The organism is Pseudoduganella sp. jia 9 (genome assembly GCF_055502615.1).
Window position 1 is genome coordinate 287,657 of sequence record NZ_JBUPWE010000008.1, and the last position, 43,563, is coordinate 331,219.

Below are 43,563 nucleotides of genomic sequence, written 5' to 3' on the forward strand. Positions count from 1 at the left end.
GCGCCCAGCTTGCCAAGCACGGTGCTCATGTGGGCTTTCACGGTTTCCTCGGCAATGCCGAGCGCCTGTGCGACGCGCTTGTTGGAATTGCCGTCGGCGACCAGGCCGAGCACTTCCGTCTCGCGGGCGGACAGCGCGTCCGCATCGATATGGGCGGCCAGTTCGATGGCGATCTCGGGCGGGATATGGCGCTGTCCGGCGTACACCTTGCCGATCGCGTCGGCCAGTTCCGTACGCAGCATGCTTTTCAACAGGTAGCCCATCGCGCCGGCCTTCAGCGCGCGCAGCACCTGAACGTCGCCCTTGTAGGTGGTCAGCACGATGATGCGCGCCTGCGGCGCGATCTCGCGGATCGCCACGATCGCGTCGAGCCCGTTCATCACCGGCATCTGCAGGTCCATCAGCACCACGTCGGGCTGGTGGCGCACGTACTGCTCCAGCGCTTCACGGCCGTCGCCGGCCTCGGCCGCGAGTTCGAAACGCCCGCCGATCGACAGCACGGCGGCGATCCCTTCGCGCATCAACGGATGATCGTCCACCACCATCACGCGCACCGGCGCGCCGCCCAAGGTATCCCGCATGCTGCCGCTCCTGCTGAAAAAGCGCATCTTACACCCGGCAAACGGGGCTGGCAGCCCCCGATGGAGGGGGCTCCCCTATCGGGGGATCGCCGCGCCAGCATTTCGGGGCAGTGAATACGGACCCGTTACGGGATGGGCCGCGGCGGCGCGCCGGCGTACCCTTCCACCATGGAAATAAACTGGATTTCAGGCGATTCGGGCGCGATCGCCTTTGGCCGCCACACCTTCGATCCGGAGCGCTGCGAACTGCGCACCGCGGGTGGTGCGCCGGTACCGCTGGGGCAGCGCGCCGCCCGCCTGCTGCAGGCGCTGATCGAAGCGGGCGGCCGGGTGCTGAGCCGGGACGACCTGCTGCGGCGCGCCTGGCCGGGCCGGGAGATCGACGACGGCAACCTGCGTGTGCAGATCGCCGCGCTGCGCCGCGCGCTGGCGGACGACCGCGCGCTGATCGGCACCGTGGCCGGCCGCGGCTACCTGTTCGCCGGCCGGGCCGAGCGCCGCCCGGCCGCCCGGTCGCGCCTGCCGCGGCCGGCCGTGCCGCTGGTCGGCCGTGCGCCGCGGGCCGCTGCCGCTCCAGCCGATAGCGTGCCGGTCGCCGCCGCGCCGGGTGGCCGCATGCCGGGCGCCGACGTTTCGGTCGAGTCTGTGCTGGCGCGCGTCGCGGCGACCCGTTTCGTCACGCTGGCCGGCGCCCCCGGCATCGGCAAGACGGCACTGGCGCTGGCCGCCGCGCACCGCCATGCCGGCACGGCGGCCTGGGCCGAACTCGACGCGGCCGGCACGGAAGAGGACATGCTGGCCATCGTGGCCGAGGCCCTGGGCCTGCCGGCGCGGCTGCGCTGGAGCTCGGCCGCCATGCTGGCATCCGCGCTGCCGTCCGCGCTGGATTGCCGTCCCGTGCTGCTGGTGCTGGACAATTGCGAACACCTGGCCGATGCCTGCAGCCGGCTGGTGGAAACGCTGCTGTGCCAGTCCCCGGCCCTGTGCGTGCTGGCCACCAGCCGGCAGCCGCTGATGGCCGGCGGCGAAACCGTGGTACGCGTGCCGGCCCTGGACCTGCCCGCGCCGGGGGAGGGCGATCCCGCGCGGCTGGCCGGCAGCGGCGCCGTCGCGCTGTTCGTGGCGCGGGCCGCCGCGGCGACGGCGCTCGCCGGCGGCGCGTTCGCGCCGGATGCGCCCGGCCTGGCGGCGATTGCAACGATCTGCCGCCGGCTGGACGGGTTGCCGCTGGCGATCGAACTGGCCGCCGCACAGGTGCCCGGCCTCGGCCTGCAGCGCATCGCGGCGGGGCTCGACGATGTGCTGCGGCTATTGCAGGGGCCGTCCGCCACCGCGACCGCGCGCCACCGCACGCTGCGCGCGGCGCTGGACTGGAGCTACGTGCTGCTGCCGGCGGCGGCGCAGCGCGCGCTGCGCCGGCTGGCCGAACTGCCGGCCTGGTTTACGCTGGACGAAGCGGCCGCGCTGCTGCGGCCGGTTTTCTCCAGCCATGAAACGATCGACAGCCTGGCCGCGCTCGCGGCCCACTCGCTGCTGGTCGTCGAGCATGGGCAGCAGGCCCGCTTCCGTCTCCTCGCTACAACACGCGCCTATGCCTTGTCGCTCGATAGGAATTGAGCGGTTCAGGAAAAAAGGCGTCATTTCACCGCAGAATGATCAAGAAAATGATCGTTCTGCTCAAATAGCAAGCATCTGATACCAAAATTGATATTGCAAATTGGTAAAATTTGATTGGATCGATTTCGGCTGCGCGCCTAAGATCGGTCCAGGCCAGCAGTTCGCGCTGTATGGTCTTGCTGTATCCAGAACAACATAACAAGCAAAAAGAAACGTCGGAGACCTTGAAGCCATCTCCCCAGGCAGCGTGCCCGGCTCCACTTCTTCCATCCCGAACGTTTCAAGCGCCTCGTTGACGGTCATCACCGGAACGGTTCGCCCATTGGTCCGCGCCTTGCCCCGTGCAGGGCGCGGTAGAAGTACCGCGGTCGCAGGCTGCGCGGTTGCAGGCTGCGCAGTTCAAAGCTGCGCAGTTCAAAGCTGATACTGCAGCGTGACACCCCAAGGCCGCGCGGGCTCCGGCTCGCGCAGCCATGCTATTGAAGAGGAAGACATGGAGACTCAAAAACTCACCACGCTGGAGAAGGTCGGCTTCGGCGCCGGCGACATGGCGCTGAACGTCGTGATCTCGTCGATGATGCTGATCATTACCTTCTTCTACACCGACATCTACGGCCTGCGCGTCGAAGACCTGGCGATGCTGCTGCTGGTCGTGAAGGTGGTCGGCGCGATTTCCGACCTGGCGATGGGGCAGATCACCGACCGCTATACCAACAAGTGGGGCCGCTACCGGCCGTGGTTCCTGTTCCTGGCCGTGCCGTACGGGATCTCGGTGTTCTTCGTCTTCATGACGCCGGATTTCCAGTATGACGCCAAGCTGCTGTGGGCCTATTCGACCTATATCCTGATGACGCTGATGACCTCCGGCGTCGGCGTGTCGTACATCTCGCTGCCCAGCGCGCTGACGGCCGATCCGCAGGAGCGCCTGTCCGCCAACGGCTACCGGCTGTTCTTCGCCAAGATCGGCGCGTTCATGGTGACCATCATCGTGCCGATCCTGGCCGAGCGCTGGGGCCACGGCAACCCGGCCGCCGGCTACCAGGCCGCGATGGCGGTGATGGCGGCGATGGGCGTGGCCCTGTTCCTCTTCTGCTTCTTCACCACCACGGAGCGGGTGCGCCACGTGGTCGAGCGCCAGTCGCTGGCGGCGCAGCTGAAAGTGCTGCTGAAGAACGACCAGTGGCTGCTGCTGTGCGGCGCCTGCGTGACGGGCACGATCGGCTACGTGATCCGCGGCTCGGTGGCGATCTACTATGCCAAGTACTACCTGGGCGGCGACGCGGCCGTGGTATCGGCCTTCCTGTCGACCGGCGTGGCAGCGGCGATCCTGTCGATGGTGGCGTCCACGTGGATCACCAAGTCGTACTGCAAGGTCAAGCTGTTCCGCAACTCGCAGATCATGGTGGCGCTGATCAGCGTGGCGATCTACGTGTTCGTCAAGCCGGGCGACATGATGCTGGCGTTCGTCCTGTACTTCCTGTTGTCGTTCATCGTCGACCTGCATGCGCCGGTGTTCTGGTCGGCCATCGCCGAGACCATCGACTACGGCCACGTGAAGACCGGCAAGCGCGTCTCCGGCTTTGCCTTCGGCGGCATCTCGGTGTGCCAGAAGGCCGGCATGGGCATCGCCGGCGCCATCGTCGGCGGCCTGTTCACGTATTTCCACTACGTGCCGAACGCCATGCAATCGGCGCATGCGCTGAACGGCATCGCGCTGATGCTGACCGTGATCCCCGGCTTCTTCCACCTGCTGATGGGCCTCTTCATGTTCAAGTACCGCATCAGCGATTCCTATTACGTCGAGCTGAAGGCCGACATGAACAAGCGCGGCTACGCAGCCGGCTGACCATTGAACGATCGAAAGTAACAACATGACGCAAACCGTAGAAAAACTCGCCCCCCTGATCCTGCAGCGCGCCGATCCGCACATCTACCGCCACAGCGACGGCTACTACTACTTCACCGCCTCGGTGCCGCAGTACGACCGCATCGAGATCCGCCGCGCCACCACGATCGCCGGCCTGGCCGAGGCCACGCCGAAGGATGTGTGGACCAAGCCGGACAGCGGCCCGTACAGCGAACTGCTGTGGGCCCCGGAACTGCACTACAACGAAGGCGCCTGGTACGTGTACTTCGCCGCCGCGCCGAGCCGCGACATCAAGGACGACCTGTTCCAGCACCGCATGTACTGCGTGCGCAACCAGAATGCCAACCCGCTCGACGGCGAGTGGGAGTTCATGGGCCAGATCGACACCGGCATCGACTCGTTCTGCCTGGACGCCACCACCTTCACCCACAAGGGCCAGCTGTACTACCTGTGGGCGCAGAAGGACAAGGAAATCCGCGGCAATTCGAACCTGTACATCGCGCCGATGAGCAATCCGTGGACCATCGCCGGCAAGCCGGTCATGCTGAGCAAGCCCGAGTACGACTGGGAAATCGAGCGCTTCTGGGTCAACGAAGGGCCGTCGGTGGTCAAGCGCAACGGCAAGGTCTTCATTTCGTACTCGGCCAGCGGCACCGGCATCGAATATGCGATGGGCCTGCTGTGGGCCGATGAAAATGCCGACCTGCTCGACCCGGCATCGTGGACCAAATCGAAGGAACCGGTACTGCAGAGCTGCCTGGAACACGGCATCTACGGCCCTGGCCACAATTCGTTTACCGTCTCGGAAGACGGCGAAGGCGTGATGCTGGTGTACCACGCGCGCACGTACACGGAAATCATCGGCGACCCGCTGTGGAACCCGGACCGCCACACCTTCGTGAAGCCGCTGCGCTGGGACGAGCAGGGCATGCCGGTGTTCGGCCGTCCGTCGATCGCCTGACCCGCATCGAGCGGAGAGGCGCGGCACCGGCGATTCCCACCATATAACGGACGACACGCGGAGGCACGACGATGTGGCAGGCTGAATTTCTGGAAAGAGAAAATGAGCGGGACCTCCTGCAGCCGCTGATCGAGCAGCGCGCCGATCCGCACATCTACCGCCACACGGACGGCTATTACTACTTCACCGCATCGGTGCCGCAGTACGACCGCATCGAGCTGCGCCGCGCGAAGACGATCGAAGGCCTGGCCTCGGCCCAGACCCGCACGGTGTGGCGCAAGACTCCCGGCGGCCCGTGCGCGGACCTGGTATGGGCGCCGGAAATCCATTGCAACGGCGGCGACTGGTACGTGTACTTCGCCGCCGCGCCGTCGCGCGAGCCCAGGAACAAGCTGTTCCAGCACCGCATGTACGCGCTGCGCAACACCAGCGCCAATCCATTGACGGGCGACTGGGAATTCCTGGGGCAGGTGGACACCGGTATCGACACGTTCTGCCTGGACGCCACCACGTTCAGCCACAAGGGCCAGCTGTACTACCTGTGGGCGCAGAAGCGCGACGACATCGAGGGCAACTCGAACCTGTACATCGCGCCGATGAAGACGCCATGGCAGATCGGCGGCGAACCGGTCATGCTGAGCAAACCGGAGTTCGCCTGGGAGTGCCACGGCTTCCGCGTCAACGGCGGGCCGGCGGTGCTGAAGAAGAACGGCAGGATCTTCGTCAGCTACTCGGCCAGCGCCACCGACCATAACTATGCGATGGGGCTGCTGTGGGCCGACGAGGACGCGAACCTGCTGGACCCCGCCTCGTGGACCAAGTCGCGCGAGCCGGTGCTGCAGACCTGCTTCGAACACAAGATCTATGGTCCGGGCCACAACAGTTTCACGGTCGCCGAGGATGGCGCAACCGTGCTCCTGGTGTACCATGCGCGGACTTATACTGAAATCGAGGGCGATCCGCTGTGGAACCCGGATCGCCATACTTTCGTCAAACCCCTGCGCTGGCGCGATGACGGCATGCCGGACTTCGGCCGGCCCTCAGTGGCGTGATGTGGCGTGATGTTGCGTGATGTTACGTGAATGCCGGCGCTTTCCAGGAACAGATACGGATGGAATTGAGCATTGAGCAGGAACCGTTCGGCACCGCGCCGGACGGCCAGGCACTGAGCCTCTATACGCTGCGCAACCGCAGCGGCATGGTCGTCAAGATCACGAACTACGGCGGCATCATCACCGAGCTGCACGTCCCCGACCGGCAGGGCAACCTGGCGGACGTGACGTTCGGCTTCGACGAAGTCGCGCCATACTTCACCGACGCGGTGCCGTATTTCGGCGCCCTGATCGGCCGCTACGGCAACCGCATCGCCGGCGGCCGCTTCACGCTGGACGGCCAGCCGGTACAGCTGGAAGTCAACAACGGCCCGAACCACCTGCACGGCGGTTCGCTCGGCTTCCACAAGCAGGTATGGCACGCCGTGCCGCTGGTGACGGACCTGACGATCGGCCTGAAGCTGACGCTGACGAGCCCGGACGGCGACCATGGCTATCCCGGCAACCTGGACGTGACGGTCACCTACGAGCTGAACGACGCCAACGAACTGCTGGTGAAGTACAGCGCGACCACCGACAAGGCCACGCCCGTCAACCTCACGCACCATGCCTACTTCAACCTGGCCGGCCGCGGTTCGATCCTCGATCACGAACTGACCATCCACGCCGACCGCTACACGCCGATCGATGCCGACTCGATCCCGCTCGGCCCGCTGGCGCCGGTCGAGGGTACACCGTTCGACTTCCGCACGCCGCAGACCGTGGGTTCCCGCATCGATGTTGCCGACGAGCAGCTGAAGAACGGCCTCGGCTACGACCACAACTTCGTGCTGAACAAGCCGGATGCCAACGTGCTGAGCCTGGCCGCCACGCTGCGCGACCCGTCCTCGGGCCGCGTGCTGGAACTGTATACCCAGGAGCCGGGCGTGCAGTTCTACAGCGGCAACTTCCTCGACGGCTCGCTGTCCGGCAAGGGCTGGCAGTTCGGCCACCGCGAAGCGCTGTGCCTCGAACCGCAGCACTACCCCGATTCGCCGAACCGGCCCGACTACCCGAACACGATCCTGCGTCCCGGCGAAACGTATTCCACCCGTTCGCTGTACCGGTTTACTGTTCAGTCCTGAAGCAAAAATTGGGGACGGACCCTGTTTTTCAGGAAATTTCCTGAAAAACAGGGTCCCTCCCCATATTTTTTGGGGCAACGATATCTTTTTTCATATCGCTGATCATTTTTTATTCATTGGAATAGAATCATTCCATTCTTTAACATTCGTAAATCAAAGCTCGGCGGGGGATTTCAATTCGGCGGGCGCAGAACAACTCTGGAGAAGCGAATGTCTGAGACGAAAAAGAATGTAAAGCTGCGGTCCGCCGAATGGTTCGGCACGCAGGACAAGAACGGTTTCATGTACCGCAGCTGGATGAAGAACCAGGGCATTCCGGACCATGAGTTCCAGGGCAAGCCCATCATCGGTATCTGCAATACCTGGTCCGAGCTGACCCCTTGCAACGCCCACTTCCGCAAGATCGCCGAGCACGTCAAGAAGGGCATCATCGAGGCCGGCGGCTGGCCGGTCGAATTCCCCGTGTTCTCCTCCGGTGAATCGAACCTGCGCCCGACCGCGATGCTGACCCGTAACCTGGCGTCGATGGACGTCGAGGAATCGATCCGCGGCAATCCGATGGATGCCGTGGTGCTGCTGGTCGGCTGCGACAAGACCACCCCCGCGCTGCTGATGGGCGCCGCATCGTGCGATATCCCGGCGATCGTCGTCACCGGCGGCCCGATGCTGAACGGCAAGCTGAACGGCAAGTCGATCGGCTCCGGCACCGCCGTCTGGCAGCTGCACGAGCAGGTCAAGGCCGGCGAGATCTCGATGCATGACTTCCTGGCCGCCGAGGCGGGCCACTCCCGCTCGGCCGGCACCTGCAACACGATGGGCACCGCCTCCACGATGGCCTGCATGGCCGAAGCACTGGGCACGTCGCTGCCGCACAACGCCGCGATCCCCGCCGTCGACGCGCGCCGCTACGTGCTGGCGCACATGTCCGGCATGCGCATCGTCGACATGGTGTGGGAAGACCTGCGCCTGTCGAAGATCCTGACCAAGGAAGCGTTCGAGAACGCGATCCGCGTGAACGCCGCGATCGGCGGTTCGACCAACGCCGTGATCCACCTGAAGGCGATCGCCGGCAGGATGGGTGTAGAGCTCGAGCTGGAAGACTGGACCCGCGTGGGCCGCGGCACGCCGACCGTCGTCGACCTGCTGCCGTCGGGCCGCTTCCTGATGGAAGAGTTCTACTACGCCGGCGGCCTGCCGGGCGTGCTGCGCCGCCTGGGCGAGAACGGCCTGCTGCCGCACAAGGACGCGCTGACCGCCAACGGCAAGACGATCTGGGAAAACAACAAGGAAGCGCCGATCTACGACGAGGAAGTGATCCGTCCGATCGACAATCCGCTGATCAAGGATGGCGGCATCTGCATCCTGCGCGGCAACCTGGCGCCGCGTGGCGCCGTGCTGAAGCCGTCCGCCGCCTCGCCGCACCTGATGCAGCACCGCGGCCGCGCCATCGTGTTCGAGGACTTCGACCACTACAAGACGCGCATCCTCGATCCGGACCTGGACGTCGATGAAAACTGCGTGCTGGTGATGAAGAACTGCGGCCCGAAAGGCTACCCGGGCATGGCCGAAGTGGGCAACATGGGCCTGCCGCCGAAGATCCTGGCCAAGGGCATCAAGGACATGGTGCGCATCTCCGACGCGCGCATGAGCGGCACCGCCTACGGTACCGTGGTGCTGCACGTGGCGCCGGAAGCGATGGCCGGCGGCCCGCTGGGCATCGTCAAGGATGGCGATATCGTGTCGCTGGACTGCGCCGGCGGCCGCCTCGACCTGGAAATCTCGGACGAAGAGATGGCCCAGCGCCTGGCAGCCCGCGCCGAGGAAGCCAGCAAGGATCTGCCGAAGTCCGGCTACGCCCAGCTGTACGTGGACCACGTGCTGCAGGCCGACGAGGGCTGCGACTTCGACTTCCTGGTCGGCATGCGCGGTTCCAAGGTGCCGAAGCACTCGCACTGATCCTGGCGCACTGACACTTTTGCACTGACACTTTTCGCCGGCGCCGCTGCCCACTCCCACCCCCTCGTGGCGGCGCCGGCACCCAATCAATCGAGACGTCCGCGGCGGCAGGCAATGCGTGTCGCGGATGGCTCCAGGAGACTCCCGATATGCTGCTCGTACAGTTCAAGAACAAAGAAGGCGCCCGCCACGTTGGCATCCTGGAAAACGGCACGCTGCGCGTGATCGACGGCTACACCACCACCTACGCGCTGGCCCAGGCCGCGATCCGCAACAAGCAGGGGCTGGCCGCGCTGGCCGAAGCATCCGCCGGCGCGACGACCGTCGCCTACGCCGACGTCACCCCGCTGGCACCGCTGGATCATGAAGACGCCGCCCACACCTACGTGACCGGCACCGGCCTGACCCACCTGGGTTCGGCGGACGCGCGCGACGCGATGCACAAGAAGATCGGCGGCGACGTCGAGACCCTGTCCGACTCCATGAAGATGTTCCGCATGGGCGTCGAGGGCGGCAAGCCCGCGGCAGGCGAGGCCGGCGTGCAGCCGGAATGGTTCTACAAGGGCGACGGTTCGATCGTGGCCGCCACCAACGAAGCGCTGGCCATGCCCGACTTCGCGCTGGACGGCGGTGAAGAGCCGGAAATCGCCGGCCTGTACGTGATCGGCGACGACGGCCAGCCGTACCGCCTCGGCTACGCCATCGGCAACGAATTCTCCGACCACGTCACCGAACGCCAGAACTACCTGTACCTGGCCCATTCGAAGCTGCGCGTGTGCGGCGTGGGCCCGGCGCTGCTGGTGGGCGAACTGCCGGCGCACATCGACGGCGTGTCGCGCGTGCTGGACACCGACGGCAAGGTGCGCTGGGAGAAGGCCTTCGTCTCCGGCGAGAACAATATGTCGCACACCATCGCCAACCTGGAACACCACCACTTCAAGTACCAGCTGTTCAAGCGCCCGGGCGACGTGCACGTGCACTTCTTCGGCACCGCCACGCTGAGCTTTGCGGACAACATCTCCGTGCAGCCGGGCGAGACGTTCGAAGTGGAATCGCCGGCCTTCGGCCCGGCCCTGCGCAACAAGCTGACCGTGGTCGAAACGCAAGTGGCGCAGGTCAAGGCCTTATGACCGCAAGCCCGACGATTGCAAGCCCGACGATTGTAAGCCCGACGATTACCGGCGAATCGCTGATCGGCGGCGTTGCCGTCAAGGGCAACGGCGGCGACTTCAAGGCCTGGAACCCGGGCCTGAACCAGCACATCGAGCCGTCGTTCCAGACGGCCGATGCGGACCAGATCGACCAGGCCTGCCGCCTGGCCGGCGCCGCGTTCGACACCTTCCGCGCCACCACCGACACGGAACGCGCGGCGTTCCTGGAAACGGTGGCCGCCCAGATCCTCGCCCTCGGCGACGAACTGATCGAACGCGCGATGGCGGAAACGGGCCTGCCGCGCGCACGCCTGGAAGGCGAGCGTGGCCGCACCGTCAACCAGCTGAAACTGTTCGCCGACCTGCTGCGCGAAGGCTCGTACCGCGACGTGCGGATCGATTCCGCGCTGCCGGACCGCGTGCCGCCGCGCCCGGACCTGCGCTATCGCCTGATCGGCGTGGGCCCGGTTGCCGTGTTCGGCGCATCGAATTTCCCGCTGGCGTTCTCGGTCGCCGGCGGCGATACCGCGTCGGCCTTCGCCGCGGGCTGCCCGGTCGTGCTGAAGGCGCACCCGGCCCACCCCGGCACGTCCGAACTGGTCGGCCGCGCGGTGGCGAAAGCGGTCGAACTGTCCGGCCTGCCGGCCGGCGTGTTCGCGCTGCTGACCGGTGTCGGCAACGCCATCGGCCAGGCGCTGGTGGCGCATCCGGAGATCCAGGCGGTCGGCTTCACGGGTTCGCGTTTCGGCGGCATGGCCCTGATGGCCGTGGCGGCGGCACGTCCGCAGCCGATCCCGGTGTACGCCGAGATGAGCAGCATCAATCCACTGTTCCTGCTGCCGGGCGCCCTGAAGGCGCGCGGCGTTGATATTGCCCAGCAGTTCGCCGGGTCGCTGACGCTGGGCGTGGGCCAGTTCTGCACCAACCCCGGCCTGGTGCTCGGCATCGCCGGCCCGGACTTCGACGCCTTCGCCCATGCCGCGGCTGCCGCGCTGGGCGGCGTGGCGGCGGGGACGATGCTGACCGCCGGCATCGCCGGCGCCTACCAGCAGGGCGTGGCCGCGCTGGCCGGCCAGGAAAACGTCAAGACGCTGGCGCTGGGCGCGCACGAAGAAGGCAGGGGAGGCGCGGCGCTGTTCGTCACGTCCGCCGATGCGTTCCTGGCGCAGAAGGCGCTGCACGGCGAAGTGTTCGGCCCGGCATCGCTGCTGGTGGCCTGCCGCGACGTGGAGGAAATGCGCCACGTGACGGCGCACCTGGAGGGACAGCTGACCGCCACGCTGCAGCTGGAGGAAGAGGATTACAATGCCGCCGCCACGCTGCTGCCGGCGCTGGAACGCAAGGTCGGCCGTATCCTCGCGAACGGCTTCCCGACCGGCGTCGAAGTGTCGACGGCGATGGTGCACGGCGGCCCGTTCCCGGCCACGGCCGACGGCCGCAGCACCTCGGTGGGCACCGGTGCCATCCTGCGCTTCCTGCGTCCGGTGTGCTACCAGAACCTGCCGCAGCCGCTGCTGCCGGACGCGCTGCGCGACGGCAATCCGCTGGGCATCTGGCGCCGCCATGACGGCGTGCTGGGCAAGGAATGACCGACAAGGTCGCACGTAAATTGTTGGATAAGAACGGGAGACAGAGCATGACTGATTTTGCCAAGTTCGGCAGCCTGCGCGGCAAGCGCGTATTCGTGACCGGCGGCGGCACCGGCATCGGTGAGGCGATCGTTGCATCGTATGCGGAGCAGGGCGCGGTCGTCGCGTTCGTCGACATCGCGAAGGAAGCCAGCCTGGCGCTGGTCGAGCGCATCAAGGCCGCCGGCCATCCTGCGCCGCTGTACCGCTACTGCGACATCACCGACATTCCGGCGCTGCAGAACACGATCGCCGAACTGGCGGCCGAGATCGGCGACTTCGACGTGCTGGTCAACAACGCCGCCAACGACCAGCGCCACAAGCCGGAAGAAGTGACGCTGGAATACTGGAACGAGCGCATCGCCATCAACCAGCGGCCGATGTTCTTCACCTGCCAGTCCGTGCTGGAAGGCATGAAGAAGAAGGGCGGCGGCTCGATCATCAACATCAGCTCGATGTCGTGGCATGCCAAGAACGCCGGCTACCCGGTCTACGGCACCACCAAGGCCGCCGTGATCGGCCTGACGCGCTGCCTGGCGCGCGACTTCGGCCCGCACAACATCCGCGTCAATACCGTGACGCCGGGCTGGGTGATGACCCAGCGGCAGATCGACCTGTGGGTCGACGACGCCGGCGAAGCGGAGATCAAGCGCGCCCAATGCCTGCCGGGCAAGCTGATGCCGGAACACGTGGCCGCGATGATCCTGTTCCTGGGCGCCGACGACAGCGCCATGTGCACCGGCCAGGAATTCATCGTCGACGCCGGCTGGGTGTAAGCACGCGGCCCCGAGGCACATCCACCCCGGTCCGATGGGCCAGGGTGGTTTTTACGCTTCACACAGTCCTGTGTTGTAGTTCCGATCGCAGCACGCTGCCCACGGCAGCGCTTTTCATCGTCACGACCATGAAACCTGCCTTGTACCGGATACTGGCGGCATCGGCACTTGCCGTGCCCGCCGTTGCATTTTCCCAGCCTTCCCCGCAAACCGTCGCCAGCCCGGACGGCAAGCTGGCCGTCACCGTCGCGCAGGCGAAGGACGGTGGCGCCACCTATGCCATCACGCGCGCCGGCAAGCCCGTGCTGCGCGATTCGAAGCTGGGCCTGTCGTTCGACGCTGCCGATTTCACGACGAAGCTCGGTGCGCCGGAAGTGTCGCCCGCGCGCGAAGTCCGCGAGCAGTACGAGCTGGTGTCCGGCAAGCGCCGCCACGTCGCATATGCCGCCAACGAACGCACCTGGCGCTACCTGAACGGCGACGGGCAGTCGCTGGAGATCACGTTCCGCGTGTCGAACGATGGCGTGGCGTTCCGCTACACGGCGCGCGCGCCGCAGCTGAAATTCAGGGAAGAGGCGACCACGTTCGCCTTCGCCCCGCAGGCGCGCGCCTGGCTGCAGCCGATGTCGGTGGCGAAGACGGGCTTTGCCCGTACCAATCCGTCATACGAAGAACACTACCGGGCCGATATCCCGGTGGGCACGGCCGCGCCGCTGGGCGCCGGCTGGGTGTTCCCGGCGCTGTTCCGCACCGGGGACCGCAGCGACCCGACCTATGTTGCGCTGACCGAGGCGAACCTGGACGGCACGTTCCATGCATCGCGCCTGGCCACGCAGTCGCCGGGCGGCGAATACCGCATCGCCGGCCCGGCCCCGCAGGAAACCTATACCGATGGCGCGCTGCTGGCCGCCGCCACCGGGCAGATGACCACGCCGTGGCGCGTGCTGGCGATCGGCAGCCTGGCCACCGTCGTCGATTCCACGCTGGGCACCGACCTGGCCGCGCCCGCCCAGGGCGTCGAGACTTCGGGCATTCCCGCCTGGATCAAGCCGGGCCAGTCGTCGTGGAGCTGGGCGATCCTGAAGGACGACTTCACCACGTTCGGCACGCAGAAGCAGTTCATCGACTATGCCGCCGACATGGGCTGGGAATACACGCTGATCGACGCGTACTGGGACCAGAAGATCGGCTATGAGAAAGTCAGGGAGCTGGTCGAGTACGCGAAGCCGAAAAATGTCGGCATCCTGGTCTGGTACAACTCGGCCGGCGCGTGGAACGACACCGACATGACGCCGCGCGGCAAGCTGCTGACGTCCGCCGACCGGCGCGCCGAGTTCGCAAAACTGCGCGCGATGGGCGTGAAAGGGATAAAAGTCGACTTCTTCGGCGGCGATGGCCAGTCAATGATCGACTACTACGTCGGCATCCTGCGCGACGCGTACGACGCCCAGCTGCTGGTCAACTTCCACGGCGCCACCTTGCCGCGCGGCTGGTCGCGCACCTGGCCGAACCTGGTGACGGCGGAGGCCGTGCGCGGCTTCGAATTCGGCACCTTCGAACAGAAGGACCAGGACCCGGTGGCAGGCCACGCGGCCATGCTGCCGTTCACGCGCAACCTGTTCGACCCGATGGATTTCACGCCGATGGTGTTCGGCGATATCCCGAAGATCAGGCGCGCCACGCGCAACGGCTTCGAGCTGGCCGAGTCCGTGCTGTTCGTCTCCGGCATCCAGCACTTCGCCGAAGTCCCGCAGGGCATGGCCGGCGTGCCGGACTACGTCAAGGACTTCCTGCGCGCGCTGCCCGATCGATGGGACGACAGCCGCTTCGTCGCCGGCGAACCGGGCAAGTATGCCGTCATCGCCCGCCAGGCCGGCGGCAAGTGGTACGTGGCCGGCTTCAACGGCGCCGCGCAGGATCGCACCGTGGCGCTGGACCTCGCCTTCATCGGCAAGGCAGGGAAACTCATTACCGACGGCGCCGGCGAGCGCGCCTTCGCGCAGGCGGACATCAAGGCATCAGGGAAAACCAGCATCAAGCTGAAAGCACGTGGCGGCTTCGTTGCCGTCTTCGAATAAAAACCATATCAGGAGATCTTTCATGATCAAACGCACCATCCTCGCACTCTCGCTGGCCGTCTGCGGCAGCGCTTTCGCACAGGTCGCCGTCACCATCGACACGGCCAAGCCGGGCCCCGTCATCGACAAGAACGTGTACGGCCAGTTCGCCGAGCACCTGGGCACCGGCATCTATGAAGGCATGTGGGTGGGTCCCGACTCGAAGATCCCGAACACCAAGGGCTGGCGCAAGGATGTGGTGGGCGCGCTGAAAGACCTGCACGTGCCGCTGGTGCGCTGGCCGGGCGGCTGCTTCGCCGACGAATACCACTGGAAGGACGGCATCGGCCCGCGCAGCAAGCGCCCGGTGAAGGTCAACACCAACTGGGGCAACGTCACCGAGGACAACGCCGTCGGCACGCATGAATTCTTCGACCTGGCCGAGCTGCTGGGCGCGCAGGTGTACATCAACGGCAACCTCGGTACCGGCTCGGTGCAGGAGATGAGCGAGTGGATCGAGTACATGACGTCGCCGAGCAAGTCGACCCTGGCCGAGATGCGCCGCAAGAACGGCCGCGACAAGCCGTGGAAAGTCGACTTCTTCGCCGTCGGCAACGAGATGTGGGGCTGCGGCGGCAACATGAACCCCGAGCACTACGCCAACCTGTACAAGAACACCACCACCTTCATCCGCGCGCCGAAGGAATTCAAGCCGCAGATCATCGCCAGCGGCGGCCACACCGACGACGTGAAATGGGCCGACGTGCTGACGCGCGAAGTCAAGAACGACATGGCCGGCGTCAGCTTCCACTACTACACGATCCCGACCGGCAAGTGGGAAGTGAAGGGCGCCGCCACCGGCTTCCCGGAAGCCCAGTGGTTCAGCACCATGCAGAACACGCTGAAGATGGACAAGTTCATCCGCGACAACAAGGCCGTGATGGACAAGAACGACCCGGAGAAGAAGGTTGGCCTGTTCGTCGACGAGTGGGGCACCTGGTATGACGTGGAACCGGGCACCAACGCCGGCTTCCTGTACCAGCAGAACAGCCTGCGCGACGCTGTCGTCGCCGCGCTGAACTTCAACATCTTCCATGAACACGCGGACCGCGTGCGCATGACCAACATCGCGCAGATGGTCAACGTGCTGCAGGCGATGATCCTGACCGACAAGACGCGCATGGTGCTGACGCCGACCTACCATGCGTTCAAGATGTACGTGCCGTTCCAGGATGCGACGTCGCTGCCGGTGACGCTGGCGAACAACACCGCCTACAGCGCCGGCACCGAGGCGGTGCCGCAGGTGAGCGCCTCGGCCGCGCGCGGCAAGGATGGCAAGGTGTACCTGGCGCTGGTGAACACGGACCCGAACAAGGCCACCGAAGTCACGGTCAACGTCGGCAGCACCGGTGCGGCCAACTCAGCTGCCAAATTCACCGGCCAGGTGCTGACCGCCGCGAAGATGGATGCGCACAATACCTTCGACGCACCGAACGCCGTGAAGCCGGCCGCGTACAGCGCGCAGGCCGCCGGCGGCAAGCTGACCGTCCAGCTGCCCGCGAAATCCGTGATCGTCGGCGCCGTCGAGTAAGCGCATGAAGTCAGGAACGCTTGCGGCCGCAATGGCCGCGGCGGGCCTGCTGACCCTCGCCGCCTGTGGCGGCGGGGGCGGCAGCGACTCGCCCATTGTCACGGCGCCTGCCGGGCCGACGACGCCAACGACTCCGACCACGCCGACCACGCCCACGGCACCGGTGCAGACCCCGGTCACGTTCGCCAATGTCGGCGTGCATGATCCTTCCGTGGTGCGCGTCGATGGCACGTTCTACATCTTCGGTTCGCACCTGGCCGCGGCAAAGTCCACCGACCTGATGAACTGGACGAAGATCGCCGACGGCGCCAACGCGGCCAATCCGCTGTTCGCCGACGTGACGAAGCAGCTGGCGGAAACCTTCGCCTGGGCGCAGACCAGCACGCTGTGGGCGCCGGACGTCATCAGGCTCGACGACGGCAAGTACTATTTCTACTACAACGCCTGCAAGGGCGATTCGCCCCGTTCCGCGCTGGGCGTGGCGGTGGCCGACAGCATCGAGGGCCCGTACGTCGACAAGGGCATCATCCTGAAGTCCGGCATGTGGGGCGAGGCAAGCGCCGACGGCACGGTCTACGATGCCGTGAAGCACCCGAACGTGGTCGACCCGCAGGTCTTCCGCGACAAGGACAACAGGCTGTGGATGATCTACGGTTCGTATTCGGGCGGCATCTTCATCCTGGCGATGGACCCGGCCACCGGCAAACCGCTGGCGGGCCAGGGCTACGGCAAGCACCTGCTGGGCGGTAACCATGCCCGCATCGAGGGCGCCTACGTGCAGTACAGCCCGGAAAGTGGCTACTACTACCTGTTCACGTCGTTCGGCGGCCTGGATGCGAATGGCGCCTACAACGTGCGCGTGGCGCGTTCGCGCCATGCCGACGGCCCCTACGTCGATGCGAAGGGCACCGACATGGCGACCGTGAAGGCGGACCCGTCGAAACCGCTGTTCGACGATGCCAGCATCGCGCCGCACGGCCAGAAGCTGATGGGCAACCACCAGTTCGCGCTGGCCGCCGGGGAAACCGGCACGGCCGCCGGCTACGTCTCGCCAGGGCACAACAGCACGTACTACGACCCGGCCACGAAGCAGTACTTCATCATCTTCCATGCCCGCTTCCCGGGCACCGGCGAGCTGCATGAAGTGCGCACGCACCAGATGTTCATCAACGAGGATGGCTGGCCGGTGGTCGCGCCGTTCCGCCACGTTCCGCTGGATAAGGCGGCCGGCGCGCCATCGGCCACGGTGGCGGCAGGCGACGTCGCCGGTTCGTACAAGCTGGTCAACCACGGCAAGGACATTTCGGCGAGCATCAAGCAGTCGCAGGCGGTCACGCTGTCGGCCGACGGCAAGCTGGCCGGCGCATTGTCCGGCACCTGGACGCACAAGGGCAGCAACCGCATCGCGCTGGCCGTGGATGGCACTGCGGCGGTGTACAGCGGCGTGCTGTCCCGGCAGTACAACGGCAATGCGAATGCGTTCACGGTCACGTTCACGGCGCAGAACGCCGACGGCGTGTCGCTGTGGGGCGCAAGGGTTGGCAACTGAATTGGCAACTGAACTGGCAACCGGATTGGCAACTGAAGCGGCAACTGAAGCGGCAACTGAATCAGCAAGCATGGAGGTAGGTAATGAAGTTTGAAGCGAAATTCCAGGGTCTGGCACTGGCGGCGGCGCTGTTCGCCGGCGCCGCCGGCGCCCAGGCCGCGCAGGTCGGCGTGCACGACCCGGTGATGGCGAAGGACGGCAACACGTACTACGTGTTCTCCACCGGCCCGGGCATCACGTTCTACAGCTCGAAGGACATGAAGAACTGGCGCCCGGAAGGCCGCGTGTTCGCCGGCGAGCCGACGTGGGCGAAAAAGGCGGCGCCGTCGTTCGACGGCCATATCTGGGCGCCGGATATCGTGCAGCGCGACGGCAAGTTCTACCTGTACTACTCAGTGTCCGGTTTCGGCAAGAACACCTCCGGCATGGGCGTGACCGTCAACAAGACGCTGGACCCGCGCTCGCCCGACTACAAGTGGGAAGACCAGGGCATGGTGATCCAGTCGGTCCCGGGCCGCGACCTGTGGAACGCGATCGACCCGGCCGTCATCGCCGACGAGCAGGGCAACGGCTGGATGTCGTTCGGTTCGTTCTGGACGGGCCTGAAGCTGTTCAAGCTGAACGCCGACTGGACCAAACCGGCCGAGCCGCAGGAATGGCACACGATCGCGCGCCGCGAGCGGCCCGCGTTCGAGCCCGACGAGTCGGCCGCGCCGGCGGAAATCGAGGCGCCGTTCATCTTCCGCAAGAACGGCTACTACTACCTGTTCGCGTCGTGGGGCCTGTGCTGCAAGAAGGAGCAGAGCACGTACCACGTCGTCGTCGGCCGCTCGAAGGCGATCACCGGGCCCTACCTGGACAAGGACGGCAAGGACATGGCCAAGGGTGGCGGCTCGCTCGTCATCAAGGGCAACCGCGACTGGGTCGGCCTTGGCCACAACAGCGCCTACACCTTCGACGGCCGCGACGTGCTGGTACTGCACGCCTACGAGACCGGCGACGACTACCGGCAGAAGCTGAAGGTGCTGGACATGAAGTGGGATGGCGCCGGCTGGCCGGTGGTCGATGCGGCGCAGCTGAACAGCTACCAGAGCGTGCTGCTGCCGGCTGGGAAGTAATGTAACGGCAGATTCGGCGCTACCGCCGCTCGGTTTGCGACACCTGAAGTCGAGAGAGCGTCAGCGTACAGGGGTCTGTCCCCGGTAAGTGTTATCGACAACCCAGTCGCTAACGCTTTCAGACGCTATCAGCAAGCGCCATTGCCGGCACTTACCGGGGACAGACCCCTGTCGCTCTGACGCTATCTCGACATCTTGATCTGAGAACAGGAATACATTGATGCCCACTCTTCGCCACCTCGCCCTTGCCGCCGCCCTCTGCGCGATCGGCTCAACCCACGCCGCCGACCTGTTCCAGCTGCGCGACGTGCGCCTGACGGCGAGCCCGTTCCTGGAAGCCCAGCAGACCAACCTGCGCTACCTGATGGCGCTCGATCCGGACCGCCTGCTGGCGCCGTTCCGCCGCGAGGCAGGCCTGCCGGCCGTGAAGCAGTCGTACGGCAACTGGGAGTCCAGTGGCCTGGATGGCCACATGGGCGGCCATTATCTGTCCGCGCTGGCACTGATGCATGCGGCAACCGGCGACAAACAGGTCAAGGAACGCCTCGACTACTTCGTGCGCGAGCTGAAACGCTGCCAGGATGCCGGCGGCGACGGCTACCTGGGCGGCGTGCCGGGCGGGAAGGCGGCGCTGGACAAGATCGCCAGGGGCGAGCTGCAGGCGGATAACTTCTCCGTCAACGGCAAGTGGGTGCCCTGGTACAACCTGCACAAGACCTTTGCCGGCCTGCGCGATGCGTACAGGATCGGCGCCAACCAGCAAGCCAGGACGATGCTGGTGGCCTACGCGGACTGGGCGCTGGCGCTGACATCGAAGCTGTCCGACACGCAGATGCAGGCGATGCTGCGCGCCGAGCACGGCGGCATGAACGAGGTGCTGGCCGACGTGGCCGACATGACCGGGGATAAAAAATACCTCGAACTGGCGAAGCGCTTCTCGCACCGCGCCGTGCTCGATCCGCTCGAGCAGGGCAAGGACCAGCTGACCGGCCTGCACGCCAATACGCAGATCCCGAAAGTGATCGGCTTCGAGCGCGTCGGCACGATGACGAACGACCCGAAGATGCGAGAAGCCGCGCGGTTCTTCTGGAAAACCGTCGTCGAGAACCGCAGCGTGGCGATCGGCGGCAACAGCGTGCGCGAGCACTTCCACGACCACAAGGACTTCGGTCCGATGATCGACGACGTGGAAGGCCCGGAAACCTGCAACACCTACAACATGCTCAAGCTCACCGAGCTGCTGTTTGCCGACAAGCCGCAATCTCGCTACGGCGACTACTACGAGCGCGCACTGTACAACCATATCCTGTCGTCGCAGCATCCGCAGACGGGCGGCTTCGTCTACTTCACGCCGATGCGCCCGAACCACTACCGGGTCTACTCGCAGGTGGACCAGGGCATGTGGTGCTGCGTCGGTTCCGGCATCGAGAGCCATGCCAAATATGGCCAGTTCATCTACGCGAAAGAGGCGGACACGCTGTTCGTCAATCTGTTCATCCCGTCCGAACTGACGTGGGCCGAGAAAAACGTGCGCATCACGCAGGCCACCAGTTTCCCGGATGAAGAGAGCACCCGCGTGACTGTCCACGGCACCGGCAAGTTCGCCATCAAGCTGCGCCATCCGGCCTGGGTGGCGAAGGGCGCGCTGGCGGTGAAAGTGAACGGCAAGCCGGTCAGGGCCGAGGCCGGCGAGGATGGATACATAGCGGTCGAGCGTGAATGGCGCGACGGCGACACGGTGGAGCTGACGCTGCCGATGAAGACGCACCTGGAGCAGATGCCCGACATGTCGAACTGGTACGCGGTGCTGCACGGCCCGATCGTGCTGGCCGCGAAGACCGCGCCATTCAAGGACGAGAAACTGAACGTGTTCGCCGACGATTCGCGCATGGGCCACATCGCCAAGGGCGAGATCTGCCCGCTGGGTGCGGCGCCAATGTTCGTGTCCGATGCCAGGGACTTCACCAGCAAGATCCGGCCGGTGAAAGGCCAGCCGCTGACATTCACGGCGCCGGACCTGATCCGCGGGCAGGGCAATGCGGCACAGCTCAAGCTGGTGCCGTTCTTCCGCCTGCACGATTCGCGCTACACGATGTACTGGCAGCGCTCCACGCCGTCCGGCTACGCGGCGCTGCAGGAACAGACCGCGCAGCAGGAGAAAGAGCGCCTGGCGCTGAACGCCCGCACCATCGACCAGGTGGCGCCGGGCGAGCAGCAGCCGGAATCGGACCATGCGTTCACGGGGGAGGGCGCCGATGCCGGCATCAACGGCGGCCGCCACTGGCGCCATGCCACCGGCTGGTTCAGCTATGTGCTGAACAACCCGAAAGGGGAGGCGAAAGTGCTGCGCCTGACGTTTGCATCAAGCGATGCAGGCCGCAGGTTCGACATCCTGGTCGACGGCAAGCTGCTGCAGTCGATGGAGCTGAAAAACGAAGGCGAAGCGTTCTATACCCGCGATTTCACGCTGCCAGAGGGGCTGGGCAAGAAAATCGACGTGAAATTCGTCGCCCAGACCGGCTCGATCGCCGGCGGCCTGTATGGCTTGCGGCTGCTGCGATAGTAAAAAAGGTATGGCAGGGACGAAAAAATATATTGGTTCGGCATGGCAATTTCTTCTACCATAGCCGCAAAAGAATAATTGCAACCAATTCATTTGTTGCATCCGCAATCATCCGCAACATCACAGCACGGAGACACGCATGACTGTACAGCGCAGGACTTTCATTGCCGCAGGTTCACTCGCACTGGCCCTGGCCGGCACCGCCTTCCCCGCCATGGCGGCCAAGCCCCTCGTGATGGGCTTCTCGCAGGTCGGCGCGGAATCGGAATGGCGCACCGCGAATACCGTTTCCGTCAAGGATGCCGCCAAGAAGGCCGGCATCAACCTGAAGTTCGCCGATGCGCAGCAACGCCAGGAAAACCAGGTGAAGGCGATCCGCTCCTTCATCGCCCAGAAAGTGGACGTGATCGCGTTCTCGCCGGTCGTGGAATCGGGCTGGGATACGGTGCTGCGCGAAGCCAAGGCCGCCAAGATTCCCGTGATCCTGACCGACCGCGACGTCAACGTCGCCGACAAGTCGCTGTACGTGACGCTGATCGGTTCCGACTTCGTCGAGGAAGGCCGCCGCGCCGGCCGCTGGCTGAACGAGTTCGTCAAGAAGCAGCCCGGCAAGACCTTCAACGTCGTCGAGCTGCAGGGCACCGTGGGTTCGGCGCCGGCGATCGACCGCAAGACCGGCTTCGACGAAGTCACCAAGGGCAATACGCAACTGAAGCTGCTGCGCACGCAGACCGCCGAGTTCACCCGTGCCAAGGGCAAGGAAGTGATGGAAGCCTTCCTGAAGGCGCATGGCAAGAACATCAACGTGCTGTACGCGCACAATGACGACATGGCGATCGGCGCGATCCAGGCGATCGAGGAAGCGGGCCTGAAACCGGGCAAGGACATCGTCATCGTGTCCGTCGACGGCGTGCGCGGCGCGTTCGAAGCCATGATCCAGGGCAAGCTGAACGTGACTGTCGAATGCAATCCGCTGCTCGGCCCGCTGCTGATGCAGACGGCCAAGGACGTCAAGGCCGGCAAGCAGGTGCCGAAGCGCCTCGTCGTCGAGGAACGCGTGTTCCCGGCCGAAGTCGCGCTGAAAGAATTCCCGAACCGTAAATACTGATGTCGGCGGCAGGCATGGCGGCTGACCGCGCGCCGGTACTGGAACTGACCGGCATCCACAAATCGTTCCCCGGCGTGAAGGCCCTGTCGAACGCCGGCCTGCGCCTGTATCCGGGCGAAGTGCACACGCTGATGGGCCAGAACGGCGCCGGCAAGTCCACGCTGATCAAGGTGCTGACCGGCGTGTATACGCCGGACGAGGGCACGATGGTGCTCGACGGCCAGCCGATCCGGCCGGATTCCACGCTGGAAGCGCAGGAACTGGGCATCTCCACGGTGTACCAGGAAGTCAACCTGTGCCCGAACCTGTCGGTGGCGGAAAACATCTTCATCGGCCGCTACCCCCGCACCTGGTTCGGCGTCGACTGGAAGAGCATGCGCGAGCAGGCCGTCACGCTGCTGCGCCAGCTGGAAGTGGACATCGACGTGACGCAGCCGCTGGCCCGCTACTCGCTGGCGATCCAGCAGATGGTGGCGATCTCGCGCGCGCTGAACACGTCGGCGAAAGTGCTGATTCTCGACGAACCGACGTCCAGCCTCGACGAGGCCGAAGTGCAGCTGCTGTTCCGCGTGCTGCGCCGCCTGCGGGAAGAAGGCATGGCGATCCTGTTCGTCACGCACTTCCTCGACCAGACCTACGCGATTTCCGACCGCATCACCGTGATGCGCAACGGCGAGCGGGAAGGCGAGTATCCGGCCAGCGAACTGTCGCGTCTCGCGCTGGTCAACAAGATGATCGGCGCGCCGGCCCAGCAGGCCGAGGAGGCGGCGCCGGCCGCTACCCAGGCCCATCATGCCGGCGGCACGCTGATGACCATCGAGGGCCTGGGCCGCCGCGGCGCCCTGAAACCGGTCGATGCCGACGTGAAGCAGGGCGAAGTGCTGGGCCTGGTCGGCCTGCTCGGTTCCGGCCGTACCGAACTGGCGCGCCTGCTGTTCGGCGCCGACAAGGCCGATACCGGCAGCATCACGATCGGCGGCAGGACGCAGCGCTTCGACACGCCGCGCGACGCGATCGCCGCCGGCATCGGCTTCTGCTCGGAAGACCGCAAGCACGAAGGCGCGATCCTGTCGCTATCGGTGCGCGAGAACCTGATCCTGGCCATGCAGGCACGGGCCGGCGTGATGCGCGCGATCCCGATGAAACTGCAGCAGGAAATCGCCGAGAACTACGTGAAGTGGCTGGGCATCAAGACGGCCAGCATCGAAACCCCGATCGGCACGCTGTCGGGCGGCAACCAGCAGAAGGTCTTGCTGGCACGCTGGCTGGCCACCGATCCGAAGCTGATGATCCTCGACGAACCCACGCGCGGCATCGACGTGCGCGCCAAGGGCGAGATCATGGATTACGTGACCACGCTGTGCAAGACCGGCATGTCGGTGCTGTTCATCTCGTCCGAACTGCCGGAGGTGCTGCGCTGCAGCGACCGCATGGTGGTGCTGCGCGACCGCGAGAAATGCGGCGAGTACGTGCGCGGCGACCTGGACGACCAGACCGTGCTGCAGGTGATCGCGGGAGAGGAAGTGGAAGGAATTCGCGCATGACGCAAGCAAACATGGCGCCGCCGGCGCCCGCGCCGGCATCCCCCGGCGCATCCGGCCCGAGCACACCGGCGAAGGTGCCGCCCGAGAAGGCTTCGCTGCTGTCGCATTCGCTGGCCAAGCCGGTCCTCGCGCTGGCGGCCCTGCTGGTGCTCGACATTATCTTCATCCCGGGCTTCCTGAGCCTGGAAATCAAGGATGGCCACCTGTACGGCCCGCTGATCGACATCCTGAACCGCGCCGCGCCGCTGATGCTGGCGGCGCTGGGCATGACACTGGTGATCGCCACGCGCGGCATCGACATTTCGGTGGGCGCGGTGGTAGCGCTCTCCGGCACCGTGGCGGCGATGATGATCGGCGGTACCATGGTCATCAACAACGGCCAGCCCGAGTACGTGGCGAACATGCCGATGCCGGTGGCGCTGGCCGCCGCGCTGGGCATCGCGGTCCTGTGCGGCGCCTGGAACGGCGTGCTGGTGGCCGGCCTGAAACTGCAGCCGATCGTCGCCACGCTGATCCTGATGGTGGCCGGCCGCGGCCTGGCCCAGCTGTTTACCGACGGCCAGATCGTCACCGTGTACTACGAGCCGTTCTTCTTCCTGGGCAGCGGCTACCTGCTGGGCCTGCCGTTCGCGCTGTGGGTGGTAGCGGCCGTGCTGCTGGTGGTCGGCCTGCTGCTGAAGAAGACCGCGCTGGGCCTGTTCATCCAGACGGTCGGCATCAATCCGGTGGCCGCGCGGCTGGCCGGCATCCGCACCGCCACGCTGATCTTCTTCACGTATGTGTTCTGCTCCACCTGCGCCGGCATGGCCGGCCTGATGATCAGCTCGAACATCAAGAGCGCCGACGCCAACAATGCCGGCCTGCTGCTGGAACTGGACGCCATCCTGGCCGTCACGCTGGGCGGCACGTCGCTGGCCGGCGGCAAGTTCAGCCTGGTGGGCAGCATGATCGGCGCGCTGATCATCCAGACGCTGACGTGGACGATCTATTCGCTGGGCGTGCCGCCGGAAGTCAACATGGTCGTGAAAGCGATCGTCGTATTCATCGTGTGCCTGTCGCAGTCGACGGGTTTCCAGAAGTTGTGGAAGGGCCGTAAATGAACACCGCAACCATGGGCAGCGGCGCCGCCGGCGCGGCGCGCCCGAACATCATGAGCGCGCCGTGGTTCACGTCGCTCGTCACCGTGATTCTGCTGGTGGTGCTGCTGGCCGCCGGGGGCGCCTCCTACGAGGGCTTCCTGTCCGGGCAGGTCTTGCTGAACCTGCTGATCGACAACGCGCACCTGCTGGTGATCGCGGTGGGCATGGGCTACGTGATCCTGGCCGGCGGCATCGACCTGTCGGTGGGTTCCGTGCTGGCGCTGACGACGATGATCGCGGCCTGGCTGCTGAACGCCGGCTGGAACCCGCTGGCGGTGATCGCCATCGTGCTGGCCTTCGGCGCCCTGTTCGGCGCCTTCCAGGGCGCGCTGATCCATTACTTCCAGCTGCAGCCGTTCATCGTCACGCTGGCCGGCATGTTCCTGGCCCGCGGCCTGTGCTACCTGATCAGCATCGAATCGATCACCATCGAGGACCCGCTGTTCGTGGCCGCCTCGCAGACGCAGATTCCCTTCATCGGCGGCTTCATCTCGCCGTCCGCCGCCATCGCGCTGCTCGTGCTGGTCGTTGCCATCTGGGCCTCGCGCCGCACCGCCTTCGGCCGTGGCGTCTACGCCATCGGCGGCAACGAGCAGTCGGCGCTGATGATGGGCCTCGACGTGGCGCGCACCAAGATCGGCGTGTATGCGTTCTCCGGCTTCTGCGCCGCGCTGGGCGGCGTGCTGTTCGCGTTCTACATGCTGTCCGGCTATGGCCAGCATGCGCAGGGCACCGAGCTCGATGCGATCGCCGCGGTCGTCATCGGCGGCACCCTGCTGACCGGCGGCTACGGCTACGTGGCCGGCGCCCTGTCCGGCGTGCTGGTACTCGGCACGATCCAGACCCTGATCGCCTTTGACGGCACCCTGAGTTCCTGGTGGACCAAGATCGTCATTGGCGGCCTGCTGTTCCTGTTCTGCGTGGTGCAACGACTGCTGTCCGCCCGCTCGCAACAAACCTGAGGAGTTTTAGATGAAGAAGCAAAGCCTCGGCGCCCTGGCGCTCGCGGTGGCGGCCGCCTGCGCGTCCGCTTCGGCCAGCGCCGGCAATCCGCTGTTCTCGGACAAGTTCACCGCCGATCCGGCCGTGCTGGTCGACCAGGGCCGCGTCTACCTGTACACGGGCCATGACGAGGCGCGACCCAAGCCGCAGGACAAGGATTTCGTGCTCAACGAATGGCTGGTGTACTCCACCTGCGACATGAAGAACTGGACCGCGCACGGCACCGCGCTGCGCTACGACGTGTTCAAGTGGTCGGGCGGCTCGGCCTGGGCCAGCGATATCACCAAGGTCGGCGGCAAGTACTGGTTCTACGCCACCGTGCATGACAACAGCACCAATGCCAAGGGCATCGGCGTGGCCGTGGCGGACAGCCCGACCGGCCCGTTCCGCGACGCCATCGGCAAGGCCTTGATCACCAACGACATGACGATGGAAACCGATATCGCCTGGGACGACATCGATCCGGGCATCTTCATCGACGACGACGGCACGCCATGGCTGTTCTGGGGCAACCAGACGCTGAAGTTCGTGAAACTGAAGAAGAACATGATCGAGATGGATGGCGACATCCAGACCACCAGCCTGCCGCACTATACGGAAGCGCCCTACGTCCACAAGCGCAACGGCATCTACTACCTGTCGTACTCGCGCGAGTTCCCGGAGCACACGGTGTACGCGACGGCGAAGAAAGTGACCGGCCCGTGGCACTACCGCGGCAAGATCATGGACCAGAACAAGAAGACGCCGACGATCCACCAGGCGTTCGCCGAATTCAATGGCAAGTCCTACATCTTCTACCACAACGCCGAACTGCCGACCGGTGACGAGTTCCGCCGCTCGGTGGCCGTGGAAGAGTTCAAGTACAACGCGGACGGCACGATTCCGTTCATCCCGCAGACCACGGCCGGCCCGGCGGCGAATCCGACCGCGGCCTGCAAGAAGTAACTGGTCAAGCACTGCGCCCCCGTCCGCGGGGGCGTTTTAGTTTCGCAACGATATTCCTGGATTGGAGACCCCATGTTAACGCGTGCCCTCGTTACCGCCGCAGCCATGCTGTGCGCCGCCCCGGCGCTGGCCGGCAACCCCCTCGTCAAGGATAAATTCACCGCCGATCCGGCCGTGCTGGTCGATGGCGGCCGCGCCTACGTCTATGCAGGGCGCGACGAGTCGCCGGACGACAAGGGCTATGTGATGAACGAGTGGCTGGTGCTGTCGAGCTGCGACATGAAGAACTGGAAGGAGCACGGCACCGCGCTGCGCTACGACACCTTCAAATGGGCCAAGGATTCCGCCTGGGCCAGCGACATCATCAAGCACGATGGCAAGTACTGGTTCTTTGCCACCGTCTCCGAACGGGCCGCGAATGCGAAGGCGATCGGCGTGGCCGTGGCGGACAGCCCGCTCGGGCCGTTCCGCGACGCGATCGGCAAGCCGTTGATCACCAATGCGCAGACCCTGCAGACCGATATCGGCTGGGACGACATCGACCCCACCATCTTCATCGACGACGACGGCACGCCCTATATGTACTGGGGCAACCAGGTGCTGAAGTACGCAAAGCTGAAGAAGAACATGACCGAACTCGATGGCCCGATCATTACCGAAGGGCTGCCGCAGTTCACCGAGGCGCCGTACCTGCACAAGCGCCAGGGCATCTACTACCTGTCGTACTCGCGCGACTGGCCCGAGTACACCGTGTACGCCACCAGCGACAAGGCGACCGGGCCATGGCACTACCGCGGCAAGATCATGGACGCCAACAAGAAGACCAAGACCGTGCACCACGCGTTCGCGGAGTTCAACGGCAAATCGTATGTGGTGTACCACAATGCCGACCTGCCGGCGGGTGGCGAGCACCGCCGCTCGGTGGCCGTGGAGGAGTTCAGGTACAACGCGGACGGCACGATTCCGTTCATCCCCCAGACCGCCGAAGGGCCGGCCGCCAACCCCACGGCGAGCTGCAAGTAAAGACGCGGCCCGGTACCGGCAGCCGTGCGTTGCAAAACCGCGGCTGTGCAGGGGCCGGGCGGCTTTCCCCATGCCGGATTGAAACTCGGCAATGATATGATGCGCCGATGGATACACTCAATCCCAACTGGTTCCTGCGCGCGCGCCTGAAAACGCGGCAGCTGCTGCTGCTGATCGCGCTCGACGAACAACGCAACATCCACCGCGCCGCGGAAACGCTGCACATGACGCAGCCGGCGGCGTCGAAGCAGATCAAGGACCTCGAAGAGATGCTCGACGTGAAGCTCTTCGAGCGCCTGCCGCGCGGCATGGAGCCCACGCTGTTCGGCGAGACGATGATCCGCCATGCGCGCATGGCGCTGACCAGCCTGTCGTTGGCGCATGACGACGTGCTGGCGCTGAAATCGGGCCTGGTCGGCCAGGTCGAAATCGGCGTCATCATGACGCCGGCCATGTCGCTGCTGCCGCAGGCGATCGCCAAGGTCAAGCAGCAGGCGCCGCTGCTGCGCATCGGCGTGCACATGGAACCGTCCAACACGCTGGTCAACATGCTGGAGCGGGGCACGCTCGACTTCATGATCGGCCGCATCCTCGAGCACGACACCAATTCGCGCCTGTCCTACGAGGAACTGACCGAGGAGCCGGCGTGCGCGGTGGCGCGCAACGGCCACCCGCTGGCCAGTGCCAGCAACCTGACGCTGAAGGACATTGCCGGTCACCCGTGGGTGCTGCCGCCGCAGGGCAGCATCCTGCGCCACCGCGTCGACATGATGTTCCGCCGCGCGGGCCTGGAGCCGCCCGCCAACACCGTCGACACCACCGCGCTGCTGCTGATCACGGCGCTGCTCCAGCAAACCGATTCGCTGCACGTGATGCCGGTGGACGTGGCGCGCTATTACCAGTCGCTGAACGTGCTGACGATCCTGCCGATCGAACTGCCGTTCAAGATGGATGCATTCGGCATCATCCGCCAGCAGGACCACCTGCTGTCGCCGGGCGCCAACCTGCTGCTGACCGCCGTGCGCAGCGTCGCCAAGGAGGTGTACTGATGACGTTCGTCTTCTCGAGCCTGAACCACCCGCAGCGGGTGCCGCTTGCCGCCGAGCTGCATTCGCGGCCGTTCCTGAAGCTGCGCGCGCCGGAACGCGTCTCGCACATCGCCGTGTTCGGGCATGGCCGCAACAACAACGCGCAGGCCCAGCACGAGCTGCTGGCCGCGCTGTGCGCGCATTTCGGCGTGACGGCGCCGGCGCGCGATGGCGGCTTCTTCTACCATGACTTCGGCCGCTTCCGGCTGAAGTGGGAACTGCATTCCGAGTTCGCCACCTACACTTTCGCCGAGCGCACCGACGAGGCGGAGGATTTCGAGCGCATGCCGATCGTGCACGTGCCGCAGGAATGGCTGCTGTCGCTGAAGGGCCGCATCCTGGTGGCGGCCCATGTCATCCTGCGCAAGGGCGGGGCGGGCGACCATGCGCCGGTGCATGAACTGTTCGAAGGCGTGTCGCTGGCCGCCAGCAGCGTGATGCAGGGCGGCGAAGTGTGCTCCGACTTCGCGATCCAGGCCGACGGCTTCTCGCGCTTCGTCGTCAACGACGTGCGCATGCGCGAACAGCAGGCCGGGCGCCTGGTGCAGCGCGTGCTGGAGATCGAAACCTACCGGATGATGGCGCTGTATGCGCTGCCGGCCGCCCAGCGCGCGGTGCCGGAGCTGAACGCCGTCGAGAAGGAGCTGGCCGGCGCGACCGAGGCCCTGCTGGCATCCGACGGCACCACCGAACAGGCGCTGCTGCAAAAGATCACGCACCTGGCGGCCCGCCTGGAAAAACTGTCGCTCGATAACAGCTACCGCTTCGCCGCCTCGAAGGCCTATTTCAAGCTGGTCAACACGCGGATCGACGAGCTGCGCGAAACGCGCATCGAAGGCGTGCCGACCGTTGCCGAATTCATGGAACGGCGCCTCGCCCCGGCGATGAGCACCTGCGAGGCCGTCGCCGCCCGGCAGGAAGCGCTGGCACGCCGCATCGCCAACAGCAACGACCTGCTGCGCACGCGTGTGGGCATCGTGCAGGAAACGCAGAACCGGGCGATCCTGCAATCGCTGAACGCCCGCGCCGCCCAGCAGCTGCGGCTGCAGCAGGCGGTCGAGGGCCTGTCCGTCGCGGCGATCTCCTATTACGTGGTCGGCCTGCTCGGCTATTCGATCAAGGGCGCGAAAGTCTTCGGCCTGGTGCCAAACCCCGACGCCCTGATCGGCATCGCCGTGCCGCTGGTCGCCGGCGGCGTCTGGCTCACGCTGCGCAACATGCACAAGCGGCTGCACCGCGGCGGCCACCACGCCTGACGATCGCAGTTCTACTGTCCAGCCCGCTGGTTGTTTTGCAACCACAGGGACAGTCCCTCCCGGGAGGGACTGTCCCTGTGGTTGAAATGCAACGGTTGATCGGCTCTGCGATAATGTTGCGTTGACTGGACATTCGGGGTGCCATGAGAGGGATGACGATGCGGGCCGCGGTGCTGGGCCTGGCCGGGTTGCTGGCCGGGTGCGCGGCGGTGGCGGTGCCGCCGGCGGGGCAGGAGGTGGCGGCGCTGCGTTTCATCGGCGAGCAGCGGCTGCCATCGAAGATGCCGTTCCGCGGCACGGCCGTCGGCGGCCTGTCCGGCGTCGACTACGATGCGGCGGCCGGTGAATGGATCCTTGCCAGCGACGACCGCTCGGCCATCGATCCGGCCCGCTACTACCGTGCGCGCCTGCGCTTCACGCCCACGTCGTTCGATGCCGTCACGCTGACGGACGTGCGCCTGCTGCGCCAGCACGACGGCACGGCCTATCCGGACGCGCAGCTACGCGCGCGGAGCGGCGGCGTGGTGGCCGATATCGAATCGGCGCGCGTCGATCCGCGGGACGGCACGATCTGGTATGCCAGCGAGGGCGACGGCCGCATCGGCCTCGATCCGTTCGTGCGCCAGGCTGGTGCCGACGGCACGCTGCGCGGCGAGCTGCCGCTGCCGGCCATGTTTCGCGAATGGCCCGGCGACGACCGCGGCGTGCGCAACAACGGCAGCCTGGAAGGGCTGTCGTTCGCATCCGATGGGGCCAGCCTGTGGCTGGCGCTGGAGGCGCCGCTGTACGAGGACGGCGGCGTGCCGACGCCGGAGCGCGGCGCGCCGGCCCGCATCACACGGCTCGACCGCGCCGGCCGCGTGCTGGGCCAGTATGCCTACCCGGTCGATCCAATACCGGCCCGGCCGGGCGAGGGCAGGTTTGCCGATAACGGCATCTCGGAGATCGTCGCTACCGGCCCGCGCACCCTGCTGGTGCTGGAACGCTCGGCCGTGCAGGGCGCGGACGGCCAGTACCGCAACCATGTCCGGCTGTACGAGGCGGACCTGCGCGGCGCCAGCGATATCCGCGCCGTGCGCGCGCTGGCCGGCGCCGCCTTCACGCCTGCCGCCAAGCGCCTGGTACTGGACTTTGCCACGCTCGGCCTGCCGGTGCTCGACAACCTGGAAGGCTTTGCCTTCGGCCCAAAGCTGCCGAACGGCCACGCCACGCTGCTCTTCGTCAGCGACGACAATTTCAGCAGGAGCCAGGTCACGCAGCTGCTGCTGTTCGAAGTGCTGCCGCGGTCCCCGCAGCGATGAGCCGTGCTCGGTACTTTCACGAATCCCGGTAAGCTTCGACACGAGCATCAGCCGCAGACGACACCATGGACGATATCGATTTCGGCAAGCTGATCCTGGACGAAACGCCGGATGCCGTGATCGTCACGGCGATGGATGGCGTCGTGCTGTACTGGACCAGGGGTGCCGAGTCCGTGTTCGGCTATACGGCGGACGAGGCGCGCGGCCGCACGCTGGGCGAGCTGATCGTGCCGCCGGAACTGCGCGATACCGAGCGCGCCATCCTGTTCGACACGCTGGCCAATGGCTCGGCCAACTACGAATCGATGCGCCGCGCCAAGGACGGCTCGCTGATCTATATCGACAGCTCGAGCAAGCGGGTGCGCGGCACGGGCGGCCGGCCCGACACCATCCTGTGGACCAAGAAGGACGTGACGCCGCTGCGCGTGATGCGCGACGCGGCGCTCGTCGACGCCCGCTTCGGCACGCTGCTGGCATCGATGCCCGATGCGATCATCATGGCCAATGCGGCCGGCCGCATCGTGCTGGCGAACCGCCAGGCCGACGAGCTGTTCGGCTACCCGGAAGGCGAGTTGCGCGGGCAGTTGCTGGAAGTGCTGATCCCGCAACGCTACCGCACCGCGCACATATCGCAGCGCGTCGCCTATGCGCTGGCGCCGTCGCAGCGGTCGATGGGCATGGGCCGCGAACTGCATGGCCTGCGCCGCGATGGCAGGGAATTTCCCGTCGAGGTCAGCCTGTCGCCGCTGCTCACCGAGGAGGGCACGCTGGTGATGAGCGCTATCCGCGATATCAGCGAGCGCAAGCGCATCGAGCGCGCACTGCAGGAGAAGAATGCCGAACTGGCCGATGCCAGCCTGGCGAAGGACCGCTTCCTGTCGTCGATGTCGCACGAGCTGCGCACGCCGCTCAACGCGATCATCGGCTTCACGGGGACGCTGCTGATGCAGCTGCCCGGCCCCGTCAACGTCGAGCAGGAACGGCAGCTGCGCACCATCCAGTCCAGCGCGCGGCACCTGCTGTCGCTGATCAACGATATCCTCGACATCACCAAGATCGCCTCCGGCAAGGTGGAACTGAACCCGGAGCCGTTCGACTGCCGCCGGCTGGTGCAGGACGTGGCGGCGATGTTCGCCCCGCTGGCCCACGAGAAGGGGCTGGCGCTGCACGTGCGGCAGGCCGAGCGCAATGTCATGGTCCGCACCGACCGGCGCGCCGTGCAGCAGATCGTCATCAACCTGATGAACAACGCGATCAAGTTCACGGAGCAGGGCGAGGTGCGGGTCGAGGTGCGGATCGAGCCTGACCCCGGCAACGCAGGCCACGGCGGCGAGGCCGCGCAAACCGTGCGGATCGACGTGATCGATACGGGCATCGGCATCGCGCCGGACAAGCTGGGCCTGTTGTTCAAGCCTTTCACGCAGATCGACCAGGGCAGCACGCGGCAGTTCGAGGGCACCGGCCTGGGCCTGCACCTGTCGGAGCGCCTGGCCGGGCTGATCGGTGCACGCATCGCCGTGCACAGCGAATTCGGCCAGGGCAGCGTGTTCTCGCTGCACCTGCCCTGCGTGCTGGAGCAGCACCGCGCGGTGCCTGCCTGACACCCGCGCGGGGCCGGCGATTCGCTGGCATTCCGGTTGCCGGGCGTGCGTCCACTTACACTTTTTTGCTCCCGTTCGCATTGGATTTCTGGCAAGATGCGCCGCAGAGAAACTTTGCGGAGGCGATGCATGGCAGGAGGACGCAGGAGCCGCTGGGTCCGGCGCATCGGGTGGGGCGTCCTCGCCCTGGCGGTCGTCGTGGTGATGACCGTCTGGTTCTTCCTGCGCGGCAGCCTTGCCCAGCTCGACGGCAAGCATACCGTGCCCGGCCTGCGTGGCCCAGTCACCGTGCATCGTGACGCGCTGGGCATTCCGTCGATCTCCGGCGGCGACCGGCTCGACGTGGCGTATGCGACCGGCTTCGTGCATGCGCAGGACCGCTTCTTCCAGATGGACCTGCTGCGTCGCGTGGCGGCCGGCGAGCTGGCCGAGCTGTTCGGCCCGAAGGCGCTGCCAACCGACCGCGAACACCGGCTGCACCGTTTCCGCGCCCGCGCGGCCGAGGCCTATGCGCACCTCCCCGCGGACGACCGGCAGCTGGTCGAACGCTATGCGGCGGGTGTCAACGACGGCCTGAATGCGCTGGGCACGCGGCCGTTCGAATATGGGCTGCTGGCGCAGGCGCCGCGCGCCTGGTCGGCGCACGATACCTTGCTGGTGATCTGGGCGATGTACCTGGACCTGCAGGGGGCCGGGGCGCGGCGCGAACTGTCGCGCGGCTGGATGCGCGACAATGCTACCCCGGAACAGCTGGCCTTCCTGCTGCCGCAGGCATCGCGCTGGGATGCCCCGCTCGATGCCGCGGACGTGCCGGTGGCGCAGGTGCCGTTGCCCGCCGCGCCGCCGTCATGGTGGGGCCAGACCGGGCCGCGCGATGCGCTGCTGCTGACCACCGCCGAAACGCCCGATGCATTGCACGGTGCCGTGGACGGCAATGCCGCCAGTAATGTGGGCAGCAACAACTGGGCGGTGGCCGGCAGCCGCAGCGCGACGGGCGGCGCCATCGTCGCCGACGATATGCACCTCGGGATCAAGCTGCCGAACACTTGGTATCGCGCGCTGCTGCAGGTCCCGGACAGCAACGGCAGCACGCGCCGCATCGTCGGCGTCACGCTGCCCGGCACGCCCTTCGTCGTGGTCGGCAGCAACGGCCACGTGGCCTGGAGTTTCACCAACAGCTACGGCGACTTCCTCGACCTGGTGCCGGCCGCCGCCGATCCGGCCCGGCCCGGCCAGGTGCGGCTGGACGGCAAGTGGGAAACGCCCGTCGTGCACCGCGAGACGATCCTCGTCAAAGGGGCGCCGGCCGAAACGCTGACGGTGCGCGATACATCGCGCGGGCCGCTGTTCGACAGCGCCGGCCGGTACTACGCGCTGCACTGGATCGCCCACGAGAGCGCGCTGCTGAACGTGAACCTGCGGCGCCTGGAAGCGGTGAACACGCTGGACGAGGCGCTGGTGGTGGCCAACGCCGCCGGCATGCCGGCGCAGAATTTCGTGGCCGGCGATGCCGCCGGCAACATAGGCTGGACCATCGCCGGCCCGCTGCCGCGCCGCGCGCAGCCCGCCACCGATGCAAGCTTCCCGCTGGCCGACGGCAGTGCGGGCTGGCAGGGCTGGCTGCGGCCTGGCGAATATCCGCGCGTGGTCAATCCGGCGGCCGGGCAACTGGTGACGGCGAACAGCCGCCAGCTGGCCGGCGCCGGCGCCGAACTGCTGGGCGACGGCGGCTTCGACCTGGGCGCGCGCACGCGCCAGGCGCGCGACGCGCTGGCGGCACTGGGAACGAAGCTGGACGAGAAAGCCGTTTACGGTGTGATGCTGGACGACCGGGCGCTGTTCCAGGGGCGCTGGCGCGAGCGCGCGCTGGCCCTGCTGGACGATGCCGCCGTGAAGGCCGATCCGAAGCGTGCCGAGGCGGCGCGCCTGCTGCGCTCGGGCTGGACCGGCCGCGCCAGCGTGGACGCCAGCGCTTACCGGATCGCGCGCGGCTTCATGTGGAATCTGTACGAACTGCTGTATGGCGGCGCCAACCGGCAGATGGCCGAGTGGTCCGGCAATGCCGCGCTGGCCGGCAAGCGCTGGCCCGACGTGATCGAACGGCTGCTCGATGGCCAGCCGGCCGCCTGGCTGCCGCGGCAGTATGCCAGCTGGCGCGACCTGCAGCTGGCCGCCATCGACCGCACGATCGCCGACCTGGCCGGCGATGGCCGGCCGCTGAAGGATGCCACATGGGGCGCGTTCAACACGGCCGCGATCGCGCACCCGATCGCCAATGCCGTGCCGGCGCTGCGCCAATGGCTGAGTGTGCCGGCCGACCAGTTGCCGGGCGATGCCAACATGCCGCGGGTTGCCGGGCCGACGTTCGGCCAGTCCGAGCGCCTGACCGTTTCGCCCGGCAAGGAAGAAGCCGGCATCTTCAACATGCCGGGCGGGCAGAGCGGCCATCCGCTGTCGCCGTATTTCCTGGCCGGCCATGCCGACTGGGTGCAGGGCCGTGCCACGCCGTTGCTGCCGGGGCCGGTGGAGCACACATTAGCTCTTGCGCCGTGATGCGGTGTTCCTTTCGGTGCATAATGTGGCAGCACAATTAATACCGAAGAGGCGTGCATGATCAACGATTTCGCTGCGGCAGCGCAGGCCACGATGGCCTACCTGCGCCGCCGGCTTGGCTTTCAGTTGTGGATGGTGACACGGACCGAGGGAGACGACTGGATCGTGTTGTATGCGAACGAGGACGAGGACGGGAACGAGGACAAGGCTGCCGATGCGGGCACCCGCTACGGCGTCGAGCCGGGCCGCTCGTTCCGCTGGACGGATACCTTCTGCTCGCGCATGGTGCTGGGCCACGGCCCCGGCATCGCGCCGTCGATGCGGGACGTGCCGGCCTATGCCCAGGCGCCGCTGGCCGGGCAATTGCCGGTCGGCGCCTACGTGGGCGTGCCGTTGCGGCGCTCGGACGGTTCGCTGTTCGGCACCCTGTGCGGACTCGATCCGCGGCCGCAGCCGGATGCGGTCCGCGACGAGATCGATACCGTGACGCTGATGGGAGAACTGCTGAGCAGGATCCTGGCCAGCGAGCTCGATGCCGGCAACGCCTCGCGCCACGCCGACCGGGTGGACGCGGACGCCACGCGCGACCCGCTGACCGGCCTGGTCAACCGGCGCGGCTGGGACTTGCTGGTGCAGCGCGAGGAAGAGCGCTGCAGCCGCTACGGGCACTCGGCCTGCGTGGTGTCGCTCGATCTCGACGACCTGCAGTTCACCAACGATACGCAGGGCAAGGCGGCCGGCGACGGCATGCTGATCCGTGCCGCGCGCGCGCTCGAAGGGGTGACGCGCGGCACCGATACCGTGGCCCGGCTGGGCGGCGACGAGTTCGCGATGCTGATGGTCGAATGCGATTACTTCGATGCGCAGGCGCTGCTGGTGCGCGTGCAGGAAGCGCTGGCCGCGGCCGATGTGCGGGCGGCGCTGGGCATGGCGCTGCGCAAGCCCGGCTACGACCTGGAAGAAACGTTCGCGATGGCCGATGCCGAGATGAGCCGCGCCAAGCGCAGCAAAAAAGTGCTGAACTGAGTGCTGAACCGGGTGCCGACCCCGGCGCTCGGCCGGGCGCTCAACCGGGTGCTCAACCTGGATTCCGGCTGGCCGGCTGGAGCGCCGCCGGCGCGGCGTGCCGTGCAACTCCCTTCAGGCCGAACAGGGGCCGCAGCAGCGGCACGCGGCGCACGATCTCGAAGATGCCGAAGCTGGCCGTGACGGTCAGCACCACCAGCACGGTGCCTTCCGTGACGGGCACCAGCGCCGCGCCGCGCAGCAGGCGGGAAAAACAGACGATCAGCGTCTGGTGCAGGATGTAGACGGGGAACACCGCCTGTGCCAGGTATTGCCGTGCCGGCCCGTCGCCCGACAGGTGGCGCCGGGCAAACCCGCAGGCGGCCACGATCGCGCACCACTGGCAGGCCGCCCACGTCGCGCGCGCGGCGATCGGCCACGTCTGCAGCGCCTCGGGCTGCCAGTGGTAGGCGACCAGCGCCGCCCAGCAGGCCAGCGCGATGCCGAGCGCCGCGAAGCGCAGCCGCTCCAGTTCGCGCCAGAACCCCGGCTGGCCCGACAGCACCGCACCGGCCAGGAACAGCGGCAGGTAGGTGGCATGGTTGAACCAGTCGTCGACCAGCGCATGGGTTTCCTCGAAGTGGGGCTTGAGCAGGATGCGCACCAGGGCCAGCAGCGCGGCCGGCAGCACCAGGGCTCTCCAGCCAGCCAGCAGCAGGCCCGCCCGCCTGCCGGCGCGTTCCAGCGCGGCAGTGCCGGCCACGGCGGCCAGCGCCGCCAGCACCAGCGTATAGGCCCACACGTAGGGCAGGTACCACAGGTGGTTCCAGGTCGGCAGCGTCAGGCAGTCGCCATCCTTGCAGAAACCGCCGTAGGCCTGCAGGTACAGCGCCAGGAAATCGCCATAGCTGCCGGCGTACTGCACTTTTTCGACGACTTCGAAGTACGGCTGCGGCGGCACGATCACGAGCATGCCGAACAGCAGCGGCACCAGCAGCCGCGCGCTGCGCTCGCGCACGAAGCCGCCGATGGAGGCCGGGCGCGTCTGGGTTGCCAGTTTCCTCAGCAGGAAGCCCGACGCCACGCCGGAGACAAGGAACAGCAGCGACATCCGCCACGGCGACGACAGCAGCATCAGCGGCTCGATCGTGCCGGCCGCGTGCGGGCTCTTCACATGCCAGTCCCAGCTCACGTAGTACATGCCGATGTGGTACAGGATCAGCAGGAAGAAGGCGAGGATGCGCAGCCAGTCGAGGAAGTACAGGCGGCTGTCGTCTTGCGGGGTGCGGTCGTGCATGGCGTGGTCCGGGTCGATGTGATGACGATAGCCTGGACCTGCGCACGCGACAAGGCGAGGAAAATGGGGCGAGGCGGAGACCGGCGTGGCGGGACGGGGGGCGAGGCGGGCGCAGAGTAAGCCGGCCTGCGCTTGCGCAGGCTAAGCGGACGCCTGCGCAAGCGCAGCGAGCAGCGCGGGGCGGTATTGCCGGCTCAGCGGCACGGTGCCGCCGTCCGTCAGCGCGATATGGCCGTCGCCCCTGTCGTTGGCGACGATGTGCGCGATCCACGGCAGGTGCACGGCGGCGCGGCGGTGGCAGCGCAGGAAGGCGGGACCGAGCGTGTCCAGCAGCCCGGCCAGCGTCTGCCGCAGCAACGGCGCGCCGCCGCCGTCGTGCAGCGCGACGTAGTTGTCGGCCGTTTCCAGCCAGCGCAGGTCGGCGATGCGCACGATGCGCGTGACACCCCGCTCGGTGACGAGCAGCTGGCGCGGCGGCAGGCCGGGCGCCGGCGCCGGCGTGCCCTCGCGGCCGCTTGCACGCGCGGCCAGCCGCTCCTTCAGCCGCGCCAGCGCGCGCGCCAGCCGGGCCGGATCGCAGGGCTTGAGCAGGTAGTCGATCGCATTGGCGTCGAAGGCGCGCAGCGCGTACTCGTCGTAGGCCGTCACGAAGACCACCAGCGGCGCAGGCGCCGCCGGAGAAGCCGGCAGCGAGGCCGCCAGGTCGATTCCCGTCAGGCCCGGCATCTGGATGTCGAGCAGCAGGGCGTCGGGCTGGAAGACCGCCACCTTTGCCAGCGCTTCGACGCCGTCGCGCGCTTCGTCCACCGCGGCGATGCCTTCCTGGCCGGCCAGCAGCCGGCGCAGGCGGTCGCGCGCCGGCCGTTCGTCGTCGACGATCAGGATGCGCATGGCAGCTCCACGCAGGGCAGCACGAGTTCGGCGCGCACGCCGGCCGGCGCCAGCGGCACCAGGGCCAGGGACGCTGCATCGCCGTGCAGGGCCGCCAGGCGGGCGCGCAGGTTGGCCAGCGCTCTGCCGGTGCCGTCGGCCGCTGGCGATTCATCCAGCTCGGCGGCCCCGGGCGCCTCGTCCAGCCTGCCGGTATCGTCCTCGACGGCGAGCAGCAGGCGGCCGCCATCGCGCCGTGCCGCGATGGTGACGCGCACCGGCGCCATGCTGCGTTCGACCGTATGGCGGAACACGTTTTCCAGCAGCGGCTGCAGGCTCATCGCCGGTACCGCCAGGTGGCCGAGGCCTTCGCCGACGCGCCAGTCGATCGTGACGCGGTCGGCGAAGCGTTCCGCCATCAGATCGGCGTAGCCGCGCAGCAGGCGCAGCTCGGCCGCCAGCGCTACTTGCTGGGCGCCGCCGGACAGCGCGGCGCGCAGCAGTTCCGACAGGCGTACCAGCAGCGCGTCGGCACGGTCCACGTCCTCGTGCATGACCGCGGCAATCGTGTTCAGGGCGTTGAACAGGAAATGCGGCTGCATCTGCTGCGTCAACTGGTGCAGCCGGGCCGCGCGCAGTTCCGAGGCGATACGTTCGGCGCGCAGCCGCTCGCCGTGCATTACCTGCCACGACAGCACGCCGAACATGATGACGACGAAGATGGCGAAAAAGATCGTCATCTTGATGTTTTCGTACACCAGCACGCGCGGCCAGGAGGCATGCGGATAGACGTCGCCCATCAGGGCATAGACGGCGTGGCGGATGCCGAATGCGATCGGCACGAAAGCTACCCAGTACACCAGCAGCCAGGGCGCCTGCCGGGCGAACCAGTCGCGCGGCTGCGCCACCAGCGCGTCGTGCCGCCGCGTGAAGCGGCGCTGCACCAGCAGCAGCACGGTTCCCGTGACGGCAGACGAGCCTTCCCACAGCAGCGGCTTCCATAGCGGGCCGTCGTCGTTGCGCAGGAAGTCCTGCACCGCCGTCAGCATCATCAGGATCCAGAACAGGATCCAGGCGGCGCCGATCACGAGGCGCATGCGGCGGTGCAGGCGGGTGTCGTCCATCGCTACTTGTGCCGCGCCTCGACGAGATCGATCTCGCGCACCAGCTTGCGCGAGATCTCGTCGGAGATGTGTTCGTGGCGCGCCAGGCTGAAGATGGTGCGGCGTTCGGCCTGCAGGGCAGCCAGGCGCAGCTCGCGCTCGGCCGCGGTAAGCTTGCGGAAGCGGACCACGTCCTCGTCGTCGACGGCGGCGGTGGTATCGAGGCGGTGCTGGTACAGCGCGATCATGCGGGCCGCCGCTTCCGGGTACATGTCGCTGTCGGCGCCGCTTTGCAACTGCTCCATCTGGGCGCGCTCGATGGCGGCGATGGCGGCACTGGCCGCCTCGCGCCGCGCCAGGTCCTCCTCCTGCCGTTCGGCCGGTTCTTCGGGGAAGTCCATGCCGGCCAGCAGCCGCGGCAGGCCGACGCTGGCCATCACCAGCGAGATCAGGATGACGGTGGAGGCCAGGAAGATCGTCAGGTCGCGCGCCGGGAACGGCGCGCCGGAGGGCAGCGCCAGCGGCAGCGTCATCACGCCGGCCAGCGTGATCGCGCCGCGCACGCCGGCCAGCGAGGTGGCCAGCAGCAGCCGCAATGGCGGCCGCGGCGCTTCCTCGCCGCGGCGGTCCTTGCGGTACAGCGTGATGCGCAGCGTGGTCCAGACCCACAGGAAGCGCAGCGCGAGCAGGCCGAACGAGATCGCGAACGCGTACAGCACCAGCCACCAGGGATTGAGGTGGCCGCTCTGGTCCAGCGATACGCGGGCGCCGTGCAGGATGTCGGGCAGCTGCTCGCCGAGCAGCACGAACATCACGCCGTTCAGTGCGAACTGCATGGTGTCCCAGACGGCCGAGCGCTGGATGCGGGTGGCCGCCATCAGCTGGCCGGACAGTTCGACGTAGCTCATCGTGATGCCGGCCGAGACGGCCGCCAGGATGCCGGATGCGTTGGCGTGTTCGGCGGCCAGGTAGGCGCCGAACGGGATCAGCAGGTTGACCAGGATCGGCGAGCCGGACGGCTCGCCGAAGTGGCGGAACAGCCAGCGCTGCGCCCACGTGGCCAGCAGCGTGACGCCGACGCCGGCGGCGATGCCTCCCGTCACCAGCCAGACGAAGGTCAGCGACGCCTGCGTCAGCGAGAACGTGCCCGTCATCGCCGCGGCGACGGCGAAGCGGAAGCACACCAGGCCGCTGGCATCGTTGAGCAGCGATTCGCCTTCGAGGATGTGCATCAGCCGCTTCGGGATCGGCGCGCCCGAGGCGATCGAGCCCACCGCCACCGGATCGGTGGGCGACACGATGGCGGCCAGCGCGAACGCCACCGGCAGCGGCATGGCCGGGATCAGCCAGTGGATCAGGAAGCCTGCGCCGACCACCGTGAAGATGACGAGGCCGAACGCCAGTTCGAGGATGACGCCCTTGTCGCGGAACAGGCCGCTCTTGGGAATGCGCCAGCCGTCGAGGAACAGCAGCGGCGGCAGGAACAGCAGGAAGAACAGGCCGGGATCGAGCTGCACGCCGTGGCCCGTATAGCCGGCGATCGCGGCGCCCAGTCCGATTTGCACGAGGGGCAATGGCAGCGCTACCGGCAGGACCCGGACGAGATAGGCGCTGGCCACCACGGCCAGCAGCATGGCCAGTACGATTTCGATCGAATCCATTGTTGCGAGTTGCTCCCGGTTGCGCTTGTTTGCCAAGACTTTTGGATAGTGAACCAGTGCAATTATAGGAGGTGGGGCGCGGCGTGCAGGCAGGAAACGAATCGGCCGGCGGCGAGCCGGCCGGTATGCAGGGCAAAAAAAAGGGTTCATCGCACTTTGCCGGGGAACGCATTCTTGATTTTCAAGAAGAAGTAGGATGCGTCCCGGAATCCGTAAGCCATGCGTTTGATCACTTTGATGCGATTGTTGACGCCTTCCAGGATGGATGAGTTCATCGGATAGATGGCCGAAGCCAAGATACCGCGCCGGTATTTGGCCAAGCGTTTAGCGAACTGGATCAGCGGTGCGATCTGGCTTTCCAGGGCGAGCTTGAGCCAGGTTTTCCATCGACGAGCACCTTCCCAGGCCGATGGCGCATACCAGATCTCTTTCAGTTCGGTCTTGAGCAGGTAGACCGTTGCCAAGGGCTGGTTGGCGGCGAGCAGTTCGTCAAGTTTGATCGCCTGGTCGGTTTTGAGATTGTCGCGATTACGCAGCAAAAGCCATCGGCTGCGCTTGATGACCTGACGGGCTTTTGGCTCTGCACGTAGTGCATTGGCTTGATCGACCCGTACCCGGTCAACGACTTCGCGGCCAAAACGGGCCACGACATGAAATAGGTCGTAGACCACCTCGGCATTGGGGCATTGCTGGCGCACTTCGAGATCCATAGCCGTGTTCATGTCCATCGCCACGGCTTCAATCCGCTGGCAGCCTTCCGGTCCCAGCATCTCGAAAAATGGCCGGATCGCTTCCCGGCTATTGCCTTCTCCAACCCACAATACGCGCATCCGTTCAGCATCGAGCGCGACAGTGGCATAGCGGTGTCCCTTGTGCAGGGCGAATTCGTCCATCACCAGGCGCCGTACACCCTCTGCTGAGAAGTCAGCATGCAAGTGCTTCAAGCGCCGATGATCGATCTCTTTGACGGTATGCCAGTGTAGGCCGGTCAGCCGGGCCACATGTGCTATCGGAAGCAGTTGCGCCAGCGCCTCGACCCACAGGCGCACACGATGCGTAATGCGTGAACGCCGGTCAAGCCAGACAATGTGCTCGGCAACCCGTGCATTACAGTGATGGCAGTCCAGTCGCCGCACTGGCACATCAAGCCAGACGCGTTTGTCCAGAATATCGCGGTCGCGCACCTTGCGTCTTCGGCGCTCATGCACCAAGGCGCAAGGCTGGCGGCACGACCCACACAAAGCATCACTTGTCGGACAGGGTTCGAGAACGATCAGCAGGGAACCGTCTTTCTGTTCTTGGACGGAGTCGAGAATATGGCCTTCCCAAAACGGGAGAGACGACATAGCATTGAGCATGGCGGTGGTTTGAAAGATTGACTTGTTTGGCGACTATCAATCTACCAACTTCAGACCCCCGCCACCACTTCCTGCTCAGATCGTCAATCCCGTCTTCCCCCATTCCCCGCGAAGAACC

At 66.5% G+C, this 43,563-nt stretch carries 33 protein-coding genes (1 of these 33 running past the window's edge); 26 read left to right on the forward strand and 7 right to left on the reverse strand.

The window, feature by feature from the left end:
• Positions 1 to 581, reverse strand: the 5' portion of a protein-coding gene (locus ACY34H_RS12330) for a response regulator (protein ID WP_464977784.1). Its footprint begins 58 nt before the window's first position; 581 of the gene's 639 nt are visible here — the first part of the coding sequence; it begins with the start codon at positions 579 to 581; its stop codon lies off the left edge, out of view.
• 168 nt (positions 582 to 749) lie between these two features.
• Here ACY34H_RS12330 and ACY34H_RS12335 point away from each other — a divergent pair, with 168 nt between their 5' ends.
• Positions 750 to 2,198, forward strand: a complete 1,449-nt coding sequence (locus ACY34H_RS12335; RefSeq protein ID WP_464977785.1) for an ATP-binding protein — start codon at positions 750 to 752, stop codon at positions 2,196 to 2,198.
• Between the two features lie 60 nt (positions 2,199 to 2,258).
• On the opposite strand, the gene ACY34H_RS12340 is transcribed toward ACY34H_RS12335, so the two are convergent.
• Positions 2,259 to 2,504 carry a hypothetical protein gene (locus ACY34H_RS12340; protein WP_464977786.1) on the reverse strand — a complete coding sequence of 82 codons (246 nt, stop codon included), beginning with the start codon at positions 2,502 to 2,504 and terminating at the stop codon, positions 2,259 to 2,261.
• 187 nt (positions 2,505 to 2,691) lie between these two features.
• On the opposite strand from ACY34H_RS12340, the gene ACY34H_RS12345 reads away from it, so the two are divergent.
• The 25 genes from ACY34H_RS12345 (at position 2,692) to ACY34H_RS12465 (ending at position 37,177) form a co-directional block, all read left to right on the forward strand.
• On the forward strand, positions 2,692 to 4,044 hold the full coding sequence (locus ACY34H_RS12345) for an MFS transporter (protein WP_464977787.1): 1,353 nt from the start codon (positions 2,692 to 2,694) through the stop codon (positions 4,042 to 4,044).
• 25 nt (positions 4,045 to 4,069) lie between these two features.
• A complete protein-coding gene (locus ACY34H_RS12350; RefSeq protein WP_464977788.1) occupies positions 4,070 to 5,026 on the forward strand; it encodes a glycoside hydrolase family 43 protein in 957 nt (318 codons plus the stop codon).
• A 71-nt stretch (positions 5,027 to 5,097) separates the two neighbouring features.
• The gene (locus ACY34H_RS12355) at positions 5,098 to 6,078 is read left to right on the forward strand and encodes a glycoside hydrolase family 43 protein (RefSeq protein WP_464977789.1); all 981 of its coding nucleotides are present in this window, start codon (positions 5,098 to 5,100) and stop codon (positions 6,076 to 6,078) included.
• 59 nt (positions 6,079 to 6,137) lie between these two features.
• Positions 6,138 to 7,202, forward strand: coding sequence for an aldose epimerase family protein (locus ACY34H_RS12360; protein WP_464977790.1), 1,065 nt, complete (start codon positions 6,138 to 6,140; stop codon positions 7,200 to 7,202).
• Positions 7,203 to 7,412: 210 nt separating this feature from the next.
• Positions 7,413 to 9,158, forward strand: coding sequence for an IlvD/Edd family dehydratase (locus ACY34H_RS12365; protein WP_464977791.1), 1,746 nt, complete (start codon positions 7,413 to 7,415; stop codon positions 9,156 to 9,158).
• Between the two features lie 149 nt (positions 9,159 to 9,307).
• Complete coding sequence (araD1, locus tag ACY34H_RS12370) at positions 9,308 to 10,288, forward strand: AraD1 family protein (protein WP_464977792.1); 981 nt, start codon at positions 9,308 to 9,310, stop codon at positions 10,286 to 10,288.
• Positions 10,285 to 11,898, forward strand: coding sequence for an aldehyde dehydrogenase (NADP(+)) (locus tag ACY34H_RS12375; RefSeq protein ID WP_464977793.1), 1,614 nt, complete (start codon positions 10,285 to 10,287; stop codon positions 11,896 to 11,898). The genes araD1 and ACY34H_RS12375 overlap by 4 nt, the downstream gene beginning before the upstream one ends.
• A gap of 47 nt (positions 11,899 to 11,945) precedes the next feature.
• Positions 11,946 to 12,713 (forward strand): SDR family NAD(P)-dependent oxidoreductase, encoded by a 768-nt coding sequence (locus tag ACY34H_RS12380; RefSeq protein ID WP_464977794.1) that lies wholly within the window; start codon positions 11,946 to 11,948, stop codon positions 12,711 to 12,713.
• Between the two features lie 128 nt (positions 12,714 to 12,841).
• Positions 12,842 to 14,791, forward strand: a complete 1,950-nt coding sequence (locus ACY34H_RS12385) for a glycoside hydrolase family 97 protein (protein ID WP_464977795.1) — start codon at positions 12,842 to 12,844, stop codon at positions 14,789 to 14,791.
• Between the two features lie 22 nt (positions 14,792 to 14,813).
• Positions 14,814 to 16,361, forward strand: a complete 1,548-nt coding sequence (locus ACY34H_RS12390; RefSeq protein ID WP_464977796.1) for an alpha-N-arabinofuranosidase — start codon at positions 14,814 to 14,816, stop codon at positions 16,359 to 16,361.
• Between the two features lie 4 nt (positions 16,362 to 16,365).
• The gene (locus ACY34H_RS12395; protein WP_464977797.1) at positions 16,366 to 17,910 is read left to right on the forward strand and encodes a glycoside hydrolase family 43 protein; all 1,545 of its coding nucleotides are present in this window, start codon (positions 16,366 to 16,368) and stop codon (positions 17,908 to 17,910) included.
• 83 nt (positions 17,911 to 17,993) lie between these two features.
• Positions 17,994 to 19,028, forward strand: a complete 1,035-nt coding sequence (locus ACY34H_RS12400) for a family 43 glycosylhydrolase (protein WP_464977798.1) — start codon at positions 17,994 to 17,996, stop codon at positions 19,026 to 19,028.
• Between the two features lie 220 nt (positions 19,029 to 19,248).
• A complete protein-coding gene (locus ACY34H_RS12405) occupies positions 19,249 to 21,591 on the forward strand; it encodes a beta-L-arabinofuranosidase domain-containing protein (RefSeq protein ID WP_464977799.1) in 2,343 nt (780 codons plus the stop codon).
• Positions 21,592 to 21,730: 139 nt separating this feature from the next.
• On the forward strand, positions 21,731 to 22,699 hold the full coding sequence (locus ACY34H_RS12410) for an ABC transporter substrate-binding protein (protein WP_464977800.1): 969 nt from the start codon (positions 21,731 to 21,733) through the stop codon (positions 22,697 to 22,699).
• Between the two features lie 14 nt (positions 22,700 to 22,713).
• Positions 22,714 to 24,243, forward strand: coding sequence for a sugar ABC transporter ATP-binding protein (locus ACY34H_RS12415; protein WP_464977801.1), 1,530 nt, complete (start codon positions 22,714 to 22,716; stop codon positions 24,241 to 24,243).
• Positions 24,240 to 25,343 (forward strand): ABC transporter permease, encoded by a 1,104-nt coding sequence (locus tag ACY34H_RS12420; protein WP_464977802.1) that lies wholly within the window; start codon positions 24,240 to 24,242, stop codon positions 25,341 to 25,343. Before ACY34H_RS12415 ends, ACY34H_RS12420 begins: the two co-directional genes overlap by 4 nt.
• Before the next feature lie 50 nt (positions 25,344 to 25,393).
• Positions 25,394 to 26,344, forward strand: a complete 951-nt coding sequence (gene yjfF, locus ACY34H_RS12425; RefSeq protein ID WP_464977822.1) for a galactofuranose ABC transporter, permease protein YjfF — start codon at positions 25,394 to 25,396, stop codon at positions 26,342 to 26,344.
• A gap of 10 nt (positions 26,345 to 26,354) precedes the next feature.
• The gene (locus ACY34H_RS12430; RefSeq protein ID WP_464977803.1) at positions 26,355 to 27,329 is read left to right on the forward strand and encodes a glycoside hydrolase family 43 protein; all 975 of its coding nucleotides are present in this window, start codon (positions 26,355 to 26,357) and stop codon (positions 27,327 to 27,329) included.
• Between the two features lie 72 nt (positions 27,330 to 27,401).
• Positions 27,402 to 28,352: a glycoside hydrolase family 43 protein gene (locus ACY34H_RS12435; RefSeq protein WP_464977804.1), complete on the forward strand. Its 951-nt coding sequence runs from the start codon at positions 27,402 to 27,404 to the stop codon at positions 28,350 to 28,352.
• A gap of 107 nt (positions 28,353 to 28,459) precedes the next feature.
• A complete protein-coding gene (locus tag ACY34H_RS12440) occupies positions 28,460 to 29,401 on the forward strand; it encodes a LysR family transcriptional regulator (protein WP_464977805.1) in 942 nt (313 codons plus the stop codon).
• On the forward strand, positions 29,401 to 30,696 hold the full coding sequence (locus ACY34H_RS12445) for a DUF3422 family protein (protein WP_464977806.1): 1,296 nt from the start codon (positions 29,401 to 29,403) through the stop codon (positions 30,694 to 30,696). The genes ACY34H_RS12440 and ACY34H_RS12445 overlap by 1 nt, the downstream gene beginning before the upstream one ends.
• A gap of 152 nt (positions 30,697 to 30,848) precedes the next feature.
• Entirely contained in the window at positions 30,849 to 31,997 is a 1,149-nt protein-coding gene (locus ACY34H_RS12450) for an esterase-like activity of phytase family protein (RefSeq protein ID WP_464977807.1), read from the forward strand.
• A gap of 65 nt (positions 31,998 to 32,062) precedes the next feature.
• Positions 32,063 to 33,598, forward strand: a complete 1,536-nt coding sequence (locus ACY34H_RS12455) for a PAS domain-containing sensor histidine kinase (protein ID WP_464977808.1) — start codon at positions 32,063 to 32,065, stop codon at positions 33,596 to 33,598.
• A gap of 129 nt (positions 33,599 to 33,727) precedes the next feature.
• Complete coding sequence (locus ACY34H_RS12460; protein WP_464977809.1) at positions 33,728 to 36,151, forward strand: penicillin acylase family protein; 2,424 nt, start codon at positions 33,728 to 33,730, stop codon at positions 36,149 to 36,151.
• Between the two features lie 57 nt (positions 36,152 to 36,208).
• Positions 36,209 to 37,177 (forward strand): sensor domain-containing diguanylate cyclase, encoded by a 969-nt coding sequence (locus ACY34H_RS12465; RefSeq protein ID WP_464977810.1) that lies wholly within the window; start codon positions 36,209 to 36,211, stop codon positions 37,175 to 37,177.
• A 52-nt stretch (positions 37,178 to 37,229) separates the two neighbouring features.
• Here ACY34H_RS12465 and ACY34H_RS12470 read toward each other — a convergent pair whose 3' ends face one another.
• The 5 genes from ACY34H_RS12470 to ACY34H_RS12490 all read right to left on the reverse strand — a co-directional run bounded on the left by ACY34H_RS12470 (position 37,230) and on the right by ACY34H_RS12490 (position 43,445).
• On the reverse strand, positions 37,230 to 38,453 hold the full coding sequence (locus ACY34H_RS12470; RefSeq protein WP_464977811.1) for an acyltransferase family protein: 1,224 nt from the start codon (positions 38,451 to 38,453) through the stop codon (positions 37,230 to 37,232).
• 141 nt (positions 38,454 to 38,594) lie between these two features.
• Positions 38,595 to 39,344 carry a LytR/AlgR family response regulator transcription factor gene (locus ACY34H_RS12475; RefSeq protein WP_464977812.1) on the reverse strand — a complete coding sequence of 250 codons (750 nt, stop codon included), beginning with the start codon at positions 39,342 to 39,344 and terminating at the stop codon, positions 38,595 to 38,597.
• Positions 39,332 to 40,447 (reverse strand): sensor histidine kinase, encoded by a 1,116-nt coding sequence (locus ACY34H_RS12480; protein WP_464977813.1) that lies wholly within the window; start codon positions 40,445 to 40,447, stop codon positions 39,332 to 39,334. Before ACY34H_RS12480 ends, ACY34H_RS12475 begins: the two co-directional genes overlap by 13 nt.
• Positions 40,448 to 40,449: 2 nt before the next feature.
• Positions 40,450 to 42,087 carry a Na+/H+ antiporter gene (locus ACY34H_RS12485; RefSeq protein ID WP_464977814.1) on the reverse strand — a complete coding sequence of 546 codons (1,638 nt, stop codon included), beginning with the start codon at positions 42,085 to 42,087 and terminating at the stop codon, positions 40,450 to 40,452.
• A 146-nt stretch (positions 42,088 to 42,233) separates the two neighbouring features.
• Positions 42,234 to 43,445, reverse strand: a complete 1,212-nt coding sequence (locus ACY34H_RS12490) for an ISL3 family transposase (RefSeq protein ID WP_464975433.1) — start codon at positions 43,443 to 43,445, stop codon at positions 42,234 to 42,236.
• Positions 43,446 to 43,563 lie beyond the last annotated feature (118 nt).

Bases quoted from the DNA above. Each gene is read 5' to 3' on its own strand.
- ACY34H_RS12335 (WP_464977785.1), top strand. From the start codon at position 750: ATGGAAATAAACTGGATTTCAGGCGATTCGGGCGCGATCGCCTTTGGC.
- ACY34H_RS12345 (WP_464977787.1), top strand. From the start codon at position 2,692: ATGGAGACTCAAAAACTCACCACGCTGGAGAAGGTCGGCTTCGGCGCC.
- ACY34H_RS12350 (WP_464977788.1), top strand. From the start codon at position 4,070: ATGACGCAAACCGTAGAAAAACTCGCCCCCCTGATCCTGCAGCGCGCC.
- ACY34H_RS12355 (WP_464977789.1), top strand. From the start codon at position 5,098: ATGTGGCAGGCTGAATTTCTGGAAAGAGAAAATGAGCGGGACCTCCTG.
- ACY34H_RS12360 (WP_464977790.1), top strand. From the start codon at position 6,138: ATGGAATTGAGCATTGAGCAGGAACCGTTCGGCACCGCGCCGGACGGC.
- ACY34H_RS12365 (WP_464977791.1), top strand. From the start codon at position 7,413: ATGTCTGAGACGAAAAAGAATGTAAAGCTGCGGTCCGCCGAATGGTTC.
- araD1 (WP_464977792.1), top strand. From the start codon at position 9,308: ATGCTGCTCGTACAGTTCAAGAACAAAGAAGGCGCCCGCCACGTTGGC.
- ACY34H_RS12375 (WP_464977793.1), top strand. From the start codon at position 10,285: ATGACCGCAAGCCCGACGATTGCAAGCCCGACGATTGTAAGCCCGACG.
- ACY34H_RS12380 (WP_464977794.1), top strand. From the start codon at position 11,946: ATGACTGATTTTGCCAAGTTCGGCAGCCTGCGCGGCAAGCGCGTATTC.
- ACY34H_RS12385 (WP_464977795.1), top strand. From the start codon at position 12,842: ATGAAACCTGCCTTGTACCGGATACTGGCGGCATCGGCACTTGCCGTG.
- ACY34H_RS12390 (WP_464977796.1), top strand. From the start codon at position 14,814: ATGATCAAACGCACCATCCTCGCACTCTCGCTGGCCGTCTGCGGCAGC.
- ACY34H_RS12395 (WP_464977797.1), top strand. From the start codon at position 16,366: ATGAAGTCAGGAACGCTTGCGGCCGCAATGGCCGCGGCGGGCCTGCTG.
- ACY34H_RS12400 (WP_464977798.1), top strand. From the start codon at position 17,994: ATGAAGTTTGAAGCGAAATTCCAGGGTCTGGCACTGGCGGCGGCGCTG.
- ACY34H_RS12405 (WP_464977799.1), top strand. From the start codon at position 19,249: ATGCCCACTCTTCGCCACCTCGCCCTTGCCGCCGCCCTCTGCGCGATC.
- ACY34H_RS12410 (WP_464977800.1), top strand. From the start codon at position 21,731: ATGACTGTACAGCGCAGGACTTTCATTGCCGCAGGTTCACTCGCACTG.
- ACY34H_RS12415 (WP_464977801.1), top strand. From the start codon at position 22,714: ATGGCGGCTGACCGCGCGCCGGTACTGGAACTGACCGGCATCCACAAA.
- ACY34H_RS12420 (WP_464977802.1), top strand. From the start codon at position 24,240: ATGACGCAAGCAAACATGGCGCCGCCGGCGCCCGCGCCGGCATCCCCC.
- yjfF (WP_464977822.1), top strand. From the start codon at position 25,394: ATGAGCGCGCCGTGGTTCACGTCGCTCGTCACCGTGATTCTGCTGGTG.
- ACY34H_RS12430 (WP_464977803.1), top strand. From the start codon at position 26,355: ATGAAGAAGCAAAGCCTCGGCGCCCTGGCGCTCGCGGTGGCGGCCGCC.
- ACY34H_RS12435 (WP_464977804.1), top strand. From the start codon at position 27,402: ATGTTAACGCGTGCCCTCGTTACCGCCGCAGCCATGCTGTGCGCCGCC.
- ACY34H_RS12440 (WP_464977805.1), top strand. From the start codon at position 28,460: ATGGATACACTCAATCCCAACTGGTTCCTGCGCGCGCGCCTGAAAACG.
- ACY34H_RS12445 (WP_464977806.1), top strand. From the start codon at position 29,401: ATGACGTTCGTCTTCTCGAGCCTGAACCACCCGCAGCGGGTGCCGCTT.
- ACY34H_RS12450 (WP_464977807.1), top strand. From the start codon at position 30,849: ATGACGATGCGGGCCGCGGTGCTGGGCCTGGCCGGGTTGCTGGCCGGG.
- ACY34H_RS12455 (WP_464977808.1), top strand. From the start codon at position 32,063: ATGGACGATATCGATTTCGGCAAGCTGATCCTGGACGAAACGCCGGAT.
- ACY34H_RS12460 (WP_464977809.1), top strand. From the start codon at position 33,728: ATGGCAGGAGGACGCAGGAGCCGCTGGGTCCGGCGCATCGGGTGGGGC.
- ACY34H_RS12465 (WP_464977810.1), top strand. From the start codon at position 36,209: ATGATCAACGATTTCGCTGCGGCAGCGCAGGCCACGATGGCCTACCTG.
- ACY34H_RS12470 (WP_464977811.1), bottom strand. From the start codon at position 38,453: ATGCACGACCGCACCCCGCAAGACGACAGCCGCCTGTACTTCCTCGAC.
- ACY34H_RS12475 (WP_464977812.1), bottom strand. From the start codon at position 39,344: ATGCGCATCCTGATCGTCGACGACGAACGGCCGGCGCGCGACCGCCTG.
- ACY34H_RS12480 (WP_464977813.1), bottom strand. From the start codon at position 40,447: ATGGACGACACCCGCCTGCACCGCCGCATGCGCCTCGTGATCGGCGCC.
- ACY34H_RS12485 (WP_464977814.1), bottom strand. From the start codon at position 42,087: ATGGATTCGATCGAAATCGTACTGGCCATGCTGCTGGCCGTGGTGGCC.
- ACY34H_RS12490 (WP_464975433.1), bottom strand. From the start codon at position 43,445: ATGCTCAATGCTATGTCGTCTCTCCCGTTTTGGGAAGGCCATATTCTC.